At 39.5% G+C, this 57671-nt stretch carries 54 protein-coding genes and 1 pseudogene (2 of these 55 cut by a window edge); 25 read left to right on the top strand and 30 right to left on the bottom strand.

Going from position 1 to position 57671, the window contains the following annotated elements:
* The 3 genes from H6G68_RS12555 to H6G68_RS12545 all read right to left on the bottom strand — a co-directional run.
* Nucleotides 1–660, bottom strand: partial view of a DUF3086 domain-containing protein gene (locus tag H6G68_RS12555; protein ID WP_190906952.1) — the 5' portion only. It extends 609 nt beyond the left edge of the window; only the first 660 of its 1269 coding nucleotides appear in the window; its start codon is at nucleotides 658–660; the stop codon falls past the left edge of the window.
* Between the two features lie 84 nt (nucleotides 661–744).
* Nucleotides 745–1131, bottom strand: coding sequence for a DUF3119 family protein (locus H6G68_RS12550; RefSeq protein WP_127053119.1), 387 nt, complete (start codon nucleotides 1129–1131; stop codon nucleotides 745–747).
* A 64-nt stretch (nucleotides 1132–1195) separates the two neighbouring features.
* Complete coding sequence (locus H6G68_RS12545; protein WP_190906951.1) at nucleotides 1196–1981, bottom strand: MlaE family lipid ABC transporter permease subunit; 786 nt, start codon at nucleotides 1979–1981, stop codon at nucleotides 1196–1198.
* Nucleotides 1982–2350: 369 nt separating this feature from the next.
* On the opposite strand from H6G68_RS12545, the gene H6G68_RS12540 reads away from it, so the two are divergent.
* From H6G68_RS12540 to H6G68_RS12525, 4 genes are all read left to right on the top strand, one after another.
* Nucleotides 2351–2647 (top strand): hypothetical protein, encoded by a 297-nt coding sequence (locus H6G68_RS12540; RefSeq protein ID WP_190906950.1) that lies wholly within the window; start codon nucleotides 2351–2353, stop codon nucleotides 2645–2647.
* Between the two features lie 386 nt (nucleotides 2648–3033).
* Nucleotides 3034–3855, top strand: a complete 822-nt coding sequence (sppA, locus tag H6G68_RS12535; RefSeq protein WP_190906949.1) for a signal peptide peptidase SppA — start codon at nucleotides 3034–3036, stop codon at nucleotides 3853–3855.
* A gap of 195 nt (nucleotides 3856–4050) precedes the next feature.
* Nucleotides 4051–4464, top strand: coding sequence for a chorismate mutase (gene aroH, locus H6G68_RS12530; RefSeq protein ID WP_071190084.1), 414 nt, complete (start codon nucleotides 4051–4053; stop codon nucleotides 4462–4464).
* A 39-nt stretch (nucleotides 4465–4503) separates the two neighbouring features.
* A complete protein-coding gene (locus tag H6G68_RS12525; RefSeq protein WP_016953473.1) occupies nucleotides 4504–4791 on the top strand; it encodes a hypothetical protein in 288 nt (95 codons plus the stop codon).
* Between the two features lie 9 nt (nucleotides 4792–4800).
* Here H6G68_RS12525 and H6G68_RS12520 read toward each other — a convergent pair whose 3' ends face one another.
* The gene (locus H6G68_RS12520; protein ID WP_190906948.1) at nucleotides 4801–5730 is read right to left on the bottom strand and encodes a nucleotidyl transferase AbiEii/AbiGii toxin family protein; all 930 of its coding nucleotides are present in this window, start codon (nucleotides 5728–5730) and stop codon (nucleotides 4801–4803) included.
* Nucleotides 5727–6323 carry a type IV toxin-antitoxin system AbiEi family antitoxin domain-containing protein gene (locus H6G68_RS12515; protein ID WP_190906947.1) on the bottom strand — a complete coding sequence of 199 codons (597 nt, stop codon included), beginning with the start codon at nucleotides 6321–6323 and terminating at the stop codon, nucleotides 5727–5729. The genes H6G68_RS12520 and H6G68_RS12515 overlap by 4 nt, the downstream gene beginning before the upstream one ends.
* 337 nt (nucleotides 6324–6660) lie before the next feature.
* On the opposite strand from H6G68_RS12515, the gene H6G68_RS12510 reads away from it, so the two are divergent.
* Nucleotides 6661–7293 carry a hypothetical protein gene (locus H6G68_RS12510; RefSeq protein WP_190906946.1) on the top strand — a complete coding sequence of 211 codons (633 nt, stop codon included), beginning with the start codon at nucleotides 6661–6663 and terminating at the stop codon, nucleotides 7291–7293.
* A gap of 67 nt (nucleotides 7294–7360) precedes the next feature.
* Nucleotides 7361–7593 (top strand): annotated as a pseudogene (locus H6G68_RS27180) (type II toxin-antitoxin system HicB family antitoxin).
* Nucleotides 7594–7647: 54 nt separating this feature from the next.
* Here the strand turns inward: H6G68_RS27180 and crtR are convergent.
* Complete coding sequence (gene crtR / locus H6G68_RS12505) at nucleotides 7648–8529, bottom strand: beta-carotene hydroxylase (protein WP_190906945.1); 882 nt, start codon at nucleotides 8527–8529, stop codon at nucleotides 7648–7650.
* A 360-nt stretch (nucleotides 8530–8889) separates the two neighbouring features.
* Between crtR and pyk the strand changes: the two genes are divergently transcribed.
* Nucleotides 8890–10656 carry a pyruvate kinase gene (pyk, locus tag H6G68_RS12500; RefSeq protein ID WP_190906944.1) on the top strand — a complete coding sequence of 589 codons (1767 nt, stop codon included), beginning with the start codon at nucleotides 8890–8892 and terminating at the stop codon, nucleotides 10654–10656.
* A 303-nt stretch (nucleotides 10657–10959) separates the two neighbouring features.
* On the opposite strand, the gene H6G68_RS12495 is transcribed toward pyk, so the two are convergent.
* The 8 genes from H6G68_RS12495 to H6G68_RS12460 all read right to left on the bottom strand — a co-directional run bounded on the left by H6G68_RS12495 (nucleotide 10960) and on the right by H6G68_RS12460 (nucleotide 18726).
* Nucleotides 10960–11370 (bottom strand): type II toxin-antitoxin system VapC family toxin, encoded by a 411-nt coding sequence (locus H6G68_RS12495; protein ID WP_190906943.1) that lies wholly within the window; start codon nucleotides 11368–11370, stop codon nucleotides 10960–10962.
* Nucleotides 11367–11597: an AbrB/MazE/SpoVT family DNA-binding domain-containing protein gene (locus tag H6G68_RS12490; protein ID WP_190906942.1), complete on the bottom strand. Its 231-nt coding sequence runs from the start codon at nucleotides 11595–11597 to the stop codon at nucleotides 11367–11369. Before H6G68_RS12490 ends, H6G68_RS12495 begins: the two co-directional genes overlap by 4 nt.
* A gap of 115 nt (nucleotides 11598–11712) precedes the next feature.
* Nucleotides 11713–12783: a glycosyltransferase gene (locus H6G68_RS12485; protein WP_190906959.1), complete on the bottom strand. Its 1071-nt coding sequence runs from the start codon at nucleotides 12781–12783 to the stop codon at nucleotides 11713–11715.
* A 17-nt stretch (nucleotides 12784–12800) separates the two neighbouring features.
* Nucleotides 12801–14099, bottom strand: coding sequence for a glycosyltransferase family 4 protein (locus tag H6G68_RS12480; RefSeq protein WP_190906941.1), 1299 nt, complete (start codon nucleotides 14097–14099; stop codon nucleotides 12801–12803).
* Nucleotides 14100–14195: 96 nt separating this feature from the next.
* A complete protein-coding gene (locus H6G68_RS12475; RefSeq protein ID WP_190906940.1) occupies nucleotides 14196–16139 on the bottom strand; it encodes a glycosyltransferase in 1944 nt (647 codons plus the stop codon).
* Nucleotides 16140–16342: 203 nt separating this feature from the next.
* Entirely contained in the window at nucleotides 16343–17083 is a 741-nt protein-coding gene (locus H6G68_RS12470; protein ID WP_190711508.1) for an ABC transporter ATP-binding protein, read from the bottom strand.
* The gene (locus H6G68_RS12465) at nucleotides 17084–17890 is read right to left on the bottom strand and encodes an ABC transporter permease (RefSeq protein WP_190906939.1); all 807 of its coding nucleotides are present in this window, start codon (nucleotides 17888–17890) and stop codon (nucleotides 17084–17086) included.
* A gap of 65 nt (nucleotides 17891–17955) precedes the next feature.
* A complete protein-coding gene (locus tag H6G68_RS12460) occupies nucleotides 17956–18726 on the bottom strand; it encodes a Uma2 family endonuclease (RefSeq protein WP_190906938.1) in 771 nt (256 codons plus the stop codon).
* 108 nt (nucleotides 18727–18834) lie between these two features.
* Between H6G68_RS12460 and petP the strand changes: the two genes are divergently transcribed.
* The 8 genes from petP (at nucleotide 18835) to H6G68_RS12430 (ending at nucleotide 26131) form a co-directional block, all read left to right on the top strand.
* The gene (petP, locus tag H6G68_RS12455; protein WP_127053086.1) at nucleotides 18835–19026 is read left to right on the top strand and encodes a cytochrome b6f subunit PetP; all 192 of its coding nucleotides are present in this window, start codon (nucleotides 18835–18837) and stop codon (nucleotides 19024–19026) included.
* Nucleotides 19027–19112: 86 nt separating this feature from the next.
* Nucleotides 19113–20213, top strand: coding sequence for a Get3/ArsA fold putative tail anchor-mediating ATPase NosAFP (locus H6G68_RS12450; protein ID WP_190906937.1), 1101 nt, complete (start codon nucleotides 19113–19115; stop codon nucleotides 20211–20213).
* An 88-nt stretch (nucleotides 20214–20301) separates the two neighbouring features.
* Complete coding sequence (gene chlG / locus H6G68_RS12445; RefSeq protein ID WP_190906936.1) at nucleotides 20302–21336, top strand: chlorophyll synthase ChlG; 1035 nt, start codon at nucleotides 20302–20304, stop codon at nucleotides 21334–21336.
* A 359-nt stretch (nucleotides 21337–21695) separates the two neighbouring features.
* Nucleotides 21696–21827, top strand: a complete 132-nt coding sequence (locus H6G68_RS27615; RefSeq protein ID WP_269076474.1) for a hypothetical protein — start codon at nucleotides 21696–21698, stop codon at nucleotides 21825–21827.
* Between the two features lie 628 nt (nucleotides 21828–22455).
* A complete protein-coding gene (locus H6G68_RS12440; RefSeq protein WP_190906935.1) occupies nucleotides 22456–23172 on the top strand; it encodes an acyltransferase in 717 nt (238 codons plus the stop codon).
* 177 nt (nucleotides 23173–23349) lie between these two features.
* Nucleotides 23350–24528 (top strand): acyltransferase family protein, encoded by a 1179-nt coding sequence (locus H6G68_RS12435; RefSeq protein ID WP_190906934.1) that lies wholly within the window; start codon nucleotides 23350–23352, stop codon nucleotides 24526–24528.
* Nucleotides 24529–24776: 248 nt separating this feature from the next.
* Entirely contained in the window at nucleotides 24777–25046 is a 270-nt protein-coding gene (locus H6G68_RS27175) for a hypothetical protein (RefSeq protein WP_127053356.1), read from the top strand.
* A 530-nt stretch (nucleotides 25047–25576) separates the two neighbouring features.
* Entirely contained in the window at nucleotides 25577–26131 is a 555-nt protein-coding gene (locus H6G68_RS12430) for a protoglobin domain-containing protein (RefSeq protein ID WP_190906933.1), read from the top strand.
* A gap of 6 nt (nucleotides 26132–26137) precedes the next feature.
* On the opposite strand, the gene H6G68_RS12425 is transcribed toward H6G68_RS12430, so the two are convergent.
* The 3 genes from H6G68_RS12425 to H6G68_RS12415 all read right to left on the bottom strand — a co-directional run bounded on the left by H6G68_RS12425 (nucleotide 26138) and on the right by H6G68_RS12415 (nucleotide 29580).
* A complete protein-coding gene (locus tag H6G68_RS12425) occupies nucleotides 26138–27094 on the bottom strand; it encodes an MDR/zinc-dependent alcohol dehydrogenase-like family protein (RefSeq protein WP_190906958.1) in 957 nt (318 codons plus the stop codon).
* Nucleotides 27095–27245: 151 nt separating this feature from the next.
* The gene (locus H6G68_RS12420; protein ID WP_190906932.1) at nucleotides 27246–28052 is read right to left on the bottom strand and encodes an inositol monophosphatase family protein; all 807 of its coding nucleotides are present in this window, start codon (nucleotides 28050–28052) and stop codon (nucleotides 27246–27248) included.
* Between the two features lie 94 nt (nucleotides 28053–28146).
* Nucleotides 28147–29580 (bottom strand): BCD family MFS transporter, encoded by a 1434-nt coding sequence (locus tag H6G68_RS12415; protein WP_190906931.1) that lies wholly within the window; start codon nucleotides 29578–29580, stop codon nucleotides 28147–28149.
* Nucleotides 29581–29862: 282 nt separating this feature from the next.
* Here H6G68_RS12415 and H6G68_RS12410 point away from each other — a divergent pair, with 282 nt between their 5' ends.
* Entirely contained in the window at nucleotides 29863–30798 is a 936-nt protein-coding gene (locus H6G68_RS12410) for an aldo/keto reductase (RefSeq protein WP_190906930.1), read from the top strand.
* Nucleotides 30799–30905: 107 nt separating this feature from the next.
* Here the strand turns inward: H6G68_RS12410 and H6G68_RS12405 are convergent, their stop codons facing one another.
* Both H6G68_RS12405 and rimO read right to left on the bottom strand, forming a co-directional pair.
* Nucleotides 30906–32456: a DEAD/DEAH box helicase gene (locus tag H6G68_RS12405; RefSeq protein ID WP_190906929.1), complete on the bottom strand. Its 1551-nt coding sequence runs from the start codon at nucleotides 32454–32456 to the stop codon at nucleotides 30906–30908.
* 112 nt (nucleotides 32457–32568) lie between these two features.
* Nucleotides 32569–33891: a 30S ribosomal protein S12 methylthiotransferase RimO gene (gene rimO, locus H6G68_RS12400; protein ID WP_127053062.1), complete on the bottom strand. Its 1323-nt coding sequence runs from the start codon at nucleotides 33889–33891 to the stop codon at nucleotides 32569–32571.
* 1109 nt (nucleotides 33892–35000) lie between these two features.
* Between rimO and btpA the strand changes: the two genes are divergently transcribed.
* Complete coding sequence (gene btpA, locus H6G68_RS12395) at nucleotides 35001–35849, top strand: photosystem I biogenesis protein BtpA (RefSeq protein WP_190906928.1); 849 nt, start codon at nucleotides 35001–35003, stop codon at nucleotides 35847–35849.
* An 87-nt stretch (nucleotides 35850–35936) separates the two neighbouring features.
* Nucleotides 35937–36929 (top strand): vitamin K epoxide reductase family protein, encoded by a 993-nt coding sequence (locus H6G68_RS12390; RefSeq protein ID WP_190906927.1) that lies wholly within the window; start codon nucleotides 35937–35939, stop codon nucleotides 36927–36929.
* Nucleotides 36930–36994: 65 nt separating this feature from the next.
* On the opposite strand, the gene nadB is transcribed toward H6G68_RS12390, so the two are convergent.
* The 3 genes from nadB to H6G68_RS12375 all read right to left on the bottom strand — a co-directional run bounded on the left by nadB (nucleotide 36995) and on the right by H6G68_RS12375 (nucleotide 40344).
* Nucleotides 36995–38683 carry an L-aspartate oxidase gene (nadB, locus tag H6G68_RS12385; protein ID WP_190906926.1) on the bottom strand — a complete coding sequence of 563 codons (1689 nt, stop codon included), beginning with the start codon at nucleotides 38681–38683 and terminating at the stop codon, nucleotides 36995–36997.
* A gap of 128 nt (nucleotides 38684–38811) precedes the next feature.
* Nucleotides 38812–39240, bottom strand: a complete 429-nt coding sequence (psbU, locus tag H6G68_RS12380; protein ID WP_190906925.1) for a photosystem II complex extrinsic protein PsbU — start codon at nucleotides 39238–39240, stop codon at nucleotides 38812–38814.
* A gap of 324 nt (nucleotides 39241–39564) precedes the next feature.
* Entirely contained in the window at nucleotides 39565–40344 is a 780-nt protein-coding gene (locus H6G68_RS12375) for a DUF3120 domain-containing protein (protein WP_190906924.1), read from the bottom strand.
* Nucleotides 40345–40542: 198 nt separating this feature from the next.
* On the opposite strand from H6G68_RS12375, the gene H6G68_RS12370 reads away from it, so the two are divergent.
* Nucleotides 40543–41478, top strand: coding sequence for an undecaprenyl-diphosphate phosphatase (locus H6G68_RS12370; RefSeq protein WP_190906923.1), 936 nt, complete (start codon nucleotides 40543–40545; stop codon nucleotides 41476–41478).
* A gap of 17 nt (nucleotides 41479–41495) precedes the next feature.
* Here H6G68_RS12370 and H6G68_RS27610 read toward each other — a convergent pair whose 3' ends face one another.
* On the bottom strand, nucleotides 41496–41618 hold the full coding sequence (locus H6G68_RS27610) for a hypothetical protein (RefSeq protein WP_277925503.1): 123 nt from the start codon (nucleotides 41616–41618) through the stop codon (nucleotides 41496–41498).
* Between H6G68_RS27610 and H6G68_RS12365 the strand changes: the two genes are divergently transcribed.
* The 6 genes from H6G68_RS12365 (at nucleotide 41604) to ung (ending at nucleotide 52525) form a co-directional block, all read left to right on the top strand.
* On the top strand, nucleotides 41604–42932 hold the full coding sequence (locus H6G68_RS12365) for a TIGR03279 family radical SAM protein (protein ID WP_190906922.1): 1329 nt from the start codon (nucleotides 41604–41606) through the stop codon (nucleotides 42930–42932). The two genes, H6G68_RS27610 and H6G68_RS12365, sit on opposite strands and share 15 nt — an antisense overlap.
* Before the next feature lie 271 nt (nucleotides 42933–43203).
* Nucleotides 43204–46029 (top strand): family 10 glycosylhydrolase, encoded by a 2826-nt coding sequence (locus tag H6G68_RS12360; RefSeq protein ID WP_190906921.1) that lies wholly within the window; start codon nucleotides 43204–43206, stop codon nucleotides 46027–46029.
* A 724-nt stretch (nucleotides 46030–46753) separates the two neighbouring features.
* Complete coding sequence (locus H6G68_RS12355) at nucleotides 46754–50194, top strand: PAS domain S-box protein (RefSeq protein WP_190906920.1); 3441 nt, start codon at nucleotides 46754–46756, stop codon at nucleotides 50192–50194.
* Nucleotides 50195–50211: 17 nt separating this feature from the next.
* Nucleotides 50212–51423: an EAL domain-containing response regulator gene (locus H6G68_RS12350; protein ID WP_190906919.1), complete on the top strand. Its 1212-nt coding sequence runs from the start codon at nucleotides 50212–50214 to the stop codon at nucleotides 51421–51423.
* Nucleotides 51424–51458: 35 nt separating this feature from the next.
* The gene (locus H6G68_RS12345) at nucleotides 51459–51848 is read left to right on the top strand and encodes a phosphomannose isomerase type II C-terminal cupin domain (RefSeq protein ID WP_190906918.1); all 390 of its coding nucleotides are present in this window, start codon (nucleotides 51459–51461) and stop codon (nucleotides 51846–51848) included.
* Nucleotides 51845–52525, top strand: coding sequence for a uracil-DNA glycosylase (gene ung, locus H6G68_RS12340; RefSeq protein WP_190906917.1), 681 nt, complete (start codon nucleotides 51845–51847; stop codon nucleotides 52523–52525). The genes H6G68_RS12345 and ung overlap by 4 nt, the downstream gene beginning before the upstream one ends.
* A 190-nt stretch (nucleotides 52526–52715) precedes the next feature.
* Here ung and H6G68_RS12335 read toward each other — a convergent pair whose 3' ends face one another.
* From H6G68_RS12335 to dndD, 7 genes are all read right to left on the bottom strand, one after another.
* A complete protein-coding gene (locus H6G68_RS12335) occupies nucleotides 52716–53474 on the bottom strand; it encodes a HEAT repeat domain-containing protein (RefSeq protein WP_190906916.1) in 759 nt (252 codons plus the stop codon).
* 96 nt (nucleotides 53475–53570) lie between these two features.
* A complete protein-coding gene (locus H6G68_RS12330; RefSeq protein ID WP_199332577.1) occupies nucleotides 53571–54077 on the bottom strand; it encodes a GNAT family N-acetyltransferase in 507 nt (168 codons plus the stop codon).
* 151 nt (nucleotides 54078–54228) lie between these two features.
* On the bottom strand, nucleotides 54229–54372 hold the full coding sequence (locus H6G68_RS12325) for a hypothetical protein (RefSeq protein WP_190906915.1): 144 nt from the start codon (nucleotides 54370–54372) through the stop codon (nucleotides 54229–54231).
* A gap of 46 nt (nucleotides 54373–54418) precedes the next feature.
* The gene (locus tag H6G68_RS12320) at nucleotides 54419–54820 is read right to left on the bottom strand and encodes an ABC transporter permease (RefSeq protein ID WP_190906914.1); all 402 of its coding nucleotides are present in this window, start codon (nucleotides 54818–54820) and stop codon (nucleotides 54419–54421) included.
* On the bottom strand, nucleotides 54805–56313 hold the full coding sequence (locus H6G68_RS12315) for an AmpG family muropeptide MFS transporter (RefSeq protein ID WP_190906913.1): 1509 nt from the start codon (nucleotides 56311–56313) through the stop codon (nucleotides 54805–54807). Before H6G68_RS12315 ends, H6G68_RS12320 begins: the two co-directional genes overlap by 16 nt.
* Nucleotides 56314–56339: 26 nt before the next feature.
* Nucleotides 56340–56735, bottom strand: a complete 396-nt coding sequence (gene dndE / locus H6G68_RS12310) for a DNA sulfur modification protein DndE (protein WP_190906912.1) — start codon at nucleotides 56733–56735, stop codon at nucleotides 56340–56342.
* Between the two features lie 79 nt (nucleotides 56736–56814).
* Nucleotides 56815–57671, bottom strand: the end of a protein-coding gene (dndD, locus tag H6G68_RS12305; protein ID WP_190906911.1) for a DNA sulfur modification protein DndD. 1132 nt of this gene lie beyond the right edge of the window; the window shows 857 of its 1989 coding nt (coding positions 1133–1989); its start codon lies off the right edge, out of view; its stop codon occupies nucleotides 56815–56817.

Genomic DNA, 57671 nt, shown 5'->3' with positions numbered 1-57671 from the left:
TTTTTCCCGTTCCTTCACAGTCGGGGCTAATTGCAGCTGCTCGGCTGCGGCTGCTAAATCTTGTAAGCTACCTGTGAGATAGTCTTTAAAACCCTGTACCCGAATTGCTAAATCTTGAGATGTTCCCGCAAAGGTAGTTCGCATTTCATTACGAATGCGTTCTTGTCGTCGTTCTAGTTGTTCGACAGAAATTTGCAACGCTTGTTTACGTTGTTCTAACAGCAATAGAGACTCTTGCACCATTTTCGAGAGTGCAGTTTGAGTTTCACTAACTTGTCCTTGAAGATTTTTGTAAGTAGCTTGGAGTTGAACAATTTCTGCTTTCAGCGCTGTTTCAGTTGCTTGCAACTCGGCGACTCGGTGTGCTGCTTGTACGTATAGTGAATTAAGTTCTGATTCTGACTCCAGCACCCCAGTTTCTACTTCACCTTTGAACTCTTCTGTTGATTCTACTGTCAGAGATTCCGCTGCTATGTTTATTGTTTGTGACTCCAAAGATACATCATCTGCTTGTGGTTCACCTGATGAAATTAGGGTTTCGGTTGCCGGTAATAAATCAGCAGCTAGGTTTTCCGGTGTTTCACCTGTAGAAATTTTTTCTGGTGTTTCTTCCCACCAATCATTAATCGATTCTGGAGTTTGAGATTCCTCTGGGTTCATAAATATATAGTGTAATTCCTAGGAAACGAATAATATCGAAGGCAGGGGAGACGCTCAAGACGAGGATAAAATCACCATTTACCACTAAATACGTGGACAACGCTGTTCCAAACAAGATTTTAAGGCTTTGGGGTCAAATAAAATCGGTAAAAAGTGAATGCTGTTGACTTCTTTAAAATAAAACAGAATGGGAAATCCATTCCAGAAGATTCGCCAATTTTGCCATTCTTGGTAAGGAAAACGCCTAATTAACTTTTCTCCCCGGTAAATATCAAAGTCGGTGGCGGTAAATTGCAACCGCAGTGTGACAGCCTGAAACATGAGAAACAAGCCAAAAATTGCGAACACTCCTCCTACCCAAGGTTGTACTAGCAGTAGTGGAATAGCAGCCAGCACCAAGACGACAGGGATATTGTAACTTGGCTTGAGTTCCACAGTAGCGGTGGTATTAGGCACAGATGAACTAATCACAATCTTGATCTCCTGCTTTGTTAGTAGACATTAATCTTCTATTTTAGTAGTTAAGAGTGAGTCGTTATATCCCTGGCGTAAATCCACCGCCTGTTCCTTGAAACATTAACCAAGAAAGAAAGAAGTTGCTAACGAAGATAATCAGCAAGGCTGTAACCACGGCTGTTGTGGTTGATTGTCCCACGCCTTTGGCTCCTCCTGTTGTCGTTAAACCCCAACTGCAACCAATGGTGGCGATTAAAACACCAAAGCAACCTGCTTTAATCATGGCACTACAGATATCCCAGATGTCGAGAAAGTTACGGGCTGAGTCTAAAAAAACTGCATCTGAAAGATTGTAAACGTTGGTGGCAATTATCAATCCCCCAGTCATGCCGGTGACTAAGGACAGAAGGGTTAAAATGGGCAGCATTAATAAACAAGCAAGAATACGGGGGATAACTAGATAATCAATTGGGTCAGTTTTTAACATCAACAGGGCATCTATTTGCTCTGTGACTCGCATTGTGCCAATTTCGGCTGCAAAGGCAGAACCAACCCTGCCGGCTAAAATTACTGCTGTCAGTACTGGTGTAAGTTCTCTGGTTAAGGCTACCGCCAAAACACCGCCGACGAGGTTTCCAGCACCAAAGTTGATAAATTCCCGCGCTACCTGAATTGTAAAGACTGCACCGACAAAGACGGCTGTTAATAAGGCAATAAATAGGGAATCTGGCCCAACTGCTGCTAGTTGCTCTAAGGTGTTACGCCGATGGATTTTGCCTTTGAGGAGGTGAACTATTACTTGTCCACCTAAAAAAATCGCTGCCAGCAATCGCTGACTCCATGCTCCTAAACTGGATTTAGTCATTAATTCAGTAGTCAGTTATCATTTATCAGTTATCATAAACTGCCCTAACTCCCTAACTTCCCAACTACCCAAGGTGTTACTCAAACATTAAGTTAGTTTAAAGACTCTCTCAGAAAATTAAGCTATTTTTAAGCGCATTGCAACGAATTATTTATAATTTTTTGAAAATAAAACCTTGATTTATCAGGGTTTTCAGGGTTTATAACTCTTTAATTTAGCCTTAGCATTTTAGGGAACGAGTAGGAATTTCTTTTAATTAAAACTTAAGATTTTTGACATCTTCGCTGTTCAGGAGCGATCGCATTTATTGTAGAAGATGACGTGCATCTGTTCAGCCATCATCTACATACTCCCGGAGCTTGCCTGATAATGAGCATATTTACCAACTTTCTCCGCTCCCTACTACTCACTACCGTTTTTAGTTTTATCGCTCCTATATTCTTAGTCGGCAGTATATTAGTCTTCTTATGCCTATTTGGCTACATTCCTGGTTTACAAGGCGTAACTGACGATATTCCCACTCTGATTCTGCATTTTCTCGCCACTTTTGGCACTGGTAGCCCTATTAATGGCTTATTTGTCATTAGTCTCACCTGTGGTTTTGTGGGCGGGCTGTTTGATATCTATGCTTACTATCGATGTCAAATTCTCCGCATTGATTCCTAAGTACTGAATAATGCCTTCGACAGGTGTTTATTAAGTTACAGGAAAACTCATCTTCCCAAAAACCACCGGGTTGCTGCTCTTAACTCAGATTTGAGTTCCTATTGTTAACTACGTATAAGCCATCACAAGTCTTAGTCATTAATAACTCAAGACCATCTTTCGTGCTGGCTGGAAATGGCCTGTTCGTGCCTCTGTTGCCAACACAGTTGACAATTAGTAATTTCAATACACACTCCTTAATAAAGAAATATAGCAAATGAAACTCTACACAAAATCTAAAATTTTCCTTAAGATTTTAAATAGTCCCATACCTGCTCACTATTAGGGAGGTCGTCAGACCGCTGGGCATTTTATATTAAGTTCATTCATAGGTGATGAGATTGCTCATGGTTTGGCCTTTTTCGCCCAGATTTCGGAAACAAATTGCTCGGATTGAGATTACTGGTGCGATCGCCAGTGCCACCCGCAAACGGGTATTAGAAGCCCTGAAAACTGTAGAAGAGAAGAAATTTCCGGCTTTACTGCTACGCATTGATAGTCCTGGCGGTACAGTAGGAGATTCCCAAGAAATTTACAGCGCTTTGAGACGGTTGCAGAAAAAAACCAAAATTGTCGCTAGTTTTGGCAATATATCGGCTTCGGGCGGCGTTTATATCGGAATGGGAGCCGAACACATTATGGCTAACCCAGGAACGATTACAGGCAGTATTGGTGTGATTCTGCGTGGGAATAACCTGGAACGCTTGCTGGAAAAAGTTGGTGTGTCCTTTAAGGTGATTAAGTCTGGCCCTTACAAAGATATTTTGTCCTTTGACCGAGAATTGACAGAAGCAGAAGAGAATATCCTGCAACAGTTGATTGATGTCAGTTATCAGCAATTTGTGCAAACAGTAGCTGAGGGCAGGTCTTTGGATGTAGAAACCGTGAAAACTTTCGCTGATGGCCGGATTTTTACAGGAGAGCAAGCCTTAAATTTGGGCGTTGTAGACCGTCTGGGAACAGAAGAAGATGCACGTCGCTGGACTGCGGAATTAGTAGGACTTGATCCAGAGAAAACTCCTTGCTATACGCTAGAAGAACGTAAACCATTATTGAGTCGAGTTCTACCAGGGAGCCGTCTGGTGAACTCCAGAATTGGGGCTGGAATTGATTGGCTCGAATTTGAAATATCTACTAGTGGTTTACCCTTGTGGTTGTATCGACCGTAAATAAATTGTCAATAGTCACTAGTACCCCAGGGGGGAATTAAAAATTAACAATTAAAAATTAAAAAAGCAGATGACACTAGCTTTTCAGTAATTTTTAATTGTTGTTTGAGTTACTCTATGCTGCACTAGTTAATAGTCTTTGTACTAATGACTAATGACTAATGACCAATGACTAAATAAAGGAGGATTTTAGAAGTGGAATGGCAAATACGAGCGATTCGTGGCGCAACAACCGTTGCAGAAAATAGAGTGGAAGCAATCCGAGAAGCGGTGACAGAATTACTTGATGAACTCGAAGAACGGAATCAACTTGAACCAACAGCAATTTTGAGTGTTACTTTTTCTGTCACACGAGACTTAGATGTTATTTTCCCCGCTGCGATCGCTCGTAGTCGTCCTTTATGGGATAGTGTGGCTATGTTAGATGTCCAGCAAATGCACGTTGAGGGCAGCTTACAGCGTTGCGTTCGGTTTTTAATTCACGCCTATTTACCAACTTCTGCCCCTATTCACCACATTTATTTACGTCAAGCGGCTAAATTGCGCCCAGATTGGGGTTTACCGCAAACGTTACAAACTTCACAGCCAGTAATTAAGACAAAAGCTTAAAATCAGCAGGTCAATAATATATGTAAAAATTAGCGCCAAATGAGCTATTACAATGGTGACGCGGCTGCTCAACCTGCTGCTATTGGTGGGAGTATTTTCACTCATCGAGGAACTGGTGTTTGTGTAAAGTTAGAGGATTTTTTGAATATTCTCTCCAAAGGTGAAGAGCCGCTTGTCATTGTCACTAGTGAAGGTTATTTTACGAAAATATATAAATATGTGACGGCGTATAAGGGTTTTGTGTTTTTTACAGAATCCTTAGATAAATTGCAATTTGGTAGCAATATTGAGGTGATTTACGCGCAGAGTTTAGGGACGGATATTTGATAAAATCAATCAATTATTTGCATCTTCCCACTTTCCCGATGTATTCCATAATTTGTCAAAGGTTTCATTTTCAGCAGCAGCTAGGCAAGGTGGCATAATAAAATCTTTAATTTCGTTAATTAATTCACCAAATGAATTCGGTGTATCTACTATTTTCAATTTATTTTTAAACGCTTGCCACTGTTTTTGCTTATCCGAATCATTAGCAAACTCTTCAGTTAAAGCTAAAGGTTCTTTGACTGGTATTTCTGTTTTTCGTCTCTGAAAAGTGTTGATGAATGCTTGACTAAGTAAGTCTCCTTGAAATTCAAAATTCTGACAAAGAAACCAAATATCATAAAAATCTTTGATCCGACTATTTCTTATCCCCAGAGAAACCATTGCTTGAAACTTTTCAGCAACTACTGTTTCACGAGGATATATTCGTAAACGTGGTTTTGGTGTATTTAAAATAGGTTCTATTTCTACTTCTTCAGCATCTGGTGTAACAGCATCACCAAATCCTATATCTACTTGAATACTAATTTCAATTTTAACTAATTGTCCTTTTAATTTAATTCTGACTCCTTCATACTCCTGATCTTCTTTGATTAATTCTCCTTTAACTGACTCTGGTAAAAAGATAATTCCATCTTCTTCACAGTGAATTGCACAAACTTCTTGATAAACATTTACTAAATATTCAATTTCATTATTGCCAAAACACAGTAAATCTAAATCTTTTGTTGCTCTGTGAGGTTCTCCATTCCACACCTTGAAGAGAGTAGCACCTTTCAAAATATACTGTTTTTGATATGGAGATTGACTGAGCCTGTATAGTAGCCTTTCTCCAAAGTAGCGCGTCAATAAATAGTTATAATCTTCACCTCTTTTTTTAGCTAAAGTCAATAATTTAGCTTGGATAGATGCTGCGATATTAATAGGCTTTTTCGATATCATGTGAGTGATTCTAGATAAGGACGCATTACATTATGTACTCGGCAAATTTTGGCATAATGCCATATTTCGTCCATTGAGCATTTTCTTTTTTGCAAACATTCGCGCAATGCTTCCAAAGCAACATCAAGACCAATTTTGTTACGAAATTTAAAACAATCAGCAATTGTTTTAGGCAAAGAATATATACTAACTGGCACGCCTTCTATGATATGTTCTTCAATTCCCTCTTCTAGAGATTTACCAGACATATAAACGATTCTTAGTGGTAGAAGATGATCTTTAGGAGGACGAGATTTTTGAGGAATTGCCAGCCAAACTTCAAAAGGTGTTTGTGTAGTTAGCTGATAAAAACTTAGTGCAGATAGAAGACAAACTACTCCATTAGGAACTCTTTTAGCTACTTCTACTAGGGTGTGATTTGCTGTAATTTCTGCATCTGCCAAGGTGTAAATACCACGAGCAGAACGTACAAGTATTCCTTGGTTTTCCAGGCGTTTCAAATACTCTCTGTGAATACCTTTCGCTGCAATGTCTTTTGCTCTAATTACACCAGTTTGAGCAGCGTAATTCAGTATTTTATCTGTTTTCGACATAATTACATAGTTTATGTACCTGTTGTGTAACTTTTTTTAGCTTTGTGGCGAAGTGTGGATAGTTGTTGCTATTTACCAACATTTTATCACAAAAATTTGTTCAGGTAATATGATTGCCTATCAAGCATTTCAGTAATAAAAGCTTGCAGTGTAAAAAAAGTATTTTGCAAGGGTAATGCTGGACAGTTTACGTAATTACAGGTTATTTTGTTTTAAATAGCGTCTTTACGTATTCTTACGGTGTCCCAGTAGCTTGATAATTTGTATATTTATTTAACAGCGCGTGCCTGAATTACAAAATCAGGTGATCGCACTTGTTCTTTATTAATTATTGAAAATGACACCTTTAAACAATCAGGTAATTAGCGATCTAGAGAAAGAGGCAATTGCTGAAACTGTACATGAGACGTTATCAGAGTTTCGTGATGAACTCAAGAAAATAGTAAAGCTTGGTAATGCAGTTTATACAGATATCCTGGAAGGATCATGTTTTTACTATGCAGCTTTAGGGGCTGATGTTTGTACAAAAGTTTTAGAAATGAAATGTGATGACAGAGTATATGCACTGCAAGCAGGAGGTTTTAAAATAATGACTGATCCATTATCATTTTTTGAGTATAAAGGGGATGGTTTTGATCAGAACAACTACCATTGCTGGATTGCTGGACCACTGCCACGAAAAGATGATGGAAAGTTTGAAATAATTGACTTTACTGTTAGACATTATAAAGCCCAAGTAAATAAAACACCAAATTTAAGCTGGAAACGTGAAGATTTAGAAGGTATAAATTTTATTTGGGATTATCCAGATAATCTTCATAATGAGAAAGGCATAGAATTTTTTTCTAACGACTCTATTACTAAAAGTATGTATTTTCAATGGCAAGATGATCCTGATCGGAAAATGATCCTGGAAAAATCTGAAGAAATTTTGAATCGCAAACTTGCAAATTTGGAAAATCAAGCATAATAATTCTAGACGATATCATCTAGTGCAAGTGCAGTCTCAAAAATGTATACTAGGCATTTTTTGAATGATAAGTAAACTCAAGTACCAAATGATAATTCAATGGTCTGAGTTCAATGGTCTGAGGAAGATAATTGCTTCTTAGTAGGATTCCCTGATTTCCCTGGACAAAAATGGCGCACTCATGGAGATACTTACAAGTTAGCAGTAACGAATGGAATTGAAGCCTTAGACTCTCTAATTATTGCTTACGAAGCTGCGGGTGATGCACTTCCAAAACCGACAGTTTGTAATGCAGCATAAAGAAGGATTTACACCTTGTAGAGACGTTCCAGAAAACGTCTCTTTTTCAACAAATTAGTGGTGAAAATGAATACCTATGAAAACATCATACAAGAACTCAAAAAAGTCCTTTTTCTGCAACAATCCTGAAGTTTGCGGACTACCCTTTTCATCCAATAACGGCTTCATCAAATAATAAGCCGGCTGGTAATTATACCAAGGAATCGAAGGCCACAAATGATGAACTAAATGGTAATTCTGCCCCAAAATCAGGATATTGAGAACTTTACCAGGATAGACGCGGGCATTTTTCCAGCGACTTCGCTCCACAAAGGGACGATGGGGTAAATAATCAAAAAATAACCCCAAAGCAATTCCTACCAAGAACGCCGGAATAAACCAAAAATTGAGAATATAGCCCAAAAAGTGATATTGGACAGAAATATAAACAATAGTAATGACAATTAAACGGCTAATAAACCATTCCAGTAACTCATATTTGCGCCACAATTGCCGTTGAAAGAAAAATACCTCATGGTATAAAAATCTGACTGCAATCAACCACAATGGACCACCTGTAGAGACATAATGATCAGGGTCATCTTGAGGATGATTCACATTACCATGATGCTGCAAATGTACCCGTGTAAAAACTGGAAAAGCAAAAGCTAAAATTAAGGCACTACAATGCCCTAACATGGCATTAATCACACGGTTGCGATGGGCTGACTGGTGACAAGCATCGTGAATTATTGTCCCAGAACAATGCAAGGCCAGAGTGTTAATGCTAAAGCATAGCCAATGTGGCCATTCCCAAACCCAATAACCAAAGTTAGATAACACCAACATTGTCACCACTACAAAAAACAGCAGTAGCGTGGGATTAAAATCACCAGGAGGTGCTAAAAGTTCTTTGGGTGGGATTGTCAGTGGCTTTTGTGCCTCCGACGTGAGCATTACTAACTCCTTCTTTATCAAATATTACGAATATACAACAATTCTTAGTAAAGAGTAAAGTTATATAAAGCTTTGTATGGCAAGATTTATCTGCTGTCTTTGCTGATGAGCGGATGAATGGCGTTATGATTCCAGACTAGACTTAAGTATTTGCTGACGGGTAAAGTTTGACCAGTGCTAATGCTTGAATGGCAAAAATCTCCCTTAAGAAGGATGCAGATAAGATTGGTGTACTATGTCTAGTCTATCCCGCTGATTCCTTCTCTAACTGCTGACATCATTGATATAGCAGTGACTGAAAAGGAGATGCCGCTTACTATACGATTACTTCCCAGATAGATTATTTTGAAATCAGCCCCTATGCAATTAAGAGATTCTCTGCGCCGAACCAAAATTGTTGCTACTATTGGGCCTGCTACCAGCAGTCCAGAAATGCTGAAGGCAATTATTGAAGCGGGTGCAACAACACTGCGGCTAAACTTCTCCCACGGAACTCATGCTGACCATCAGCGTAGTATTCGCCTAATTCGGCAAACTGCTTTTGAACTCAATAGACCGGTAGCAATTCTCCAAGATTTGCAAGGGCCAAAAATTCGCTTGGGTAAGTTTGAAAATGGTTCTATAATTTTGGCGAAGGGCGATCGCTTTACTTTAACAAATCGTCCAGTTGTAGGAACCCAAGAAATCAGTTGCGTTACCTACGATTATTTAGCCGATGAAGTCCCCGTCGGTGCCAAAATCCTCCTCGATGATGGACGAGTGGAAATGGTCGTAGAAGGCATTAACCAGGAAAAAGGCGATTTGCATTGTTGCATTACTGTACCTGGTAAACTTTCTAACAACAAAGGTGTAAACTTTCCGGGAGTTTACTTATCAATTAAGGCTATGACCGACAAAGACCGCGAGGATCTGATGTTTGGTCTAGACCAAGGTGTAGACTGGGTAGCGCTTTCCTTTGTCCGTAACCCTCAGGATATTATCGAAATTAAAGAGCTAATTTCCAGTACCGGCAAAAATGTCCCTGTAGTTGCCAAAATCGAAAAGCACGAAGCCATTGAACAAATGGAAGCAGTTCTGTCTTTGTGTGATGGTGTGATGGTTGCTAGAGGTGACTTAGGGGTAGAATTGCCAGCAGAAGATGTACCCATACTGCAAAAACGCTTGATTGCTACAGCCAACCGCTTGGGTATTCCCATCATTACCGCTACCCAAATGCTAGATAGCATGGTCAGCAACCCCCGTCCTACCCGTGCGGAAGTCTCCGATGTGGCCAACGCGATTTTAGACGGTACAGACGCGGTAATGCTTTCTAATGAAACTGCTGTTGGTAGTTTCCCCGTGGAAGCAGTAGCCACCATGGCCAGAATTGCTGAACGCATTGAACAGGAAGAAACCCTAAACTCCAACTCCCGTCAGTCACGAGATAATCGGCGTTCTATTCCTAATGCTATCAGTCAAGCTGTTGGTCAAATTGCTGAGAATTTGGGCGCAGCAGCAATTATGACTTTGACACAAACCGGTGCTACAGCCCGCAACGTTTCTAAATTCCGTCCCAAAACGCCAATTTTAGCCATTACACCTCATGTAAATGTAGCGCGACAGTTGCAAATGGTCTGGGGAGTAAAACCCCTATTAGTGCTAGAACTACCTTCCACTGGTCAGACATTCCAAGCAGCTATAAATGTTGCTCAGGAAAAAAACCTCTTAACTGAAGGTGATTTGGTGGTGATGACTGCTGGTACACTTCAGGGGGTTTCTGGGTCAACAGACTTGATTAAGGTGGAAGTGGTGACTGCTGTACTAGGTCAGGGAATTGGTCTAGGACAAGGTTCAGTCAGTGGACGCGCTAGGGTAGTTCATACTGCTATGGATGCAAGTAACTTTAACTCTGGAGATATTTTGGTGGCATCCCGCACTGGTGTTGATTTTGTGGAAGCAATTCGCAAAGCTGGGGGGATTATTACTGAAGAGGAAAGTCTCACAAGTCACGCTGCTGTCATTGGTTTACGTCTTGGTGTACCTGTCATTGTGGGTGTGAAGGAAGCGACAAAGGTAATTAAAGATGGGGCGATTTTGACTTTGGATATGCAACGGGGTTTAGTTTACTCTGGGGCTGTGGGAACGTAGAAAATTAAAAATTAAGAATTAAAAATTAAAAGAATAATTAATTTTTAATTTTTAGGTTTTCAAATAATAGGAGGTAATGGGTAATTTTTAATTATTCCCTCTTGCCTCTTGCCTGTTCTCTACAATTTACGTTAGTTCAATTTAGAGAGTCATCACCAATTAAGAAGCGTAACGCTTTCGGGCAACGGGGTGCAATACTCAACTGGGCGCGTTGTCCAATTGAGAATATTAAAAATGTATGTATAGAGTATATTCATTGAATATTTTAAATTTTACTTATAATGATATCACTGTATCGATGTATCAAGATTCTGGAACTATTAGTTCTACAGTGGGAAAATAAGTACGGTAGCGATTGACATCTCTAGTTAAAAGTATCATGTTTGTAACGGCTGCATGAGCGCCTATGTAGAAGTCAGGTAAAGGAGATTGTTTAGTTCCACCTTGTTGACGATATTTTGTAAAACATTTCCCTGCTAAAAATGCTGCTTCCCAAGGAAGGTCTAAACGGTGAAAAAATTTTATAGGTAAAATGGCTTCTAGTTCTTCTATCTTTTTAAAACCAATTGAGACTTCGGCATAGATAATGGGATTAATGTTAAGTTTTGTCTTTTCAGCATATTCAGTTAACTTATTAGCCGACCAATCAAACCAATTTGCATCTTCTGTGACAATATCAAGGATTATATTGCTATCAACCAGTATTTCCTTCATTCGTCTTGTCTCGTTAGTGCCATTATTTCATCAGTTGTCATTTTGACTGTGGCTTTACCTCGCATTTTTTCTATCAGAGTTTTACCAGAGGTGGGTTTCGCTTTGGTTTTTTTTACGTAAACTGCATCTCCGATGACTTCAAATTCTACTTCTGTGTTGGGTGTAAGTCCTAATTGCTCTCGTATTTCTACGGGAATAGTTACTTGTCCTTTGGATGTAATTCTCATGTTATTACTCTCAAGTAAGAATTTTCTTACTTTTAGTATTACATATTTGAGTCTTGAAGGAAAGTTATTTTTTATCCATTGTCGAATTTCCTCCTGTTTAGGATATTAAATTCTCTTAAAGATATTGTTTTAAAACTTCAACTGTAGCAAGTCCGGTTTTTTCCCAACTAAATTGATTTGCTCTGGTGATACCTTTTTGAGAAAGTTGTTTTCTCATTTCTGAATCATTTATAATTGCTTGCATTGCTGCTGTGATTTCCCCCACGTTGTAGGGATTAATCAGAATAGCAGCATCACCAGCAACTTCTGGAAGGGAGGAAATATTAGAAGTAATCACGGGTGTACCACAAGCCATTGCTTCTAGAACTGGTAAACCAAACCCTTCCCAAAGACTAGGAAAAACTAGCGCAAGTGCTTGATTGATGATGATTGGTAATTCGTCGTAAGGTACGTAGTTAAGGAATTTAACGAGATGAGTTATTTGTAATTCTTCAAGTTGTTTTTCTAATAATGGAGTGTAACGTTTATCGGTGGGACCTGCTAACCATAGTTCATAATCTCCCCTGTTAGGTAGGGCAGCAAAGGAACTGATGAGTCGTTGAATGTTTTTGTAAGGGTCTTGACGACCGATATATAGGAAGTAATTGCTGGTGGGAAGGTTGAGAAATTGGAAATGAGTGCGATCATATGCTAGAGGAATTGGTGTTATTTTATTAATAGGAATTTGGTAAAAATCGGTGATGTCTTTAGCTGTTGCTTCTGAGTTACAAATAATATGTTGTGCTTGGTTGAAGACTTGAGGGGTGTAGTAACGATGGTATGGTGTGAGCGGTGAGAAGCGTTTAGGAAAGCGTAGAGGTATCATATCGTGAGACATGACGATAAAGCGACAGTTAGCGTAGAGGGGTGCTTCTGGAATGGGGGAAAATAGGAGATGGGATTTGAGGTTTTTATAGATTTTTGGTAGTTGGAATTGTGTCCAAACTAAGCGGCGTAAATGTCCTTTAAAACCTTGTTCTGGAGTTAAGTTAGGTGGTATTTGGTAGCAGGTATAATCAGGAAGTAAACTTGAAATCAGTAACGTGGGATTTAGATACTGAAGGTAAAGAAAGATATTATTAGCGTAAGTTGTTATACCTGTTGGTTTTCTGGATAGAACAGAGAGATTAATTAACAAATTTTCTATTTCGGCTTAAATTTACTTTAACTACATAAATGAGAGAGGAATTCTTCAGCACATTCTTTCCAAGAGAATGGTTTATATTTATTCTTGATGATATCTACCAGATGGTTGTAGTAAATATCTGAATCAATCAGTTTTTCTAAAGTTTGGTAAAGTTCTACTGGTTGATAAGGATCGAAGTATATACAGAATTCTCCCCCTACTTCAGGTAAAGAACCACCATTACTTGAAATTACAGGTTTACCATATTGTAGAGCTTCTACAACTGGTAAGCCAAATCCCTCATAGAAGGAAGCTTGAACTAAACAGTAACAGTGTTTATAGAGAATTTTTAGCTGAGAATCAGTAACAGCATTAAATATATGTATGAGCTTACCATACATCTTATCAGACTCTATTAGCATATCAGTCTCTGGGTGCCATCCTTTATTACCCGCAAAGACCAGATATATATCTTCACGGTTTGAATTTATCAATAAGTTAAATGCTTCTATAATAGCTTTGATATTTTTGTGAGGTACTAAACTGCCAACTACTAAAATATACCGCTTATTAAGTAAATTATTTAAATTTTCATCACAATTATTATCATCATAATTTAGCAGAAAATCAGAATTTGAGTAGTTACATCCCAAGCGAAAGTTCTTAATTATCACATTGGTATTGTTAGCTAATAAACCATTATTTTGTGCATTCTTGTAATCCTCGGCGCTATTCTTAGATATACATAAAACTTTATCGAATAGTTTAGAGTAATCGACATAGAATTGTGTATAAGCCTCAGCAAATTTTTTGGAGCAGAAATTTGGAAATTTTATTGGTATTAAATCGTAACAAATAATTGTTATAGTAACTTTATTAAGTTTTAATTTTTTTAAAAAATTGTAGTAATTCTTAGGTAAATCCCAATTAGCATCAGCTATTACATAAATGTCTTCTGGTAATATTTTAAATCCCTCAAACTCTAGACAAGCATCTTTGCGAATATATTGCTTCAAATAGAGTAAGTGCACCAAAAATGATAGTCTATTTATAAATTTATTTTTGGCCTTATAGAGTAGCAATAAAAGTTCTTTACTTATTTTAGTTAAGGGGTTGAGATACGGTTTACTTTTAGTAGACAAACTAGGATTGTCTGGATCAAGAGTAGTCACCCTGCGTATAAAGTAACCATCAAACATAACGGTTATTACTTCTATATCTGGATATCTTGAACGAATATTCAATAACTCGCCTGTCAGTTCACGAACTACTCTATGAATTCCAGTATTTTTATATGTATATTTTGCTGTATGAGTACAATCTATAAATATTCTCATTTAAGATCCTTTGAAAATTTAAAAAAAATTTTTTATTTTTGCCGAATATAAAAATTAATAAGCTTCCCAATAAGAATCGCTCACTAATGGAAAATATTATAATAGCTGATCGTCCATAGGTATTTTCAGGGCTTTTTTGAGTTGAAACCAAGCATTGCGTAATTTCCAAAATTTACTAGTTTTTATGGCTTCGATTACATTCAAAGTATATTGTAATTGGAACTGTAATTCCTCTAAATCTATATTTGAATTAGCTTGAGTAAAGCTTGAGTTTATGTCCACAGGGGATAATATAAATCGTGATGAAGGAAAAGATTTTTTCCAGAACATATGCCTTATACGCTTAATACTTTCTTCCCATAAATAATTACCTTCAAATGTAGAATTTTCGGCTTTAGAGGATCGCCAATAAAATTCACAAGTAGCTTCATAGGTAAATATAAATTTTGTTTTTCTGCATAAATTTAACAGTAAAAACATATCTTCAGCGACCCTTAGTTCAGGATCATGTTTCAAATCTTCATCTATCAAAGAACTTCTAGCAATGAAGCTATTAGATGTAATAAAATTATTAAAAATTAATAATTTATTGATATCAAAAGGTTCAAAATATGCTAACTCTGATGTTTCTTGAAGCAAATTGTGTTTGTTAATTTGGCGAAAATCGCTTTCATTAGATTCCCAAACACGAATAGAACCTGAATAGGCTACTCCTATTTCATTGGATTTTTCTAAGAGAGAAACTAAAGAATAAATGTGGTTGGGATGAATGGAATCATCATCATCTAAAATACCGAAGTATTCTGCATCAACAGCATTTATACCTGCTATCATTTGGGTACTTCTGAATCCAGAAAATTCGGTTTCGATTGTTTTGATGGGAAATTTACCTTCATAGTCTTTTAAAAGAGAGTCTAAATAATCTAATTGTTTATATTTAACTATTATTACACCTATGTTGTTGTAAACTTGGCTGGCAATACTATCTAAACAGCGTTTGACCATACTTGCATCTCGATCTCCCACTCTGACAATTATTTCAACAGATTTATCACTTGCTCTTTTAGTATTGTTGAAAGTTGTTAAAAAACCCTTTTCTCTAATTAATTTCTTATGATGTTGTACTATTCCTAATAGTAAATTCTCAAAACTGTATTTTTCGGTAAATATTTTATGTGCCTCAGCAGACATGGCTAAAGCGTCTTTCTGATTATTTTGTATCCATCGCACATATCTAGATATTTGATTTACTTTTTCTATTGGACTCAAGTCTGAACTAATATAAAAAACTGAGTCGCCAAAAGACTCTTTAATAAAGGGATGTTGTTCACAAATCGCTACTGCGCCAGAAGCAACAATTTCAAATATTCTCATGGATGGAATTGAGGATATTCGATGTTCTTCTTTGTGTAAACACAAGCCTAACCCGGCTTTATTCAGAGTGTTTAAAACACTTGTTCCATCAAATGGAAGTAATCCTTTGTATGAATGCTTTAAGTGTTTCCAGGCTTTTTGAGGGCCATAAATTTCCATGTAATCTTTAGTATCTAAATGTTGAAATAGCTCTTGAAAACGTGTACCATCCCAGTTAGTTCCTATATAAACTAAATGAGGATTATCAAGAGATGGCATTTGATATTGAGTTTGATGACAACTAGTATAAAAGGGAGCTATAAAAAATTTCTTATTTGTTCCAAATAAAATATCTTTTAACCACGTGTTAATTTGCACAGAAGAAGAAAGATAAGCATCGTAGCTCAAAATATTTTCTTTTGCTTTTTCTCTCTTGATTGCAATTTCATATTGATCAAAAAAATCAGGAGGATTCCACATACATCCATAGGTAGGAAATCCTGTTAATTTTGGTGTTTTGAAGTGAAGTACCAATACAAAATCAGGATTAAATTTCTTTATTTCTATAGATGAAGCAACTTCAATAGATTCCCATCCTAAGTTCTTAGCAGCTAAACAAATTCTCTCTGCTAGTTCTGTTTCTGCAAAATTTTCACCGAAAAACTCATTATAAATTGCTATTCTCATGCTAATTTCCTATTTAATTATGTGCAAGCTCAAGATTTTTCTTGATGAAGAAAATAAAGTATGTTTTGATTTTTTCGTAAGAAAATGCTTATTTATCATCATAGCGCATAAAAATTTCATATAAAATATAAAATTATGAATGAAATTTGGGGTTATATTGTTCATCTATAAAAAATTTATAAAAAATTATAAAATTCGTGAGATTATATTCTATTTAATGATTTTAAATAGAAATCTACTGTTTCATTAGCATTGCCTGTAAAATTTATTTTTCCCTTATCTAACCAAAGCAGACGCTCACAAGATTCTTGAACAAAATCTAAATCATGGGACACTACTAAAACCGTTGTATCCCCATTCCAAAAATTATCAATTCTCTGCTTACACTTATTCTTAAAACTCTCATCTCCCACTGACAGCACCTCATCTAAAATCAAGATATCCGGCTGAACATCTGTGGCAATAGAAAAACCCAAACGAGCTGCCATACCCGAAGATAAACCCTTAACTGGAACTAAAGCATAATCTTCCAACTCCGCAAACTCTAAAATAGACCGCGCCCGTTCTTTCATCTCAGCCCTAGAAAAACCAAGCAGTACGCCATAAAGCAGAATGTTGTCCATGACAGAAATTTCTGAGTCAAAACCTGCTCCTAGTTCAATCAAAGGTGCTACTTGACCACGCACTCTTACTGATCCGGAGGTAGGTTGCAAGATTCCGGAAATAATCTTTAAAAGTGTGGATTTTCCAGACCCATTCGCACCAATAATACCGATTTTTTCACCTTTGTCAACTACTAAAGCAACATTATCCAGTACTAATTTTTTGGCAGGCTGGCGATATTTGCCCTCTAATATAGAAAGCAGTGTTTTCTTCAAGTCATAAGAAAACTCTTCTTGCGTCCGTCGCCACAGCGAAACATTATCGAGGCGAATTACTTCCATTTACAGTAAATCCATAAACTGATGTCGCCAAAGATGAAAACAAGTCCATCCTAGTGACAAAATAATAATGCTACCAAGTAAAGCACCCCAAATTAAACCTAAATCTGGTGGAGATCCTGATAATGTAATTTGACGCAGACTTTCAATAATTGGGGATAAGGGATTTAAGCTTAAAAAGGGCTGTACCTGCTTTGGTACAATATCTGCTGGATAAAAGATAGGGCTACTAATCCAAATTACAAATGTTATTAGCTCATAAAAGTAAGGTAAGTCTCTAAAAAATACGTATAAAGCACTTACCAAAAATCCAATTCCTGTAGAAACTAAAACTAATGCTAAAAATGGAAACACCAATGCTGCAACATTGACTAGACTTTTGGAATTAATCAAAGTCATAATCGCCAGTAACGGAAATGCTCCTACGGAAAACTGAAATACATTAGCTGCAATCATTGATACAGGAAAAACACTGACTGGGAGACGAATCTTATTCAATAATGCGCCATTACCGACTACACTTGACAAAGCTTGGGATGTAGAAGCGGAGAAAAAATTGATTACTAACAGCCCCGTAAGTGCTGCCAGCACATAGTTGAGGATTGAGTTACCATAATAAGACGCGAAGGTAGCTCCAAAAATGGCAGTGTAAAGTCCGGTCATAATTAGTGGGTTCAACAGTGACCAATAAACCCCTAGGAATGACCCCCGATAACGTACTTTGAGAGTTCGCACTACTAAAACGTACAGAATTTCCCAATAACGCTGGATTTGCAACCAAGTCAAATTACTTTTCAGCGAAAGCGTCATTTTCAAGCACCACCACACACCATAGGAAACTTATTCGCGCATTTTATACTATTTTCAGCATTATTTTAAACCAAACTCTCTGGGTCAACTCCAAGCGATCGCAAATTTTCTGCCAAAAGTTGCGATTTCTCCCTTTCTGCTGCTAACTGTTTTTCTGCTTCAAGAGCTTGATTTTGAGCAGCCTGTGCTTGACGTTCTGCCTCAAGAGCTTGATTTTGAGCTACCTGTGCTTCTTTTTGTATCTTTGTCGCCGCTTCTTCTGGTGTTGGTACTAACTCACCTTCAGATGTAAAATAGCGGAGTTTAGCATTTGCCACACCTAAATATAAATTCAGGACTTCACTCCAAAGCAATCCCTGTTCATTAGCGACAATTTCCTGATATTGATTTCCTACCAGTTTAAACCCCATAAATTCTAAACTTTCAGGGCTAAACCAAAAATATTCTGGAGTATGAAACCGACTTTCATATAGAACTTTTTTGAGATTGCGGTCAACTTTTGCTGTACTATCTGACAGTAATTCAATAATCAAATCTGGATAACGTCCATCTTCTTCCCATACAACCCAAGAACTCCGGGGACGTTTTTCTGTATCTTTGATTAAAAAGAAATCTGGACCCCTAAATTCTCGATTTTTTAATTGTTGACGACTAAAATAAATAGTTAAATTTGCACCAATAAAGAAATCATTTTGATCACGCCATAACCATTCTAAACTAGTTACTAGCATTAGCAACTGCATATAATGTAAAGAACTTTCCATTTCCGGCTCATCACTTAACAAACGAGTCGCATCGGGCATTTGTTGTTCTAGCTGTTGGGCTGTAACAAACATTTCTGGTATACCTACTTGCTTACTGATTTAATTTTAAGTCATGACTAATGAAAACTGAGTGCCAGATTCCGCTACACTGAGACTTGGTTTATTGCATTGTAACTAGACATGGAAATCGGACAGAAAGTTAAAGTGATTCGTTTGCGCGATCGCGTATCCTCTACTATCGCTCAAAAACTCGGAAAAGTCGGCATGATCGAAGGTTATAAAGTCACCGATGGTCGCGGAATTGGTGTGGTGGTGAAGTTTGATGACAACTCCGCCACCTGGTTTTTTGAAGATGAAATCAAACCAGCCTAGTCGAAACAACTTACAGCAGAGGCGAACAGGATTGGTTGAGTGCTAAGTTGTAATTGAAAAGATAGGCAGTAATTGGAAATCGAGTAATGGCCTTGATACTGACATTTTTAGGCAAAAACGGCATCGCTCGTAGTAAGATAGCGATCGCCGCAGCCATTAGTTTGGCAACACAAGGCAAACGGGTACTCCTAGCAGGACTAGCAGATCCAACATTGCCAATTCTACTCAATACTTCTCTGACTCCTGACCCCCAGGAAATCTCTCCCAATCTGCAAGCAGTACAGTTTCAAGCATCTGTACTGCTAGAACGCAACTGGGACGAAGTGAAAAAATTGGAGGCTCAATACCTCCGCACACCTATTTTTAAAGAGGTTTATGGGCAAGAACTGGTAGTATTACCAGGCATGGACAACGCTCTTTTTCTCAATGCTATTCGTGAATATGATGCCAGTGGCAAATATGACGCGATTATCTATGATGGTACGGGCGATGCTTCTACCTTGCGGATGTTGGGTATGCCAGAATCTTTAAGTTGGTATGTAAGGCGATTTCGACAATTGTTTGTTAACTCCGATTTAGGTAAAACAATTTCTGAATCGCCCTTAATTCAACCACTGATTACCAGTTTCTTTAATGTTAATTGGACGGCTGATAACTTCGCCCAACCCACCAACCAAGTTAATAATTTTCTCGATCAAGGTAAAGCTGCTTTAGCTGACCCCAAACGCGTCGCCGCTTTTTTGGTGACAACCCCAGATCCCATTGATGTAGCCAATTCCCGTTATCTTTGGGGTACTGCTCAACAAGTTGGTCTAACTATTGGAGGTGCTATTTTAGTTGCTTCAGAGGAAAAAACCAACCTCTCAGAAGAATTTACACCCCTACCTATCAGCATCGTTCCCGATGTATCCAACGGTGAATGGCAACCGCTGCTCGATGCCTTACCCAACTTTGTCGAGCAAGCATTACAAGCTCCCAAACCAATAGAAATCGACGTACACAATCGTCAAGTACGCTTATTTTTACCGGGTTTTGACAAAAAACAAGTCAAACTCACTCAACAGGGTCCAGAGGTCACCGTAGAAGCCGGAGATCATCGCCGTAATATCTTCTTACCCCCTGCTCTAAGTGGTAAACCCATTACTGGAGCCAAGTTTCAAAATAGTTATTTGATAATTTCTTTTTAGGTAATAGGTAATAGGTAATAGGTAATGGGTAAAAGTTTTTCCAATTACCAATTACCAACCACCAATCACCAATCACCAATTACAACTTATGTCTGAATCAACTCCCATTAATCAAAATCCTCAGCCTAATGAGACTGTAGAATCTACAAGTCAAGAAGTAACAATCACAGAAGACCGCAATGCGAAAACTCGGCAATTGCTGGGAATGAAAGGTGCAAGTGCTGGGGAAACTTCGATTTGGAAAATTCGCTTGCAATTGATGAAACCGATTACCTGGATTCCCCTAATTTGGGGTGTAGTCTGCGGTGCGGCTTCTTCTGGTAACTATACATGGACTTTAGAAAATGTCTTGAAGTCCGCCCTTTGTATGTTACTTTCTGGTCCCTTGTTGACAGGTTATACCCAAACCATCAATGATTATTATGACCGGGAAATTGATGCTATTAATGAACCTTACCGTCCCATCCCTTCTGGGGCAATTTCTGAAAAGCAAGTAATTAGCCAATTCATTCTTTTACTATTACTAGGATATGGTGTAGCCTACACCTTAGATTTATGGGCAGGTCATCCAGTTCCTAATGTTTTACTGTTGTCTGTTTTTGGTACTTTCATCGCTTATATCTATTCTGCACCACCATTGAAATTAAAACAAAATGGTTGGTTAGGAAACTATGCTTTGGGTGCAAGTTATATTGCTTTACCTTGGTGGGCTGGTCATGCTTTATTTGGAGAATTGAATTGGAAAATTGTAATTCTAACTCTGTTCTACAGTTTGGCAGGTTTAGGTATTGCCATTGTCAATGATTTTAAGAGTGTGGAAGGCGATCGCCAATTAGGATTACAATCACTACCAGTCATGTTTGGAGTGCAAACTGCGGCTTTGATTTGTGTAGTCATGATTGACTTATTTCAAGGTTTGGTTGCAGGTTATTTGGTGAGTATTCATGAGAATTTATATGCAGCAATTCTCGTATTATTAATCATCCCCCAAATCACTTTCCAAGATATGTATTTTCTCCGTGACCCCATAGCCAATGATGTCAAATATCAAGCCAGCGCCCAACCGTTCTTGGTACTGGGAATGCTGGTAACAGGTATTGCATTAGGTCACGCTGGCGTTTAACCATCAGGTGCGTTCCTAACGCACCGTCTCATTTACCGCTGCGTTGGCAGTATAGGCTACTTAATTTAACACTAAAATTACCTAAAATTTAAACTGAATACTAGTACAGAACGGTAATTATTTGGTTATCTATTTAATTAATATCAACTATTTGATAGTATCATTTATAGCTTTGAGTTAAGAAATTACCAATTATAAAACTATGTTTATTTTTTAAATCTTCATAATTTATCTTTTAATTTTACTGTTACTTTACATTAATTCCCTAAGTCTCTTTTAGGATGGTAGAAGAACATTATTTATGTCACTATCAAGGCGTTTTATACGAAGAGTGCATAAGTAAATCACATTGGCATATCATGATTACAACAGCGGCAGATTCTAAAAATTGGCTGCAAGGAAGCCGTTATAGTAATCGGGGTAGTATTTATTTGTTTGCTCCGATGGTTAACTTCAACGTGATGGCGGAAGTTGGAGACACTCCACCCTAATTTTACGTGCTTGTACTTGCTTGGAAATTTAATGATTAATTCAACAATTACATCTTGATGGTAGTGAGAAAATTTCACGCCTACTTTGGCATAGCTTAAACAGATGTAATTGAATTGAAATAAATACTTTGATATTTGGTAACTGAATATCTGAATTATAATAGCTTGTCAAATTGCTAACTTATATGCAGCAATAGTTAGGAATGTGATGTTGCGGTAAAGCATTAAGCCTCAGTATTCATTAGTTGCGAATTTAAGAAAGTATTTTTTCTAATTTCCAAGCAGTACATATAGGAAATAATACAGCAGAACTCAGAGAGTTGCAAACTGCTGTAATTACAGAATTTGCTGGCAAACAAATACAGCATTTCTTGTATAAGCTATGTCCAACAATTAAATAATACCTGTATTTAATAGCTTCTAGCCTTAAAAACTTGCCTTGGGTTTTTCAAATGTTTGAAAAACTTCATATTAGCCATATTATTTTTCCCTTGATCTGCAATATCAAAATGCAAATACAGGAATATATATGGTACACAGCAAGACTGAAATACAGGATGCCTTTATTTAGGCATTTTACAATTATGCCAATCGCCAATATCACACTTTAGTTAGCAGTAATAGAGTTATGAATAACTGGAAACATTTTTCAAAATTGAAGCGGCTTAAACAACTTTTTTTTACAACTTTTTTAGGCGACATTCCCACAATTTTTGGGGGTGTGAAATTACGTAACTTGCTATATCGCGCTATTTTTTCTCGGATAGGTAGCTCAGTTTATATTCAGGATGGCGTTGAATTTATTGGCACTGATGCTATTGAAATTGGTGATGGAGTGTATATTTTCAAAGGTGTTCGTATAGATGGAAAAGGGCATGAAAACAATATAATTCATCTAGAAAATGGAGTTGTTGTTGAGCGTAATGTTCTCATAGGGGCGTTAGATAACACTTATATTTATATTGGACAAGATACTTTTATTGGACCTAGCGTTTGTATTGCTGGCCCTGGAGACGTTAAAATTGGCAAACACTGTTTAATTGCAGCCCATACTGCGATATACGCCAATAATCACAACTTTACAGATCCGACGAAGCTAATTAAATCCCAAGGTAGTACTCGGAAGGGAATCGTGATTGAGGATGATTGTTGGCTAGGAGATGGAGTGAAAGTATTAGATGGTGTCACTATCGGTAGAGGTAGTGTAATTGGTGCTAGTGCTGTTGTTACTAAAGATATTCCTCCATTCTCCGTAGCTGTGGGCATACCTGCACGAGTAATTAAAAGCCGTGACGGTAAAGAACTTATGAATTTTACAGACTCGTCTCTGTTAACTTCAAGCTAGATTTTTAAGAGATTCGCCTGGGTAATTTTCTCTGCATACAGGTGAATATTTACTAGTTTAATGCCAATTTGTGAGTAACAAAATATAAGATAACAGTTGAGCATCATCAACCAAAATTCTAGAGTAAGTCAGATGTGAAAGTATCTACCAACAAAAACATAGTAGGAGAAGAATTAAATGAACAAAACAATAGAAGTTACTGGGGAAAAAAGATTACATTTACCTTATTTGGATGGATTAAGGGGGTTAGCGTCTTTGTATGTTGTACTTGTTCATGTTGAACCATCAATTGGAGGACAATTGCCTATACTTTGGTCATTATTTGGAGAAGCCATGAAATATGGTGCATTTAGTGTTGTAATTTTCATTGTTCTTTCTGGTTATGTTTTGATGCTGCCAGTAGCACGTTCTGAAAATGGTCAACTATCAGGAAGTTTCATAAATTATATTAAGAGGCGATCGCGGCGAATTTTACCACCTTACTACGTGACACTGTTGATCTGTTTACTATTAACAGCAATTATCTTGGTTTTAGAAAAATTTACTGATTTTCAATGGAATGTGGAAGCAGGACTAGGAGCATTTTCTCCCAGATTTTCTTTGATCGATGTCTTGCTTAAACTACTCATAGTTCATAATCTTGACAGTAACTCATATCTAACTATTAACCCACCCATGTGGACTATCGCCACAGAATGGCAAATATACTTTCTATTTCCGCTATTATTGTTACCTATATGGCGACGGTTGGGATTATTTTGGGTTGTGATTATTACTTTTTTAATTGGTTTAACTCCTGTATATTTGTTGAATGGATTATTTGAATCAGCCAATCCTTGGTTTTTATGTATATTCTGTTTAGGAATGGCAGCAGCAGATATTGGATTTTCTCGAAAACCCCAGTTAGTAGCTATTAGAAATTCTTTACCTTGGGGTTGGTTGGCTATTATCTTTACCTGTATTGCTGTCATAACTGAATGGCGACAATTAGAATTGCATATATGGATTAATCAAACTTTTGCTGGTTTGGCATTTGCCTGTCTATTTATTTCCTTAACCAAGTCTATAATTGAGGACAAAAAACCATCTTTAATACTACGAATATTACAACATCCTTTAGCGATCGCACTTGGTACATTTTCCTATAGTCTATATCTAATTCACGGTCCAGTGTTGGTGTTGGTACGTTACTTCCTGTTTTACCTGCCAATTTCCCCAGATATGTTTGCAGCAGGATCTTATTTACTAGGTACGGTAATGTCACTGATTATCGCTTATTGGTTTTACTTATTCTTTGAGCGGCCATTTATGTCTAGTTTCTTAAAGAAGCGAAAAGTGAAAGATGCGGTAAATTGACAACAACCTTAGACATAATGATGTCAAATATCAAGCCACTACCCAACCGTTATTGGTATTGGGAATGCTGCTAATCTGGTAATAGGTATAGGATTAGGTCATGCTGGAGTTTAACCTCCCATAGGGGTAAGCCTGGATTTCTCACATTCACCTAAAAATTACCTGTAATATATCTTTAGCTAGAAGTGATCAATGAGGAGTTAGGAGTTATATTAATTCCTAACTCCTCACTTGTATTAGCAATTGCCGTGTTAAATTTTATATCTTTCCTAATTCATGGGATACAACCATTATTGATTCCGATTTGCTTTTTCATAGCTTGGACTATGATTATTTTGGTGTTTTTAAATTTATGGACAGCGACAAAAGACACTGTTCAAACTGCTCAAAAAATGCACAAAATACCCTGTCATAATTGTCAATTTTTTACTAATAATTATCGTCTTAAATGTACGGTAAATCCATACATTGCGAATACAGAAGAAGCCATTGGTTGTAAAGATTATCAATCAAATTAATTATCACCTATGGGCTTTCTCTTTGTTGTGGATTATTGGTAAGGGTTTAGCAATGCTAAACCCTTACCCCTATGTAAAATCATGTTAATCACATTAATCACTTATTATATTTATCTCAGTCGAATACAGCGCAATTATTAACCAGGTATAATACAGCAGAATTCAGGAGTCAGGAGTCAGGAGTCAGGAGTCAGGAGTAAAACTGGCTTGGTGTATAGGTTTCAATTTTGATTCTGTACCTCATTGATCTGCAATCTGCTGTATATAAAATAGCGAAATGGGAAAAGGACAGATAATAAGTTACATAATTCAATAAACAAGTCCTTGATTATGCCTAGCTTAGTGACAAGTGGCTGTAGCAAATATTTCTATCCTCACAAGTTCCTCAACTTTATCGACTAAATTCAAGGAAGATTGAATTTGGTTCTGAAAAGCCAATTTTAGCCTTAACTGTGAAGACTGCTGCTAAGGTTTATCAGCGCACACAGTCAGTCTTAACCTTGAATTTATGTAAAAAATAGGGATGACTTATGACTATGGATACTCTCGCTTTTATGACCAAGCTGGAAAATCGCTTTGGTTTCACCCCAGAAGATAAATCTATTCTGAAGTCAAATGCAGATTGGGGACTAGAAATTGCGTCAGAAATGGCAGATTATTTCTATGGTTTTCTAGGACGTGATGCAGAAATGAATGCTATTTTAAATCAATCTGAGGGTCGAATTCATCGCCTCCGGGAAACCTTTATTCACTGGTTTCATGAAATGTTTACGGGAATTGATGATTGGGGTGCTGGCTATTCTCAACGTCGTTGGCAAATTGGGGTAGTTCATGTCAAAGTGGGTATTGGCCCTCAGCATATAGTTCCAGCTATGGCCACCGTAGTTCATGAAGTGGGTAAAAAGCTCAAAGTCGAAGGTAAATCAGAGGAACTACAAGAGGCTTTAGGTAGAATTTGCATGATTGATTTAGCTTTTATTGAGCAGTCCTATGTAGAGGTTTCTACATCTGCTATCCTCAAGGAAACTGGTTGGTCAGCTGCTTTGTTTAAACGTCTAGTTACAACTGGTGCAGCATCTATGTGATGAATGTTAATGACTCATTTCTAACAACACCTTTAAAACCCCTTTAGTTTTTGCTTTTTCAAAAGCCTCTAAACCTTGAGAAAGGGGATAATGAGTATGAATTAAAGATTGTACATCTATCTTTCCCGTCGCTAACAATTCCAATGCTGGAACAAAGGGACCGCAACGAGAACCAATTAGGGTAATTTCATCTACCACCAAAGAAGAAGCATCTAAACTGAGATTTCCAGAATATGTACTTTTTAAGATTAATGTACCACGAGGACGTAAAGCCCGACGAGCGATCGCAAATCCTTCGGGATTTCCTGTACAATCAACAGAGATATCAAAATATCTATCGGTTACGACATCAGCTAAACCAGTTTTAATTCCTCTCGCTGCTAAATTGACTAATTTATCTTCATGTCGTCCCACTACTAATAACTCACAACCTGTTAAAGCTAAAGTTTGAGCTATTAATTGTCCTAATTTACCATCTCCGACTACTAGAACTCGGTCATCTTGACATATTTGCACTTGTTCTTGAATTTCCAAAGCCGCAGCTATGGGTTCAGTAAAAGTTGCAGCTTCTGTAGAAACATTTTCTGGGACAAGATGCAAATTTTCAATAGGTAAAGATAAATATTCTGCAAATGCACCATGACGATTAACAATACCTAAAACTGTGCGATTTTCGCAATGAGTTGGTTGTCCCCGACGACAAAAGCGACAATAACCACAAGCAGCGTTAATTTCACCAACTACTCTTTGATTAATTAAATTATCTGCACCTTTTTCCACAACACCAACAAACTCATGGCCGATAATGCCAGTATAGGGATAATAACCTTTAATTAATTCTAAGTCAGTATTACAAATTCCCGCACGCAAAACCCGCACCAAAGCCTCTCCTTCTGGTGGTTCAGGAATAGGGATATCGGTGCGTAGTTGTAATTGATTATTTTCTAACCAAAGTCCTTTCATAATTTTGTCAGTTGTCATACCAATTTTATGTGAGGTTGCACATAATTCTGAAATTCATTGATTTATCTGTCTTTATCAGCGTTTATCTGCGTGCATCCGCGTTCAATTATTTTATGCAGCTTCATATTAATCTGGTATCAGTTGTTAGCCGTCAAAATTTTACACTTTCTAGAAACGGTGTAAATACGGTCACTAAATCTGAATTACTAACAACCATTGTGGGAAAAGAGCGATCGCCATAATCTATTCCCGGCGATAATGGAAAAGGCTCAGAATTGAGAGATACCCACGTACCTCCAGCAGCTTGAACAATTACCCAAGCACCTGCAATATCCCAAACCTTTGGTGTCGCTTCGATTCCTCCCAAAACCGCACCAGTAGCGACTGTGAGAAAGTTATAACTAGCAACTCCTAACATTCGCAGTTTACAGGGAAAGCCTGGTTGAATTATTCCCGTACTGCGAGAACAAAGATTAAAAAAGTGATTTTTGCTCGGAGTATCACTACTGGTATGAATGGGATGATTATTTAAAAATGCTCCCGTTGGCGTTGTTAAGCCTGATGAACCCGCCCAAAATCCGTGAAAGGCTTGATTTAATGGTGGCGCGTAAACATAGCCAAAAATGGGCGTTCCACGATAAAGTAAACCCAGAGAAATGGACCAAATAGGAATTCCCCTGGTAAAGTTGGTTGTACCATCCAAAGGATCGATTACCCAACACCATTCTTTATCAGGGTAAGTTTGATCACTTTCTTCGCTCAAAATGCCATAACCTGAAAAAGTCGAAACAATGGCATCTCTAATTTCTTGATCTGCCCATTTATCTGATTTTGTTACCAAGCTACCATCAGCTTTTTGCGAAGCTTGAACTTGTCCAAAATCCTGCATTAATTGTTTTCCCACTCTGATAGTAGTGGTTTCTGCAAAGTCTAAAATCGTATTCCAAAAATCGTTCATTTGTTATTAGTTAGGGAATAGGGAACAGGGAACAGTTAGTAATTACGAATTACGAATTACGTTGGCGGTAGCCTGCCGTAGGCACTATTACGAATTAATCTAAATCACTTTCTAGAACAGAAGCTAAAGCTTGTTTGGTGTTAGTTTTAAATTCTGTCACATTGACACGATTCAAAAACCAAATTGATACCAACATTCCCGTAGCTTCTAAGGCAAATACCAAACCATAAGCTAATACTAAGTTATCTGGTAACAATCTGCGCCCCACATCTAAAACAGTACCACCAATTACAGTAGCAATTCCTCTAGATATAGACTGAGCAAGTCCCCAAGCACCTATAAATGTACCTGCGGCTTCGGCAATTGTTAAATCTAGCATTAAACTAACTGCTGCGGTAGTGACAAAACCAGTAGCTAAACCAAATAAAACTAAAGTTGATTTCAGCACAGATGGATTCGCCGAAAATCCTGAAAAACCCAGTAATAAAGCTGCAAATGCCACTAAAATACAACCTAGTTTGATAGTTCTCCGTTTACCTAAACGGGGGACAATGAAAAAACCTGTGATACCGTAAGAAATTAATATGCCTGTGCCGTAAAAAACATTAAGTTTAGTACTTTCCGCTAAAGGCATTTTAAAGACCTGCCCCGCATAAGGTTCTAAAATTGGATCTTGCATAAACAAGCTAATAGTCATCACTAATAAAAAGGTGAAAAACAAGCCTGTTTGCGGACTAGCTGTTAAGATTTTCCACGCACCACTTAAAGTAATACTATCTTCTCGGTTTCCTGGAGTGGAACGGTTGAAAAAACGAGAATATTTTTTTTCAACACCTATAGTTGCGACAATTGCTAAACAAAAAACTATTCCGGGAACAATCAGAAATAATCTATTTATTGCAGCTTGTAAAGTTTCTATGGGTGCGTCTGTGGTTAATTGCTGCAATAAGCTAGAGCTAATAATTGCCCCAACTATAATCCCTACCATCAACATTGACCAAACAATACCGACAACTTGAGAACGGTTGTCTTCTTCGGAGATATCAACTAATAAAGCTGCAAATGTTGTACCACTAGCACAAATTGCCAGTCCATAAACTGCGAAAACTAAACCTAGAACTGCTGTCCAACCGATTGTTTGGGTAGTCCATGTCCACCTATCACCAATACTAGCGGCATTTAACTGCCACATTACTTGTACCGCTAAAAAAGCAGCGATCGCAAATATTCCTGCTCCTACCCATACATAAGCCGTGCGATGATAACCTAACAACGGTTTAGAATCGGACATTTGCCCAAACAAAATCCGTGTTGGTGCCACAAATGAAGGTAATGCTAACACCAAAGCCACCAATGTAGCTGGAATTGCGATTTCGTTAATCATGACTCGGTTAAGTACCCCCAGAGTCAAGATAGACATCATACTCAACCCCATTTGAAACAATCCTAGCCGAAACATGGTCAAAATGTTGACCTTTGGGAGAGCTAGAGATTGATTTTGGTTTTTATAAGTATCACCAATTGCCATAGCTGCTTTTTTCTATTGTTTACAAGATATTATCTCTTTTAATCAAAATCTTCAGCTAGAACATCTTGAAGCTAATACCAATTTTATGTGAGGCTGTACAGAATCATAAAATCCATGAATTTATCCGTCTTTATCTGCGTTTATCTGCGTTTATCTGCGTACCCTTCGGGAAGCAAGCTACAATTATTCTGGAAATTTGATTGTATGCGGCTAAAGCCCAACTACCCACTTTGATAACGCTAGACTAATAAGGTAAAGAAATGTAAATATAATTTTAGCAAAATGGAAACCATCACATTAGGAAAAAATGGCATAGCCGTTCCTCCCCTGTGCATAGGAACATGGTCTTGGGGTGATAAACTCTTTTGGAATTACGGCGATGGTTACGGTGAAGAACAGTTACAAGCAGCTTTTAATGCCGCTTTAGATGCTGGTGTTACTTTCTTCGATACTGCGGAAGTTTACGGTTTAGGACTTTCAGAACAGTTTTTAGGAAAGTTCATGAAACAAACCACCCAACAGGTACAAATTGCGACGAAGTTTGGACCTTTACCTTGGCGTTGGGATGGTAAATCTGTATCTGAGGCTTTAACAGCCAGTCTCCAACGTCTCCAAGTTAACAGAATTGAATTATACCAAGTTCATTGGCCTTTCGCTTTCTTTTTAAGTCAAGAAACTCTGATGAATACCCTCGCAGATGAAGTGGCGCGGGGCAGAATTGGTGCAGTAGGTGTCAGTAATTATTCTGCTTCTCAAATGCAAGAAGCACATAAAATATTAGCCGCAAGGGGTGTACCCTTAGCCGTTAACCAAGTCCGTTATTCTTTGCTAACACGACAAATTGAAACTAACGGTGTTTTGCAAACTGCCCGTGAGTTAGGTGTAACAATCTTAGCTTACAGTCCCTTAGCTCAAGGACTGCTAACAGGCAAATATACCACCGCCTACAAACCTACAGGTGCAAGAAGCATAGACCCGCAATTTAGTCAAGATGGTTTAAATAAAATTGCCCCAGTTTTATCTTTATTACGGAAAATTGGTGAAAAATATGGTTGCACCCCCGCTCAAGTAGCCCTTAACTGGTTAATTGCTCAGGGGAACGTTATTCCTATTGCTGGAGTTAAAAACGCCGAACAAGTAAAACAGAATGTTGGCGCTTTGGGTTGGAAAATGACTGATGATGAATTTGGCGAGCTAGAAAAAATTACCCGCCCTTGAGACAATTTTAGATTTTAGATTGGCGATTTTAGATGAGGAAAAATCATCAATTCCTATATTTTTAATCCAAAATCTAAAATCCAAAATCCAAAATTGAACTAATCGGTCTATTCTCTGCCTGTGGGTGAGCCTAACTTGCGATTGTTAGGGGTAGGTGAAGATTCACTGCGGCCTGTGCGTAATTTGGGCTTAACACTGCCACGTCTGTCTTCATCACCGTTGTTGTCTGATTTAGACCAAGATGAACGGTTGCGATTGCCTCCAGAACTGCGCTCTGGGAAATCTCCACCATCACGACGCTTGTTGAGCTTGGGTTTGGGGGCTGGGCCTTCCTCTACGGAAAGATCCACCTCTGTTTGCAGCCAAGCAGGACGGGTTTGATCGTAAGCAATCTGTAAAGCAGCAGCTGCGATCGCTTGAGCATCATATTTTTCAATCAATTCGCTAATGATTGGTAAAAATGAAGCTAGGCGTTCACCTGTTAAAGCGTCTGCTACCTGTTCTTGCAATTTCTTGATGTGTCTGGCTTCAATTTGCGCTCTTGTTGGAATCGTCAGCACTTGCCACTGTTGGCGGTTATGACGTTCAAATGCTTGTTGCTTGCGCCGTTCAAAGGTTTGTACCAAGGAAATGGCTGTACCTTCTTTACCTGCACGACCAGTCCGACCAATGCGGTGAACGTAGGTTTCGACGCTATCAGGTAAATCAAAGTTGATCACGTGAGAAAGCAAATCAACGTCTAACCCCCGTGCCGCGATGTCAGTAGCTACTACCCAGCGGACTTGACGATTGCGGAAGCGGGTCAACAATCTTTCCCGTGCTTGTTGGGACAAGTCACCATGATATTCATCCACACTGTGACCAGCAGATTGTAATTGATTGGTCAGTTCAGCGGCTGTGCGTCTGGTGCGAACAAAGATTAACGCTGTTTCTGGATCTTCCATTTCCAGAATTGGCTGTAAAGCTTTGGCTTTTGTCCAGTGACGGGGGATCAGGTAAGCTACTTGATTGATTTTATTGGGTGCTGCTTTTGGTTGCTCAACGGTAACAGTGGCCGGAGAGTTCAAAAACTTGTTGACCAAGGAGCGAATTGAGGGTGGCATTGTTGCCGAGAATAAAGCTGTTTGCCGTTCTTTGGGAGCTTGGGAAAGGATTTTGATGACATCATCAATAAAGCCCATGCTTAACATTTCATCAGCTTCATCCAAGACAAACCACTTCACTTGGTCGAGCTTTAAACAGCCTCTGTCTAACAAGTCGATTACCCGTCCAGGAGTACCGACAACCATGTGAACTCCACGTTTGAGTTGCATCATTTGGCGGTCAATTGATTGACCACCGTAAATTGCCAATACTCGCAATCCATCATCACCCATAAATTGGGAAATGGCATCGTGAACTTGCATTGCTAATTCACGAGTAGGAGTTAACACCAAAGCTTGTACGGCTTTTTTGCTAACATCTAGCTGTTCTAAAATCGGCAGCGAAAAGGCTGCTGTTTTGCCGGTTCCTGTTTGAGATTGACCGACGACATCACGACCCGCTAACAGTTGGGGAATTGCTTGGGCTTGAATGTTAGTAGGTTCGGTAAAACCAATTTTTTCTAGTTTGTCAACACGTTCTTGGGAAATGCCTAGTTCTTGAAAGGAAAGATTCATTAATTCTCCTAGATTTTATTGTGAGTTTTGGACTTGTAAGCCGATACTTATTTGTAAATTGGTACATGGGGCATAGCGATATGACCAATGACCAATGACCAATGACCAATGACTAATTACTATTGACAATTTGACCATAGAGGTCGTAGGCATCGGCACTTTGGATTTGTACTGGCACGATGGTTCCTAGCCTAGACTCGCCTTTAATATAGACTTGACCATCGACTTCAGGGGAAAATCTACCGGAACGGCCGATTAATTCTCCACTTTCGGGGTTTTCTTGCTCAATCAGGACATCGACAGTTTTGCCTACTTCCTGCTGATTTCTCTTGAGAGAAATCGGTTGCTGGAGTGCCATGATTCTGTCACGGCGCTCTTCCATCACTTCTGAAGGAACTTGATTGGGTAGACTGTAGGCTGGGGTTTCCTCTTCTGGTGAAAAGGTGAAGACACCCACATGATCAAATTCGTGTCGTTCTGTGAACTCTAGCAAATGCTCAAAATGCTCTTGAGTTTCTCCAGGAAAGCCAACGATAAAGGTTGTTCGCAGCACTGACGATGGTAACGCTGTTTTGATGCGATCAATAATTCCATCATTTACCCGTCCTTGCCAGGGACGGTTCATGGCGCGGAGAATCTCTGGATGAGAATGTTGCAAGGGCAAATCTAAGTAAGGCAGAACATTGGGTGTTTCTTGAATCGCCGCTATCACATCTGGGGTGAGTCCGGTGGGATAGGCATAGTGCATTCTGATCCAAGGTACATCTACTTTCCCTAAAGCGCGGAGTAGTTCCGCTAACTTTGGCTTTCCGTAAATATCCAAACCATAATTTGTAGTGATTTGGGAAATCAGAATAATTTCTTTTACCCCTTGATTGGCCAATTGCTTGGCTTCGGCGACTATAGATTCAATAGTACGCGATCGCTGGTTCCCTCTGAGATAAGGAATAATACAAAATGCACAACGATAATCGCATCCTTCAGCAACTCGTAGGTAAGCTACTCCTTCTGTTGTCGTCCGGTAGCGCGGTGTCGTTTCATCGGCTATGTAGGTTGGTTCGGCGCTAATTAGTTTAACCCGTTCCCCTTGTTCTACCCGCTCTATGACATTGACAATTTTGTGATAATCACCTGTGCCAACTACGGCTACTGCTTCTGGCAACTCTTCCAATAATTGTTCTTGAAAGTGTTGCGCCATGCAACCGGTAATAACGACTTTTTTATTCGCTTCTGCCAATTCGACTAAAGTTCTGACCGATTCTTCTCTGGCGGCTTCAATAAAACTACAGGTATTGACGATTACATAATCAGCTAATTCTTCATTTGTATCTACACCGTAGCCTGCTTCTACAAGCAGTCCTAACATATGTTCTGTATCAATTCTATTTTTCTCGCAGCCCAGGTGAGAAATGGCAATTGTTGGCTTATCACCCATATTTTGAAAAAATCTCTGTTTTTTTTCTCATTACTCAAACACTCAAACAATATTTAGGTGCTTTGTTCCCGCACCCTTATTAAGTACACAACAGTGACAGATTTCCACTGCTATTGGCTGTCTGTGGGCGTATGACCCTAATCAATTATGAATATAGAGGTCATGCTATGATATTTTTATTAATCTGTTTCCCAGGATAAATTCAAGTGTCTTTATTTACTTATGACACTCGTAGTATTGTTTAACGATTCGCCTAATGGTATTTTAAACTACCGGAGCGTGTGCGTTGTTAATTTACCCGTCGGGAAGCCGCCCAAAGGGCTGGTTTTGAGAAGTCGCTACCCTCAGGGAAATCGCAATTGCGACTACGCCTATCAAGCAGTAATGCTACCCTATACTTCAGGCTTGGTCTACGACGATGCGCGGACAAGATGCCTAAACCACGGGAAGCTGCCTTGCGTCTTGTGAGTGGCAAACTCCTCTTGTAGCCAGGTTCTATCTTAACATATCTTATGGAAGGTTGAACGACAATTTCCACCTTCAGAAGGAGGCAATAGAACTAAAAATTCAAATTAGCCTCAGAGTATGGCTTGCGCCTACAAAATTTAAAAAGCTGAACATAGGAGCTTTTAAATGATTTTAAATGAAAAGTAAAGAGTTAAGTAGATTGGCGCAAAAAAATCAAACTAAGTAAAGAAATATGAACTAGGCTAAAACCCTCTTTCCCCCTGCCCCCTGCAAGAGCAGCCCCCTGCTTGATCCCAACGACAAATATTTACGCCAGATTACTTAAGTGAAGCCTAAAGTTATAAAATATGCAAGCTGCAAGCATCGCCATGACAAGGGGTTAAAATTTAACAAAAACCGCGAAATTCCCCATCCCTCTATAGGGTGGGCATGGATAGCGTGGCAAAAGCGAAATGCGGTGAGGTAGTTCATTAAACTTCTTGTAGAAGTCTGGAAAAGGAGAAGATGCGTCAGAACGTATTATTATACGTAATATTTTTGAAGAAAAAATATTATCCGTAAACTAATGCTATGTACCAAATTATTCTTGTCTTTAGTCAAAAAATTCTCAACTCTGGACAATGCCTTAGCAAATTAAAGACGTGGACTTATATCAGTTATTCAAAACTCAAACCCCAATCATTGGCGTAGTTCACCTGCTACCCCTGCCTACCTCACCCCGTTGGGGAGGTAGCCTGAAAGCGGTCATTGACCGCGCAGAACAAGAAGCAACAGCCCTGGCCAGTGGAGGGGTAGACGGCATCATTGTAGAAAATTTTTTCGACGCACCGTTTACCAAAAACCAAGTTGATCCAGCAGTTGTGAGTGCCATGACTGTAGTGGTACAACGCATACAGAATTTAGTGACTTTGCCTATAGGTTTAAATGTTTTGCGGAATGATGGCAAAAGTGCCATGGCGATCGCAAGTTGTGTCAAAGCCCAATTTATCCGCGTCAATGTTCTCACGGGTGTGATGGCTACTGACCAAGGATTAATTGAGGGAGAAGCCCATCAATTACTCCGCTATCGGCGAGAGCTAGGATCGGATGTGAAAATCTTTGCTGATGTTTTGGTTAAACACGCCCGTCCTCTAAGTTCTCCTAATCTGACGGTGGCGGTGAAAGACACAATTGAAAGAGGATTGGCCGATGCAGTAATTTTATCTGGCTGGGCAACTGGTAGTCCTCCTAACTTAGAAGATTTAGAATTGGCTTGTGGGGCTGCTGCTGGTACACCAGTATTTATTGGCAGTGGGGCTAATTGGGAAAATATTGATACCTTAATGCAAGCAGCAAATGGTGTAATTGTTTCTAGTTCTCTCAAACGTCACGGGAGAATTGAGCAACCAATTGACCCAATTCGCGTCAGTCAGTTTGTAGAAGCAGCCCGTCGAAGTTGGAACTCTAAAGGTGAAAGTAAATCCATTCCTTCAGTGAAATTACATTCGTAAATCGGTAATAGGTAATGGGTAATGGGTAATGGGTAATCATTTTCCAATGACTAATGACTAATGACCAATGACTAATGACTAATACTTATGATTCGCCGTCGTTCTACTCCTTGGATTCATAAAAAGTCGCGTCTATTAATCGCAGCGATCGCAGGATGTGGTGCCTTAATCACAGGCTATCTCACCTTTGAAAAGCTCACGGGCGGCAGTACGGCTTGTGTGGCACAAGCTGGTGTTAAGGGCTGTAATGATGTTCTTTCTAGCCCTTGGGCAACGGTTTTTGGTCAGCCATTAGCTTTGTTTGGGTTGTTGGCATACATGAGTATGCTGATATTTGCTCTAGCTCCTTTGGCATTAAACTCAGAGGAAAATCAAAAAAACAGCAAACAACTGGAAAATCTGACTTGGTGGTTGCTGTTGGTGGGAGCGATCGCTATGTCAGTGTTTAGTGGCTACTTAATGTACATACTGGCATCCCAAATCAAAGCCTTTTGTCCTTACTGTATCGGCTCGGCTTTGTTTTCCCTGAGTATGTTAGTACTGACAATTATCGGTCGTGATTGGGAAGATATCGGGCAAATATTCTTTACTGGCTTGATTGTGGCAATGGTAACGCTGATTGGCACTTTAGCGATTTATGCTAACATCGATCCCCCAGATGGAACTCTCGACTCAACTCCTGGAAAACCTGGGCAAATTACTTTTATTCCCAAAGTAGAGCCTAAACCAGAATTTGGTTGGGAAATTACCACTACATCTGGTGAAGCAGAAATAGCCTTAGCAGAGCATCTTGTCAAAGTCGGCGCTAAGGAATACGTCGCTTACTGGTGTCCTCATTGCCACGAACAGAAGCTCCTCTTTGGTAAAGAAGCTTACAAAATTATTAGCGATAATAACGTTAAGGTCGAGTGCGCTGCTGACAGTCCCAAAGCTAAACCAGAATTGTGTCAAGCTGCCAAAATTGAAAGCTTCCCCACTTGGATCATCAATGGTAAAACCTATAGCGGCGTGCAGAACTTGTCAGAACTAGCGAAGATTACTGGTTATACAGGTTCTCAGAACTTCAAGTTTTTTAGGTAAAGTTCTTACAGCAGGGAACTCTGATTAGGGAATGGAAAACAAGAAACTTCCGCCAGCTAAGTTAATCAATCAGCTGGTGGAAGTTCATGAGATTTACTCCAGTGATCATATTGGACAATCGTGTGGACTTGCCAATCTGGGTCAGTTTGAGGATAATCTAAACGGTAGTGTCCGCCTCTGCTTTCAGTTCTAAAAGCAGCACTTTTGAGAATTAAGTAAGCTACATCTAATAAATTGCGGGTTTCTGCCCAAAGTCGCAACTGCTGTTCAATATCAGGTAAGTTGAAACTAGCGGGTTCTGTGGGACGCAAACTTTGCAAGAATTGACTTAAAGGTAAATTAGCGAAATCCTGTTGCCAAGATTCAATTGTAGCGATCGCACTTTCTAAGCCTAATTCTTGCCGACAAATACCAGCACTTTGCCAGACTAAACGGGGTAGTTTTTCTCGTAGAGCTTTTAGTTGAGCTTGTTGATTGTGCCACTCATCTTCACATAAGACCAAGGTTGAAGAATTGAAGAGGAATTCTGATTTTTGCAGTTCATCCTTTTGTAAGACTTCATCGTCTAAATCAGCCATCTGCGCCCCAAACACGATACATTCCAACAGAGAATTACTGGCTAGGCGATTAGCTCCATGCACTCCCGTACTAGCAGTTTCTCCCACAGCGTACAAACCAGGAATATTGGTGCGATTCTGTAAATCGGTGAGAATACCACCCATCCAGTAATGAGCAGCGGGGGCAACGGGAACCAATTCATTGAAGACATCAATACCCGAATGCTGACAAACTTGAATAATATTGGGAAAGCGATGACGAATTTTGTCAGCGGGGATGGGGCGCATATCTAACCAGACATGGGCAGTAGCCAAATCGACAGATGTCCGTTGCAAATGGCTGAAAATTGCTCTGCTGACCACATCTCGCGGTGCAAGTTCACCTGCTGGATGGTAGTCAAAAGCAAAACGTCGCCCTTCATTATCAACGAGGTGCGCTCCTTCACCACGTACAGCTTCGCTGATGAGAAAGCGTCCTGGTTTAGTGAGGGCGGTGGGATGAAATTGGACAAATTCTAAATCACGGAGGATAGCCCCAGCCCGCCAAGCGATCGCTACACCATCACCTGTACTTACCGCTGGGTTAGTGGTTTGGGCAAATACTTGACCACCGCCACCTGTTGCTAAGACTACAGCACCAGCCCTGATCCATGTAACTTTACCTTGATAAAACAGGCTGATACCTTGACAGCGCCCTGTTTCTGGTTCTATCCATAAATTTAAAGCTAAAGCTTGCTGGATAACTTGTATATTCTGACGGCGCAATACTTGAGCGGTGAGAGTGGTGGTTACTTCTCTACCTGTGGTATCTGCGGCGTGGAGAACACGGGGGCGAGAATGGGCAGCTTCTAGGGTGAAAGCCAAGTTATGATCATGCCGGTCGAAGGCTACACCCAAATGAATTAAGGATTGAATACAGATAGGGGCTTGTTCAGCCAGAAATTCTACGGCTTTTGGATCGCACAAACCCGCTCCTGCCTTTAATGTGTCTTCAATGTGCAGCTTTGGTGAATCTTCTGGGGAAACAGCTGCGGCAATGCCACCTTGCGCCCAGTCACTGGCGGATAATGTCACGGTTTCTTTAGTAATCAAGCCGACTCGTAAGGAGTCTGGTAGACACAGTGCTGTGTATAGTCCAGCAGCACCTGCGCCGACTACTAAAACATCAAATTGGCTAGGAATATCTATCTGAGACAAGGTTAAGGAAGGTGGGGAGATGGGGCAGTAGGGAGATGGGGCAATGGGGAGGCAGGAGGAGAATAATTAATTACCAATTAATTACCAATGCCCAATATCCCATGCCCCATCTCTAAAGGCAAATATAGTTATCTATAGATACCGTTGTTAATGCGATCGTCTCCCTCGTTGAAGTTAGGCTCGTATTCTGTCACGGTAAAGTTATCGAAGTTGGCTTGCAATTTGGATTTTTGGCTATCGCTCAATCCTGGCAGATTCAACACATCCTCTACTTTTTGGTAAGGAGCATTCTTGATGATTTTCTTGGCCAGGGTGGGATACAGTCCTGGATACTGTTGGAAAGCGGCAATGTTGGTATTATTCAAATCAATTTTTTTACCAAATTCCGTTCCTAGCTTGGCATCTGCCCGGTTCTGGCGTGAAATTGCCAAAACTGGTACTTGCGGCAAGGTTATGTTGCCCAAACTTGCTGCTTGGGCAATCTGAGTAGTTCCCAGTAATCCCCAGCAACCTAGCAACAAACTAAACACTGTTAATAAACGTACTAATCCTTTCACGATTTTCTACCTCTTTCCATTAATCAGAAATCGACACTTTTAGCTAAAAGCTTTCAAATGCGGGCTGGAAGTTAGAAGTATGAAGTATGAGTTCAACCCTGGTGATTACTCTGGGGCTGATAAAGTACTTAGTTCTTCCGACTTCATCCTTTGGTTGATAGCTGGTAGCTGAATCAACACACAGCAGTCATCAGAAACTAATATACAGCTTATTAATATCCACAATATTTACTGCTATTGGGTTCGACTTTACTTTTGCCAAAATTTATCTGTAATGGTTATCTTGCACCTTTCTCAGGGCTGATCATTCACTGGCTGATAATTTTAGGCAATTACTGCCGCTAACAAAAACAGACTATCTACTAAAATTGTACTCAAAACTGCGCCACTAAAGGCGTACCAGTGCCTTTCCTTTTGACCTAAAGAGATGATCCCGACTGTTAATAGGGCTAAGGCGAGAATGATTGCCCAAGCTTCTCCCCAAGGGGTTTGGACTTGTGCTAAGGCATTTTTTAAGATTTGTGAAGCTCCATTTACGTCTGTTCTCATAATTTGCCGCCAATAGGGCATCAAGTCTACAACATAGAAGTATATATCGGTTAAAACTGTACCGAATAAAGAACCTAGATAAAACCAGTTACCGACTTTGCCCCAATTTCGCCACAGACACCAGATCGCAAAGGGTAGCCCAATGGATTCTATCGGTAAGTGCCATAGGGGTTCCCAACGTAACCAACCCCAGTAAATCGCTCCTGTTAACCAACTCCAGCTAAATCCTAAGAGTAAATCTCCCCAGAGATAGGTTTGTGGACGTGACATTAGTGTCAAACTCAGCCAAATCCAAAATCCTGTCATGGCTACACTCAAACTGGGTAGCGATCGCACTAACGGCGCTTCCACAAATACTGGTACAGATACCAACAACACTGCTGCCGCAAACACTAACCAACTTTGTCTCCACGTTATGGAATTGGGGAGAGAGGCAGACAAAGACAGCCTCGACTCTATTTCTTTGATACCTCTAAGCTTAGTTTCCGACGAATGCAACTCACTATCAATAGCGGAGTTAGAAGCTGCGTAAGATGACAATGTATTATTAATCAATGTTTTTAATATATGTTACTAAACTTTACTTATCTTAAGATATCACACCCAAAAATCCTCTCCTTAAAATCCCCCCTAGGGGCATTTTAATTATACTAGATATTTTTGCATATAGGATGTTACCCGGAATAACTGACTATGGGAAGGTAAACTTGGATAATTTTCTCAAGTTATACATTTATTTTAGGAGCGTGTTTAATGGCGACAATTTTTGTAGCAACTGGTATCAACTTGCTATTACCTATATGGATGCAGCTTTCGCAAGTAGAAATACCTGCCGAAGCCGCAACTGGTGGAGTTAATCTTATGGCAGGATTAATTCAGTCCTTTATTTTGGGAATTGTGCAAGGTATTACCGAATTTTTGCCTATCAGTAGCACCGCACATCTGCTGATTGTGACAAAAGTGTTTGGTTGGAAAGAACTAGGTTCTAAAGATTTTGTCGATGCAATTCAATTTGGCAGTGTTATAGCAATTTTGTTGTATTTTTGGTCGCTGATTTCTAGTATTCTCAAAGGTGCAATCAAAACAATCAAGGATAAAGACTGGGAACGGGAAGAATGGAAAATTACTGTCGGTATTGCAGTAGGAACAATGCCTGCATTAATTATTGGCTTTATTTTGAAAGACTTTTTACCTGATAGTGCATTAATTATTGCTATAATGTCAGTTATCATGGCGATTCTACTAGCTTTAGCCGAAAAAATTGGCACTCGCAAGCGAGGATTTGATTCATTACAAATTGGGGATGGTGTTTTAGTAGGATTAGGACAAACTCTAGCTTTGATTCCCGGCGTTTCTCGTTCTGGTTCGACATTGACAACTGCTTTATTTTTAGGACTAGAACGTGATACAGCCGCTAAGTTTTCATTTTTGTTAGGTTTTCCAACTCTGACTATTGCTACCCTGTACAAAAGTCTGAAAATATTCAAGCAGTTTCAAGCTCAAGAATTGCCAGATAACATTGTTTTATTGTTAATTGTCGGGATTATTTCTACCTTTATTTTTTCCTACCTATCAATTGCCTTTTTGATTCGGTACTTACAAACCAAAAACACCATGGTTTTTGTATGGTACAGATTAGCCTTTGGCAGTGCTATCTTATTAGCAATTGCCGCCGGTTGGCAAGGTTGAATGCTTACACTTACGAATTAAGAGACGCAGGGACACGGAGAAAAGTCAGAATTACCAGATAACTGACCAATGACCAATGACCAATGACCAATGACCAATGACCAATGACCAATGACCAATGACCAATGACTACTATTCATCCTGCCAAAATTACCAAGGTGCTTCCTGAATCAATTGCTGCCGAAATTGGCTTTGATGCAGGGGATGCGATTGTTACTATTAATGGGACACGTCCTCGTGATTTAATTGATTATCAGTTTTTATGCGCTGATGAAGTTTTGGAACTAGAAGTTTTAGATGCGACGGGAAAAACTCATCATATTGAAATTGAAAAAGATTATGATGACGACTTGGGGCTAGAATTTGAAACTGCTTTATTTGATGGTTTAATTCAGTGTAATAATCGTTGTCCATTTTGCTTTATTGATCAACAACCACCTGGTAAGCGTTCTAGCTTGTACTTTAAAGACGACGATTATCGTTTGAGCTTTTTGTATGGTTCTTATCTAACTCTGACAAATTTACCAGAAAAAGAATGGCAACGAATTGAACAAATGCGGTTATCTCCCTTATATGTTTCTGTTCATGCGACAGAACCAGATGTGAGAATTAGACTGTTGAAAAATAACCGTGCGGGACAACTTTTACAACAACTTAAATGGTTTCAAGAAAGACGATTACAAATTCATGCTCAAGTAGTAGTTTGTCCAGGAATAAATGATGGGAAACATCTAGAACAAACATTACGCGATTTAACATCTTTTCATACTGGGGAAATACCTGCTGTGGCATCAATAGCCGTGGTTCCTGTTGGTTTAACTCGTTTTCGTCCCCAAGAAGATGAACTGACTCCAGTGACGCAGCAAAAAGCCCAGGAAGTGATTTCTCAAGTTAAATTGCTTTCTCAAGAATTTCGGCAAAAATTCGGTTCCAGTGTGGCTTGGTTAGCCGATGAATGGTTTTTAATTGCTGGGGAAGAATTACCAAGCGAAGCGGAATATGAGGAATACCCGCAAATTGATAATGGTGTTGGTTCTATTCGCTTATTTGTTAAGCAATTTACCCATGCTGCTCAGAAATTATTACCGCCAAAAGTATCACCCCACAGAAAACTCACTTGGGTTGTAGGTAACGCTGTTGAAAAAGCATTTCAACCCATCCTAAAACAGTTAAATGCTGTGGAAGGATTAGAGGTAAATATGCGGGCTTTATATAGTGATTATTGGGGACAAAATATCAGTGTGACAGGATTAATTACGGGACATGATTTACTTTTTCACTTAAAAGGCCAAGATTTAGGAGAGGGAATTTTATTACCCAATGTCATGCTCAAACATGGGGAATTGATCTTTTTAGATGATATGACTGTGGAAGAAGTAGCTCATCAACTGAATACAGAAATATTTCCAGTGGCAGGAGTTGAGGATTTAATCAATACCTGTATTAATTCGTAAACAGGGAACAGGTGACAGGTGACAGGTGACAGGTAATTCTTAATTTTCCCCGCGTCACCCTCTCTGTGCGTCTGTCCATTTGTATCAACCTTAAAGTGAAACGGTATTAGGCTGTCGCTCTAGCGTAGCCATCCAGGGCTATACACACCCTTCAAACTACCAATCCTCATAAAATGGGATAATTTATTTTTTGGGATTGCCTAAATAAGTTATTATCTATTCTCACCATTTAGCTCTCTGTATTTATCTACTAATTTGTGAGGAATAACTCGTGAAAAATCACGAAGGAAAAGTTAGGAATAATATCAGACAAAAAATTACAATAGCAAGCTTATTTTTTTTAAATTTTAATTTTTTAACTGGGAATTTGGGGGGGATGTTGCCGGCAAAAGCGGTGACAGAAGCAGCTGTATTAAGCGTAGTCAAAAGCCAAGATAATGCCAATCAATGGATAGGGATTACCAAACGCTTAGAGACTGTGGGAGTAAGATATTGTGTAATACCCTTGGGTAGTGTGAACAATGTGGCGGATTTAGGAAAGCCACAGGTGTTGTTGTTGCCAAATATAGAGACATTAACGACTGTACAAGCGATCGCACTCAAAGAATGGATGAATCGGGGTGGGCGCTTAATTGCTAGTGGCCCTGTCGCTAGTTTATCAACACCGGGAGTGCGCCATTTGTTGCGAACTCTGCTAGGAGGTTATTGGGGATTTAGCTTGAATGCGGCTCAAGAGTTACAACCAGCACAAACTAATCCCCAGGAATGGGCAACCAGCAAAGAACTCTTTGGTAAAGTTGTGGGTGCTGTGATGATTCCTGATCATCTTCATACTCAAATAGCTGCTGTTTGGAATTCTCCAGATCATCCAGCCGCAGTACTGACAACGGAGCAATCCACTTTTTTAGGCTGGCGCTTAGGAACAGATACAGCTTCAACCGCAGATTTAGATAGTATTTGGTTAAAAGCAGCACTAAATCGTTATCTAAAATTGCCAACCACAACAGTCTCAGGAAATGCGCCAAACTGTCTTTCTGCTACTGCAAATCCACCAACAACTCAAACCTCACGATTGAGCAACACCAATCCACCCAAACGGATAAATTCTCCCAAAAAACCAAATCCAGCCAATTCAAGAACCCAGCCCAGGCGGGTAATTTCTCCCAAAAAACCCAATCCTTCCGCACGGGTGAAACCTCAAAACCCAAGACTGACAGCCACACCGCCCCAAGCCACACCTGTTCCCAAAGTCAAACCCCAAAATTTCCCAGAGGCCATTGAGCAACTGCAAGAAGCAGTGCGTTTAGATGTCATACCCGATTCTAATCGGCCGATTGATAGTAAAGATGCATTTGCTCTCCAACAAGAATTAGAAAATTTGATTGGTCGAGTCGAAAGCGCCCATTTAGCGGCTTCAGTTCATGGTATTAGTAGTGTCAGCAACACCCAATCCTTGAAAGTCGAAAGCGAAAAATCCGCATCTACCCAACCAGAGAGAAAAGACCTCAGTTTAGAGCAAACCTTAGCCCAAGCCAGAGAAGTTGCCAAAAATATACCAGTGTTAATTGCCCAAAAGAACTATGCTTTGGCGCGTCAGCAATGGTTAAACACAAAGACGACTTTATGGCAGCAATTTCCTCGCAATCAGCGCATAGCTCAACCAGAAATCCGCTCAGTATGGTTAGATCGGGGGACAATTGTTAACGCTGGGAATGAAGCAGGACTAGCGAAGATTTTTGATCGACTGTCCCAAGCCGGAATTAACACCGTATTTTTTGAAACTGTCAATGCTAGTTATACAATTTATCCCAGTCAGGTCGCACCACAACAAAACCCCTTAATTAAAGATTGGGACCCCCTAGAAGTGGCTGTAAAGTTAGCCCATGAGCGAGGAATGGAGTTACACGCTTGGGTTTGGACTTTTGCCGCTGGTAATCGTCGTCATAATGAAATTATTAATGTCAGTCCTGATGATCCAGGCCCTGTGTTAGCCGCTAATCCCAATTGGGCCAATTATGATCAAAGTGGGAACATAATTCCCGTAGGTCAAACAAAGCCTTTTTTAGACCCAGCAAATCCCGAAGTCCGGCAGTATTTATTAAAACTGTACGCTGAAATTATTACTCGCTATCAGGTAGATGGCATACACCTCGATTATATTCGTTATCCTTTTCAAGACCCCTTAGCAGGTAGAACTTACGGTTATGGGAAAGCTTCTAGAGAGCAGTTTCAGCAACAAACAGGTGTAGATCCTCTAAATATTACTCCTAGTCAGCGGGATTTGTGGCAAAAGTGGACAGCATTCCGCACCAAGCAAGTTGATAGTTTTGTGTCTGAAGTTTCGCAGATGTTAAAACAAAAGCGAGCCAATTTAATTTTATCTGTAGCTGTATTTCCGTTACCAGAATATGAACGAGTTCAAAAAATTCAACAACATTGGGAAGTTTGGGCAAGACGGGGAGATATAGATTTAATTGTGCCGATGACTTACGCTTTAGATACTCCTCGTTTCCAAAGACTGGCACAACCTTGGATTAACTCTACTCAGTTAGGTGCTACTTTATTAGTTCCAGGAATTCGCTTACTTTCCTTGTCTACAGTAGGAGCATTTGATCAACTCCAACTGCTCAGAGATTTACCTGTTAGTGGTTATGCACTCTTTGCTGTGGAGAATTTTAATACCGAGTTTGACGAATTATTTAGTAATACCCAAGGTCAGGTGCAACGATTCAAAAATGAACCTATTCCTCAGCGTCAGCCATTTCGCACGGCGGCTTTTCGCTATGCGGCTCTACAAAAAGAATGGGAATTTGTAAGAGAAAATAACCAATTATCAATACCTGCAAATAAAATTTCTGCTTTTAATAACCAGTCTCAGGAATTAAAAAATCATTTAAATCAGCTTGCGGCTTTACCTACTGCCAGTAATTTAATCAAAGCCAGAAATGCTCTTAATCGCTTTAAGTTTGAATTTAGGATGTGGATGAGTGTGGAAATGAAGGAAAATCCCTATCAAGTTAAAGCCTGGGAAAATCGACTGGTAACTATTGAAAGACTTTTACGTTACGGTGAGAGGAGAGTAATAAATAATTCGTAATTCGTAATTCTTAATTTTCCCCGCTTCCCTGCGTCCCCGTGTCCCCGTGTCTTGAGCGTCTCCCTAATTATAAGTATTCAACCGCACACGATGCTAGGCAGGAGAGTGTCAAAAGTAAGAAATAATGTAGTAAAATGTAGTAATTTTTGATAAAAGAATTTACCGTATTTCTACTCCTTATAATCTTACCGATTTTACGTCACAATGTTGGGGAGTTACGTAAATAAATCAGTGGTTTGAGAGAAGGAATCGGGTTTGATTACTGATAGCTGGCGTAGCGTAGCCATATTTACTCATGGAGGTTCTTAACTGTTAACTCTTAAAAGAAAAGAAGGAAGGTTGTAGTTTACGTATTTTTCAACAATAAAATACTAAGTATAGCAGCAAAATTAATTAATACATTTTGCCAAAAAATAAAAATCGCTAGAATCTTTTTCTGTTCCCTGTTCCCCGTTAAGAGTTCCCTTACCGAAATGTGCAATTTATTTTGCACGACTACTTAGTACACAACGGCAGCCATCATCCTCTAAGGATTTTAGATTTCGGATTATTCCCCGGATAAATCCGGGGACTTGTACCATCAAGAAATTATTGGTCAACCAACCATGAAAAATTCCTGAAAAGCTTGTTTAATCTGCTTTTTTAATTTTTAATTTTTAATTTTTAATTCCGAGAAAGCGGTACTAGTCCTATATATGTTTGGTAGTAGCTATTCAACTAAAGTATGCAAGCATCACTTCACTATCTCGTGCTACAAAGCTTAGAGTCAGTTATTGATATGTCGCCGCTGACGGTTGCACCGGAAACACCTATACTAGATGCGATCGCTCTTATGGCTGCACAATCTAAAGGTGTGTTGGTAAAGTCAGCCTCCCAGGTAGTGGGGTGCTTGACACAACAAGATATAGTCAGACTTGTAGCTTCAGGGGCTGATTTGAACACAGCCCAAGTTGCACAAGTGATGCAGAACTCAGTCATAAAACTGAAGATGCAAAAAATTAACACTTTAGATTCAGTAATATCAATGTTATGTCAGCCTCAGTTGCAGCTACTACCAGTTGTAGATGAGGATGGTGAAATTGTCGGCACCATCACCCCTGAAAGTATTTGTCTAGCTCTTTCCGTAGTAGAAGCAGAAATTAGTGATCTAGCAGACTATTGCCCGATGGTAGAAAATCAACTTCTGCAATCCCAGCAAATGTTGCAGTTAATTATGGATACCATTCCCCATAGTATTTTCTGGAAAGATATAAATTCCATCTTCTTGGGTTGTAATCACAACTTTGCCAAAATGGTTGGTTTTGACAATCCAGAAGATATCATCGGCAAAACAGACTACGATTTGATTCCCAACTCTGAAGAAGCGCACTTCTACCACGTTAGTGACGCTGAAATTATGATAACTAATCAGCCCCAACATCACGCCATTACACCTAAACAGCAAGCAGATGGTAGCCAAATTTGGCTACAGACTAACAAAGCTCCCTTATATAATACTGAAGGTGAGGTAGTAGGAATGTTCGGGACATTAGAAAATATCACTGAGCGCAAGCAGGAAGCAGCGGCTTTATGGGAAATTCAACAGCAGCTACAGGCAATTTTAGATAATTTACCAGCAGTGATGTACTTATTAGACACTGAGAATAAATACCTGCTAGTTAACCGCCAATATGAAAACCTATTCAAGACTACTCAAGATCAGATAGTGGGCAAGAGTGTGTATGATATCTGGTCTGATGATATTGCTAAAGCATTTGCCGTGAGCAACTCTCAGGTAATTGCAGGTGGTATACCTTTAGAAAGCGAAGAAGTTGTCCCCCATGATGATGGTTTGCATACTTATTGGTCGGTTAAGTTTCCTTTAAAAGATGCCAATGGAGTCTCTTATGCTGTTTGCGGTATCTCCACAGATATTACAGACCGCAAAAGAACCCAAGAAGAACTCTATAAAAGTGAAGAACGCTTCCGCTTATTAGTAGAAGGTGTTAAAGACTACGCAATTTATATGCTTGACCCAGAGGGACGGGTGAGGAGTTGGAATTCTGGTGCTGAATGTATTACTGGATATCAGGTAGCAGAAATTATCGGGCAGGATTTTTCTTGCTTTTTTCTACCGGAAGACATTGTTAATGCTCTACCGAAGCAACAATTAGATATAGCCGCAGGGAATGGTCGGTGTGAATGTGAAAGTGTTTTTGTTCGCAAAGATGGTTCCTATTTCTGGGCAAATTGTATTTTAACGGCATTACGTGATGAAACTGATAAGCTACGTGGTTTTTCTAAAGTCACCCGTGACATTACGGAACGTAAATTAGCAGAGAAGTCTTTATTGCGATTGCTTAAAGCCATAGAAAGCACAAGTGATGCAGTTAGCATTGCGGAGATTTCTGGTCAGTTAAGTTATGTAAATCCTGCATTTATAGATATATTTGATTATACAGAGAGTCAATTAAATGCCAATGAGGGACTCTCAACTAATTTTCAGACCAAGGAAGTATTTAAAAGAGTATTTGAGACAGTCCACAGAGGTGAGTCTTGGCGTGGTGAAGTGATGATGCAAAGTCGTAGTGGTGAAAGTCTACATATAGACCTACGAACAGATGCGATTAAAGATGATACGGGACAGATAGTCTCGGTGGTGAGCATCTATACCGATATTACCCAGCGCAAGTTGATAGAGGAAGGTTTAAGATTGCGCGATCGCGCGATCGCTGCCAGTAGTAACGGCATTGTGATTGCGGATGTCACCAGCCCTGATAGTTCAATTATCTATGTCAATCCGGCTTTTGAGCGTCTGACTGGCTACTCAGCAGCCGAAGTTATGGGGCAGAATTTTCTTTTGCTCCAAGGTGCTGATATCAATCAACCAGGATTAAAAGAACTCAGTAATGCTATGCAATCAGGACAAGATTGTACTGTAATTTTACGTAACTCTTGTCAAGATGGCAGCATATTTTGGCATGAGTTAAATATTTCCCCCGTTTATGATATCGATGGTTATCTCACTCACTACATTGGCATTCAAACCGATATAACTGAGCGTCAACAAGCAGAAACAGCATTACTTGTCAGTCAAGAGCGGCTACAGTATTTACTAACCTGTAGCCCCGCTGTAATCTATACTTGCAAGGCACATGAAGATTTTGGTGCTATCTTTATCAGCGAAAATGTTAAAGCCATGATAGGCTATGAAGCGCGGGAATTTATACAAAGTTCTGATTTTTGGCTTACTCATCTTCACCCAGAAGACGCGCCAAAAGTAATTGCTGAACGCTCAAGGGCATCTGAACAAAGTGACTACAGCCTAGAATATCGCTTTTTACACCAAGACGGTATCTATCGTTGGGTATATGATCAAGGTAAAGTCGTATGGGATGAAGCAGGCAACCCATTGGAACTAGTTGGCTACTGGGCAGATATTACCAATCGCAAGCAATTAGAGCAAGAACTAAGAATAGCATTGGAGAGAGAGAAAGAACTTAACGAACTGAAATCCCGCTTTATTTCCATGACTTCTCACGAATTCCGCACACCCTTGAGTACTATCCTTTCTTCTTCTGAGTTGCTAGAACACTACAGCCACAAATGGACACATGAAAAACAACTTACTCATCTGCATCGCATTCAAGCGGCTGTAAACCGGATGACAGAAATGTTAAATGATATTTTGGTGATTGGCAAAGGAGAAGCAGGAAAACTAGAATATAGACCCTTATTATTTGATTTGGTCAAATACTGCCGTCAGCTAGTGGAAGAAGTAAGGTTGAATTTAAAAAGTCAACATTTAGTAAATTTTAGCAGTCAATATCAATCTATATCTTGCTATATGGATGAAAAATTACTGGGACATATTCTCAGTAACTTACTCTCCAATGCCCTCAAATATTCTCCAGATGGCAGCTTGGTCAATTTTAATCTCTCTTTTCAAGAGGGGCAAGCAGTATTTGAAATTCAAGACCAAGGAATTGGCATTCCTGAAGAAGATATGCCCCGATTATTTGAATCTTTTCATCGCGCTAGAAATGTCGGTAATATTTTAGGAACTGGATTAGGACTAGCAATTGTAAAAAAGTGTGTAGATATTCACCAAGGCAGAATTAATGTCAATACTTTACTAGGAGTTGGCAGCAATTTTACTGTGACGTTACCATTAAAAAAAATATAATATGAGTGAGGTAAATTATGCCTAAAATTTTAATAATTGAAGATGAAGAATCTGTTCGTGAAAATCTTTTAGATTTACTAGCTGCTGAGGATTTTCAAACAATTGCTGCTGCTAATGGCAGAATAGGATTACATTTAGCTATGTCTGAAATACCAGATTTAATTTTATGTGACATGATGATGCCAGAATTGGATGGATATGGAGTATTAACAGCTTTACGACAAGAGCCATTAACTGCGGCCATTCCCTTTATTTTCTTGACTGCTAAATCTGCAAAAGCTGACTTTCGTCAAGGTATGGATATGGGCGCAGATGATTATCTAACTAAGCCATTCACCAGGGCTGAATTATTGAATGCGATCATGACTAAATTGGAAAAGTATGCAAATTTGAAAAAATCTTTATCGACTCAGAATAAGGCTTATCAATTAACTGAGAGAATGCAAATTTTAGAACCAAAATTACGTTGGGCAATCCAACAAGATAATTTTCAAGAATTTGAAATTTATTATCAACCAATTATTGATATATCTAGTGGTGAAATAATCGGTGCTGAAAGCTTGTTACGTTGGCAAAGTAGGGAATTGGGTTCAATATCACCTAATGAATTTATTCGTTTAGCCGAATACAATGGTTTGATTGTCAATATTGATAAATGGGTATTAAACAAAGTTTGTCAACAAATTAAAATTTGGCAGGATTCGGGAATTAATTATTTAACTATAGCTGTCAATTTATCGGCAATTGAGTTTAATCAACCAGATTTGATTACCACAATCGTTGAATTGATCGAGTTGAATAATTTGGAAAATCCTGGACTAGAAATTGAATTGACAGAAACAATGGTCATGCAAGATGTTAATAGTGCGATTGTTACCATGAATCAATTACGCTCCTTGGGCATCAAAATTGCAGTTGATGATTTTGGGACTGGACAGGCTTCATTAAGCTATATAAGTCATTTTCCTATGAATACACTCAAAATTGACCGTTCTTTTATTCAAAATATTACTCATGATGATCACAAATCAGCTATTACTAAATTCTTGATTAAAATGGGACATGAACTAAATCTCAAGATAATTGCTGAAGGTGTAGAAACAGAAGCAGAATTATCTTTTCTCCGCCAAGAAAAATGTGATGCTATCCAAGGTTTTGTATTCAGTCGGGCATTACCAGTATTAGAATTTGAAAACTTGTTGTTTTCTAAAAAAAGCTTTTATATCTAAAAAATCTAAAATTTTGTAAAGTGGAGAAATTAGTTATGAATCAGCATACAAATGAGGTTGAGTCCAATATAAATCCAACTTCTTCCCATTCAGGCGAACGTTACTGGGGTAATGTGGAAGTTATAGAAGAGGGCGAAAATTATAGAATTAGTCGTGTGGAAATTAAGTCTCGACACGGCATTAAACCACAAATCCATTATCATCGCCATGAACATTGGATTGTAGTTTCTGGCGTAGCCAAGGTAACTTGTGGTAATGAAGAAATATTGCTCAATTGCAACCAGTCAACCTATGTACCAGCAGCAACGCTACATCAGGTGGAAAATCCTGGATCTATTCCCCTAATAATTCTAGAAATTCAAAATGGTGAGTATTTGGGTGAAGATGATACAGAGCGTCCTTTTGAGCTATCTTCAGTTTCATGAAAAATATCCAACTTCCCAGTTCTTGGCAAGCAGTTTTAGCTGAAGAATTCCATAAACCCTATTTTGGTAAACTCCAAGATTTTTTGGCAGAAGATAGGCTGTCTTATACTATTTATCCACCTGAAGAAAATGTCTTTTCTGCCTTTGATTTGACACCCTATGAACAAGTGAATGTGTTGTTGTTAGGGCAAGATCCCTACCATGATCAAAACCAGGCACATGGATTATGCTTTTCCGTCAAACCTGGCATCAAACCACCCCCTTCTCTGGTGAATATTTTTAAAGAACTCAAAGCTGATTTAGGTTGTGATATCCCCAATCATGGTTATCTGGTGCAATGGGCTAAACAGGGTATGCTGATGCTGAATGCGGTGCTGACTGTGAGGGCGCATACACCAAATTCTCACAAGAATCAAGGTTGGGAAATATTTACAGATGCGGTGATTAGCAAAGTTAACCAGAAAAAAGATCCTGTTGTCTTTGTGCTTTGGGGTGGATATGCACAAAAGAAGTTGAAGTTGATAGATACAAATCGACATAAAGTTATACAGTCAGCCCATCCTTCACCACTTTCTGCACGGAACGGCTTTTTTGGTAGTAAGCCATTTTCAGCTATTAATTCAGCCTTAGGTGCTTGGGGCAAACCGGAGATTGATTGGGAAGTTGGTGATTGGTGATTGGTAATTGGTAATTGGTAAGTATTCAGGATAGAGAATACAGAAGACGCTACGCAGACCTGCGGTTCATGAAAATAAAGGCTTTTCGAGTCAGTTTTGAGAATTTTGATAAAATCTCACTTCTCTCTATTCTTCATTTCATAAGCATTCTAACTCCTGACTCCTGACTCCTGACTCCTGAATTCTTAAATTAAAACCAGCCTTCTTGTTCGAGGGTTTCAATTAACTGCAAACCACGAGGATCGCCCACTCCTAAAAGTGATGCTTTTGCGTCTTCTCGTACTCCTAAATCTTTGTCTTCGGCAAAGGCTTGAATTAAGGCATCAATGGCTGTGGCATAAACTACATTAGAAGGAAGTTCTTTGCACAGTTGACCAATTGTCCAAGCACTGTTACTGCGTACTGCGGCTATGGGGTCTTGAACTAGGGCTTCAATGAGGGCGGGAATTGCGCCCACAACTGCCTCATAACTCACTCCTGCCATCTGTGCTAAGGCGCTTGCTGCCCAGAGACGCACGGCGGAAATATCGGTTCTTAAAGCGTTGGTGAGGGGGATTAAGGAACGGCGATCGCGGCAATTTCCTAAAGCCCAAACTATGCCTTTTCGGACATAGCCATTAAAATCGCGGTTAAGTTGAGTAATTAATGGCTCAACTGCATCCTGGCTGGGATTACGTCCGATGGCATAGGCTGCACTGACTCGCACAAGGGGGCAGTTATCGGTTAGTAAGCGAATTAGATGGGGAATGGCTCGTTGATCTTGAATATCACAAAAAGCACGCGCAGCTAACATTCGTTGCTGGGACTGGGGATTTTCCAGGAGTGCCAACATTAATTCAGGATCAGGTTTTACCACTTCTGATTCAGCAGTAAGTGGCTCTATGTGGTCTAGGGGGCTTTCTAGCTCCACCCCGGCATCAAGTAGGCTTAGGTCGTCTTCGTCGTACATAATTTTTCTATTTCTATCCCCACTAGGGATCAACTGATAACCCCCTATACCAGCCAGAAAAACCCTGATAGATATTTAGTTATCTCATTTTACAGGCTAACGGAAAGATTTTATCATCCACAGGGATTGTGTTTGATAACCAAGCTGATGATAAAGCTGTAATGCTGCTGTGTTGGACTGAAATACTTGTAGTCCGATTTGGCGATCGCCCCTTTGTTTTGCCCAATTTTCTATATGGTTCATTAAGGCTGTACCAATACCTCTGCGGCGATGTTCTGGGGCAACATAGAGGAGAAAAATATGAACATGGCGATCGCCCTGTAATTGGTCTATGGCATTACCCACCCAGAGGCAGGCTACGGGGGAAGGGGGCAGCGGTGAAAATTGATCTCCCCTGCTCCCTGCTTCATGCTCCCTGGCTTCTTCATGTACCCACCATAAAGGGGTATGGGTGGAGAAATATTGCTCAACTGTAAGGGCGAGGTGGGAAAAATCTTGATTAGGGAACATATCCTCGTAAGTTCGCTGCATGAACTTGACGAGGAGGGCGCGATCTATGGTTGAGCCTCGGCGAATGTTGTAGCCGGGTAGTAAGGAATTCAAAATTCAAAAAGGGGGCGATGGGGAGGTGGGTGGGGAGATGGGGAGACACGGGGACGCGGTGACGCGGTGAAAATGAAGAATAACTTAATTACCAATGACCAATCACCAATGACCAATCACCAATCACCAATCACCAATCACCAATGACCAATTACCAATTACCAATTACCATTCCAATTGGTGCTGGTGCTGCCATATCGGAGGGTAAAAAGATGCGAGCGCTGACTGCTACTAAAGCAAAGGTAAATATCAGCACTGCGAGCAAAGGGGCGATGTATTGACGAAATATAGCCATAAACAAATTCAAAATTCACAATTCACAATTCAAAAAGCTGACAGTTTTAACGCTGATCACGATCCAAATCATCTAGTACCCTTTCACAATACCAATTTTCTGGCATACCAGGATAATTCTGCTTGGCCTGCTCAATTAACCTTTCGGCAGCGGCGACATCACCAGATAATCTAGCAATCAGTCGGTTTTTCAAATAATTACCGGTGATTTCTTCGTCTACCTGGTTTGGTATGCTGCCTTTGAATGGCTGTGATGGCTCTCGCCGCAACTGCCAAAATAAGACGTAATAGAGTGTGCCAAAAATTAAAATTAGGCTGATTGTGCCTAGGAGAGTGAGGAGGTTAAACCCTAGAAATCCTAGAACTAACTGGGAGAGTACGTAGCCCAGTAATAAACCTGTGACGATGAGGACGAATGTACCGACAAGAATGACTACTTGGTTCCCCATATATCCTCTTCTTCTTCTAGTCCTGGTCTGGTTGCTGCCATTGGTTTGGGATTCCAGGGGGCCACAATGGGTAAAAGTAGTAAGCCGGGTAAGGCTGCTACTATGGAAAGCAAGAAAAATGAAGGCCAGCCGGTGGCTTTTGCCCAATCTCCTGCGGGTGCTGAAAGAACGTCTCGACTCAGAGCCATGAGGCTAGAAAATAGAGCAAATTGAGTGGTGGTGAAGTTATGGCTACAGAGACTCATTAAATAGGCTACTGTCGCTACTGTGACTAATCCGGCACTGGTGTTTTCAATCATGATGGCGATCGCTAACATGGAGTAATCTTTGCCAGTAATAGCTAGTGCATAATAACCCAAGTTGCTGAGTAATTGCAGTACACCAAATATCCACAGGGCGCGATTGATGCCGATTCTGGACATTATTATCCCACCTAAGATGACTCCAACGGTAGTGGCTACTAGGCCGATGATGTAGACTGTTGCTAGTTCTGTGTTATCAAATTCAATTTCTTTGGCAAATAAGTTGGCGGTTATTCCCACTAGGGAGTCACCTAGTTTGTAAAGAACAATAAAAACTAGGATTAAAATTGATTTTGTTAATCCAAATTGCTTAAAAAAGATTTGTAGTGGCAGGATCACTGCTTCTTGTAATGTTTGTGGGGTTAGGGTTCGTTGTTGGTCATCGAGTTGTGGTTGGGGTATGATGAATGATGCACCAATCCACGCGACAAGCAAACTACCCAAAATCCAATAAAAGATTTTTAAGGGGATATATTCAGAAATTACGCCACCGACTAAGCCAATGATGACGCTGAGGATGATGAAGAGAAATATGATATCTTTAAATTTTAAAGCTGCATGATTTGTGGATGTATTTTCTGGTTTTAGTTCTCCTGGAACCCATAGGGTGGTAAACACACCCACTAGCATAAATCCTGCCATCACCAAATAAACGATATTCCAAGGTAAAAACGCTGCTAACCCAGCAGCTAGGGAAAAGGCGACAAAGAGGGCGACACGATAACCTAGAACCCACAGTGAGGCACCAGTTTCTAATTCCAATGGGTTCAAAATCTCTGTCCGGTAAGCATCACCAACAATATCCTGGGTGGCACTTAAAAAGGCAATCACAAACGATGTAATTGCCAGGATCATTAAGACTTGTGTATTTTGGGTGGGTGTTTGCAGTGCCATTGAGGCAATAGCAATGACTAAACCGATTTGGGTTAAAAACAACCAACCTCTTCTCCCACCTAAAAATGGAGGGGAAAAGCGGTCTACCAGGGGAGACCAAATGAATTTTAGGGAGTAGGGTAAGCTGACTAATCCAAATAGGGTAATTTTGCCTACATCTACTTCGGCATCTTTCATCCATAGCTGAAGGGTTCGGGTAATCAGAAATAGGGGTAAGCCGGATGAGAAGCCTAACAACAGCAAACCAGCCATTTTCCGGCTTTGAAATGCCTGTCGGAGTGCTTGAATTTCTTTCATATTGGCTGGACGTGGACGGTGCAAAATCAGGATTGTACTTTGTTTGTGGCGATCGCAATTAAATCTTCAATTTTCTTGATATTCTGATCGCCGGCTAGGTAGCCAATTCCACGATGTAAATGTAGGCGAAATTGCGTAATTAAAGTTTCTCTATCTGTATCGAATCCGTCGTTGTAGCAGCGTTGTTTGAGGGCTAAAAGCAGAATATCAGATATTTCCCCACCAAAAACGCGCCATGTCATTTCGACATTGCTATCTTGGGGGATGGGTACGGGAGAAGGTGGGGTTGTTTCAGCGAGAGAACGACAAAACGCCCACCGACATAATATGTTCCATTGTTCAATTTTTGTGCTGCGTTTGAGTTTTAGGAGTTGTTCTTTGGCTGTTTGGGAAAGTTTAATTCGTTCTATTGGTGATTCCATTTTGGTGATTGGTGATTAAGAATATGATTTTGTCTCACGCAGAGGCGCAGAGTCACAGAGAGTAAGAGTTGAGAATTTTTTACCAAAAATAACCTGGTTTTATTGTGGTTTCTCTTTTGCTGGAGTTGTATTGAAGTAGGTATTCGCGGGCTATGGCTTCGGTTTCTTTGAGGTTTTGATATTCTTTTTTGCCGATTTCGGTGTCGGTGGAAAGGAGGATGACTTGATGGCTGGCTGAGGGGAAGTATCTTTCTACTAGGTTGTTGCGGTGGGAGGAGTCTAGTCTTCCGAGAGGGGTGTCTATGGCTACTGGTAAGCGTCTTCCTGATACTTTGGCTAATCCCCACAAAAATGCGATCGCTAATAGTTGTTTTTCTCCGGCGGAAAGGCGATGTTTGGGGACTGGTTTCCCGTTCAAATCATATAGGGATAAGCTGAAGGTTTTGCTGTCAATGGCTATGCGATGTACTAAGTCTGATTTATGTAATAAATATAGAAAACAGTTTTTTACTTCTTCTTCTAATTTATTCAATTTTCTCAGAGTTAATTTTTCTCGGAAAACTTTTAATGTTTGTTGAACTTTTAACGCAGAATCAATAATGTGTTCACTGTTTTGATATTTGAGATTTTCTACTGTATATTCATTTAACTCTTGTCTCAATTTTTTAGTTTCTGTCTCTAATTCTATCAGTTTCTCAGTCATTATTTCTGACTGAGATTTAATTTTATTAAATTGAGTTTGTGCTTCTTTTACTGCTTTTTGCAATTTTGTATATTCTTCGGGTGCAGCCGCAGTTTGTACTTGTCTTTCTAAGGTGAGTATTTCTTCTTCATAATTAGTTAATTCATCTAACTGCTTTTGGGCTGTACTTTGGGAAATTTGCAACCGATAAGTTATATTGTCAAGTAAACTTAAACTTTCTTCATCTCCATTTA

It is taken from the genome of Anabaena catenula FACHB-362 (genome assembly GCF_014698735.1).
GTDB lineage: Bacteria > Cyanobacteriota > Cyanobacteriia > Cyanobacteriales > Nostocaceae > Anabaena > Anabaena variabilis_A.
This window is presented reverse-complemented; position numbering and strand designations above follow the sequence as displayed.

Bases quoted from the DNA above. Each gene is read 5' to 3' on its own strand.
- petP (WP_127053086.1), top strand. From the start codon at position 18,835: ATGGAAATCGGACAGAAAGTTAAAGTGATTCGTTTGCGCGATCGCGTA.
- H6G68_RS12465 (WP_190906939.1), bottom strand. From the start codon at position 17,890: ATGACGCTTTCGCTGAAAAGTAATTTGACTTGGTTGCAAATCCAGCGT.
- ung (WP_190906917.1), top strand. From the start codon at position 51,845: ATGAAAAATATCCAACTTCCCAGTTCTTGGCAAGCAGTTTTAGCTGAA.
- H6G68_RS12420 (WP_190906932.1), bottom strand. From the start codon at position 28,052: ATGAACGATTTTTGGAATACGATTTTAGACTTTGCAGAAACCACTACT.
- chlG (WP_190906936.1), top strand. From the start codon at position 20,302: ATGTCTGAATCAACTCCCATTAATCAAAATCCTCAGCCTAATGAGACT.
- rimO (WP_127053062.1), bottom strand. From the start codon at position 33,891: ATGGGTGATAAGCCAACAATTGCCATTTCTCACCTGGGCTGCGAGAAA.
- H6G68_RS12320 (WP_190906914.1), bottom strand. From the start codon at position 54,820: ATGGGGAACCAAGTAGTCATTCTTGTCGGTACATTCGTCCTCATCGTC.
- H6G68_RS12450 (WP_190906937.1), top strand. From the start codon at position 19,113: ATGGCCTTGATACTGACATTTTTAGGCAAAAACGGCATCGCTCGTAGT.
- H6G68_RS12415 (WP_190906931.1), bottom strand. From the start codon at position 29,580: ATGGCAATTGGTGATACTTATAAAAACCAAAATCAATCTCTAGCTCTC.
- dndE (WP_190906912.1), bottom strand. From the start codon at position 56,735: ATGGAATCACCAATAGAACGAATTAAACTTTCCCAAACAGCCAAAGAA.
- H6G68_RS12520 (WP_190906948.1), bottom strand. From the start codon at position 5,730: ATGATATCGAAAAAGCCTATTAATATCGCAGCATCTATCCAAGCTAAA.
- H6G68_RS12480 (WP_190906941.1), bottom strand. From the start codon at position 14,099: ATGAGAATATTTATAGATTGTACTCATACAGCAAAATATACATATAAA.
- H6G68_RS12425 (WP_190906958.1), bottom strand. From the start codon at position 27,094: ATGAAAGGACTTTGGTTAGAAAATAATCAATTACAACTACGCACCGAT.
- H6G68_RS12490 (WP_190906942.1), bottom strand. From the start codon at position 11,597: ATGAGAATTACATCCAAAGGACAAGTAACTATTCCCGTAGAAATACGA.
- H6G68_RS12350 (WP_190906919.1), top strand. From the start codon at position 50,212: ATGCCTAAAATTTTAATAATTGAAGATGAAGAATCTGTTCGTGAAAAT.
- sppA (WP_190906949.1), top strand. From the start codon at position 3,034: ATGGTTTGGCCTTTTTCGCCCAGATTTCGGAAACAAATTGCTCGGATT.
- H6G68_RS12390 (WP_190906927.1), top strand. From the start codon at position 35,937: ATGATTCGCCGTCGTTCTACTCCTTGGATTCATAAAAAGTCGCGTCTA.
- H6G68_RS12325 (WP_190906915.1), bottom strand. From the start codon at position 54,372: ATGGCTATATTTCGTCAATACATCGCCCCTTTGCTCGCAGTGCTGATA.
- H6G68_RS12355 (WP_190906920.1), top strand. From the start codon at position 46,754: ATGCAAGCATCACTTCACTATCTCGTGCTACAAAGCTTAGAGTCAGTT.
- H6G68_RS12510 (WP_190906946.1), top strand. From the start codon at position 6,661: ATGACACCTTTAAACAATCAGGTAATTAGCGATCTAGAGAAAGAGGCA.
- H6G68_RS12495 (WP_190906943.1), bottom strand. From the start codon at position 11,370: ATGAAGGAAATACTGGTTGATAGCAATATAATCCTTGATATTGTCACA.
- H6G68_RS12525 (WP_016953473.1), top strand. From the start codon at position 4,504: ATGAGCTATTACAATGGTGACGCGGCTGCTCAACCTGCTGCTATTGGT.
- H6G68_RS12405 (WP_190906929.1), bottom strand. From the start codon at position 32,456: ATGAATCTTTCCTTTCAAGAACTAGGCATTTCCCAAGAACGTGTTGAC.
- H6G68_RS12345 (WP_190906918.1), top strand. From the start codon at position 51,459: ATGAATCAGCATACAAATGAGGTTGAGTCCAATATAAATCCAACTTCT.
- H6G68_RS12440 (WP_190906935.1), top strand. From the start codon at position 22,456: ATGAATAACTGGAAACATTTTTCAAAATTGAAGCGGCTTAAACAACTT.
- crtR (WP_190906945.1), bottom strand. From the start codon at position 8,529: ATGCTCACGTCGGAGGCACAAAAGCCACTGACAATCCCACCCAAAGAA.
- H6G68_RS12545 (WP_190906951.1), bottom strand. From the start codon at position 1,981: ATGACTAAATCCAGTTTAGGAGCATGGAGTCAGCGATTGCTGGCAGCG.
- H6G68_RS12515 (WP_190906947.1), bottom strand. From the start codon at position 6,323: ATGTCGAAAACAGATAAAATACTGAATTACGCTGCTCAAACTGGTGTA.
- H6G68_RS12460 (WP_190906938.1), bottom strand. From the start codon at position 18,726: ATGTTTGTTACAGCCCAACAGCTAGAACAACAAATGCCCGATGCGACT.
- H6G68_RS12410 (WP_190906930.1), top strand. From the start codon at position 29,863: ATGGAAACCATCACATTAGGAAAAAATGGCATAGCCGTTCCTCCCCTG.
- H6G68_RS27615 (WP_269076474.1), top strand. From the start codon at position 21,696: ATGATTACAACAGCGGCAGATTCTAAAAATTGGCTGCAAGGAAGCCGT.
- H6G68_RS12435 (WP_190906934.1), top strand. From the start codon at position 23,350: ATGAACAAAACAATAGAAGTTACTGGGGAAAAAAGATTACATTTACCT.
- H6G68_RS12470 (WP_190711508.1), bottom strand. From the start codon at position 17,083: ATGGAAGTAATTCGCCTCGATAATGTTTCGCTGTGGCGACGGACGCAA.
- H6G68_RS12540 (WP_190906950.1), top strand. From the start codon at position 2,351: ATGAGCATATTTACCAACTTTCTCCGCTCCCTACTACTCACTACCGTT.
- H6G68_RS27610 (WP_277925503.1), bottom strand. From the start codon at position 41,618: ATGAATAGTAGTCATTGGTCATTGGTCATTGGTCATTGGTCATTGGTC.
- H6G68_RS12365 (WP_190906922.1), top strand. From the start codon at position 41,604: ATGACTACTATTCATCCTGCCAAAATTACCAAGGTGCTTCCTGAATCA.
- H6G68_RS12430 (WP_190906933.1), top strand. From the start codon at position 25,577: ATGACTATGGATACTCTCGCTTTTATGACCAAGCTGGAAAATCGCTTT.
- H6G68_RS12370 (WP_190906923.1), top strand. From the start codon at position 40,543: ATGGCGACAATTTTTGTAGCAACTGGTATCAACTTGCTATTACCTATA.
- H6G68_RS12315 (WP_190906913.1), bottom strand. From the start codon at position 56,313: ATGAAAGAAATTCAAGCACTCCGACAGGCATTTCAAAGCCGGAAAATG.
- H6G68_RS12475 (WP_190906940.1), bottom strand. From the start codon at position 16,139: ATGAGAATAGCAATTTATAATGAGTTTTTCGGTGAAAATTTTGCAGAA.
- H6G68_RS12335 (WP_190906916.1), bottom strand. From the start codon at position 53,474: ATGTACGACGAAGACGACCTAAGCCTACTTGATGCCGGGGTGGAGCTA.
- pyk (WP_190906944.1), top strand. From the start codon at position 8,890: ATGCAATTAAGAGATTCTCTGCGCCGAACCAAAATTGTTGCTACTATT.